The following is a 57,671-nucleotide window of genomic DNA, read 5'->3' as shown; positions in this document are numbered from 1 at the left end:
ACCGTCTTGCTGAGATCATGGCTGTAGCCGAGCTCCAGGCCCACGATGCGCTGGTCGGCGAAACGATACTTTGGCACGCGACGTATAGCGGCGCTCAGGGCATAGGCGAGATGGGAGTCTTCCAGCGCTAGGCTGCCCCGCAAACCGAGCTTCGCCTCGCTGAAAGCGGCCGAAATGTTGCTCGGGTCCTGGAAAATATTCGAGGTCCAGCCGCCGCCCACCTTGTAATCGATGGTTGAGTCTGCAGAAGCCGGGTTGTATCCGGCAAGCGCCAGAGCCGTGCAAATGAAGCCACGAAGGAAGCGCATCGGATCCTGTTCCTGTCTGTTAATGGAACAGAATCCTAGAGTTGCATGGTTAAAATTTCTCTCAATGATTGAATTTCGCGCCGATATTGCGATTTTATCTATTATGAGTTGTGATTGGTATCAGATCGTTAAACTTGTCTATGTTATGGTTAACTATTTGCTACGATTGGGAAATCCGGTTGAGTAAATCGGCGCTTATATTACCTTCAGTTGCGTACCACCGAGGTACACAACCGAAGGAGAGAGAACATGAGCAAGACCCGCACCACCATCCTCATTGCAACCATCTTCGCATTTGCCGGCGCCAGCCAGGCGTCCGCCGGCGGCCTTCTCAGCGGCCTCGGCATTCTGAACGGCAACAAGACGGGCGGCATCGTCATCGCCCCGAGCGTCGGGCTCGGCATCGGCGATATCCTGACGGACAACGACAACAACAAGGTTCTGAACGGCGTGCTCAACGGCACCCTGTCGGGCATCCTCAATGGCAACACGCTCGGCATTCTCGGCGGCAGCGATTGCGGCTGCAAGAAGCGCAAACACTGACCGTACCATCCCCACCCTTGCGGTCCGTGGGCCCGGGAGAGCGCCGCTCTTCCGGGTTTATGCCGTTATCCCGCGATGTCGACGACGCCGCAATCGCCGGCTTCGCTGGCGAAGGCGATGAGCTTGCCGCTCTTGCTCCAGGCGATCGAGGTGATGGCGCCCTTGCCGGGGCGGCGCAGCAGCACTTCGCGGCTGTCGGCGAAACGGGCGGCGAGAACCATGCCATCCGAATAGCCGATGGCGACCACCTCTTCCGCCGGATGGCAGGCGACGGCCGTGACCATCACGTCGCTGCGCGTGCCGAGTTCCAGCGGCGGCTTGCCCATCGGGCCGTCTTTCGCGGAGAAAGGCCAGACGATCGCGGCCGGCGCGCCGGACGAGGCGAGCCACTTGCCCTTCGCCGACCAGGAGAGCGACTTCACCTTCGCCGGATAGCCGGTCATGCGCATGTGGCGGGTATCGCCGCCGGGCTTCGAGTCGAGCTTCCAGCCGTGCAGCGCGTTTTCCTGCATGCTGGTGACGACGAAGCGGCCGTCCGGCGAGAAGGTGATGCCGGTATGGGCGCCTTTCCATTCGAGATCGACGGGCTGGGCGGCCATCGCCACCCAATGTAAAGACGCACCATTGTAGCGCGCCAGGCCGATCCGCAGCCCCTTCGGCGCGAAGGCCACGCCTTCGACGGAGCGTGCCTCCACGAACTCCTTGATCGTGCCATCCGCAAGCCTAACGCGGGCCGTGCGGCCCTCCGCGAAGCCGACCGCGCCCTGCGGCCCGGCGGCGACGATGGAGATCCACTTGCGCGGCACTTCGGCGACAAGGCTCACGCTGCCGTCGGCGGCAATGCGCATTACCTTGCCGTCTTCACCGCCGGTGATCAGCGTGTCGTTCGCTTCGTCGCGCACGCAGGCAAGCAGGCCATCATGCGCCTCGGTGACCTTGTGACCATGGTCGAGACGGTTGATGGCGCCGGAGGCGGAGGCGAAGAACGGCACGTCACCAAGAAAGGCGGCCGCGACGACGTGGTCGTCGAGATCAAGAGGAGCGACAGTCGGCATTATTGGGTCTGTGCCTCGCAGGCCTTGAAGGTTCGTTCAATCTTTTCGCGATCAAGATCGCGGCCGATGAAGACCAAGCGGCTTTCGCGCTTCTCGCCGTCCTTCCAGGCGCGCTGGTGATCGCCTTCGACGATCATGTGCACGCCTTGCACGACGTACCGCTCGTCATCGCCGGCAAAGGCGATGATGCCCTTGAGGCGCAGGATGTTCGGGCCGTCGGTCTGGGTGATCTTCTGGATCCAGGGGAAGAAGCGGTCCGGGTTCATCTCGCCGCCGCGCAGCGAGATCGACTGCACCGTCACGTCATGGATCGGCGAGACGCCGTGGTCGTGGTGATGGTGGTCATGGTCGTGGTGGTGATGGTCGTGATCATGGTGGTGGTGCGCATGATCGTGGTCGTGACCATGGTGATGATGGTCGTGGCCGCAATCCGGGCCGCAGACATGGTCCGGCGCATCGTGGTCGAGGAAGTGCGGATCGTTTTCGAGCGCACGCTCCAGGTTGAACGCGCCCTGGTCCAGAACCTTGGTGAGGTCGATTTCCGAGCGGGTCGTGCGGTGGATGCGGGCGGACGGGTTGATCACGCGAACGGTGGCCTCGATGCGCGCCAGCTCTTCGGGGCTCACGAGGTCGGTCTTGTTGATCAGCACGACGTCGGCAAAGGCGATCTGGTCTTCCGCCTCGCGGCTGTCCTTCAGGCGCAGCGGCAGGTGCTTCGCATCGACCAGTGCCACGACCGCGTCGAGCTCGGTCTTCTGGCGCACGTCGTCGTCCATGAAGAAGGTCTGGGCGACCGGCACTGGATCGGCAAGGCCGGTGGTCTCGACGATGATGGCGTCGAAGCGGCCGGGGCGGCGCATCAGGCCTTCCACCACGCGGATCAGGTCGCCGCGCACGGTGCAGCAGATGCAGCCGTTGTTCATCTCGTAGATTTCCTCGTCGGATTCGACGATCAGGTCGTTGTCGATGCCGATCTCGCCGAATTCGTTGACGATGACGGCATATCGCTTGCCGTGATTGCCGGTGAGGATGCGGTTGAGCAGCGTCGTCTTGCCGGCGCCGAGATAGCCGGTGAGCACGGTGACGGGAATGGGCTTCGGGAGGGCTGTTTCGGTCATGGGAACCTCGAGCGATTGCGGGGACGGCTGAGACGTCCGGTTGGCGTCTGATATAGGAGATCGAACGGGCCAGCGCAAATGCGATCGGGTCTTTGTCGCTACGCAATTCCGGACGCAAAACAGCGTTTTTTAGTCCAGCGTCTTCACATCGAAGGCGGCGACGTCTTCGAGGAGGGCGACGAGGCCGCGCACGGCATGCATGAGCAGCCGCTCGCCCTTTTCCGCGGTCGCCGCACTGGCATCGCCCGCAACACCCTTCGGGTTGAGATCGGACATCTTCCAGCCGAAGGCATGCGGCCCGTAGGCGCGCAGATGCGCGAAGCGGGCGGCGAATTCCGCCTGGCGCGAGCCGAAGCGCTCCGCCTTCTCCATGTGGACGACTTCGGGATGAAGCGCGAGCATGACGGAGGTCTCGATGTCGCCGCCATGGATGTCGATCGCCTTGTCTTCCGGCGTGATCCATCCGTCGGGCTGGCCGAAGCGGGTCCAGGCGGTCGCGACGACGAGCATGTCGAAGCGGATGCGCGCCTCGGTCGCGACGATCGTCATCAGCGGGGAATTGCCGCCATGGGCATTGAGCAGCACCAGCTTGCGGATGCCGAAGGGGCGCAGGTCTCCGGCTATCGCAAGCCAGCGCTCGATGGCCTCGGCATAATCGAGCGAGCGCGTGCCCGGCACGTCGAGATGTTCGGGCGAATAGCCGACCGGCTCGACGGGAAGGAAGGTGACGGGCAGGTGCGCCGGCAGCACGGCCATCAGCCGGGAGGCGACGCCCTCGGCGATCAGCGTGTCGGTCTCGAGCGGTAAATGCGGGCCGTGGCCTTCATGGGCGCCGAGCGGCAGGACGGCGATCCAGTCCGCGCGCGCTTCCGGCGGCAGGTCCAGATCGTTTTCGGTCCATCGCATCTTGGGATGCGCCATTCCTTCCACTCCGATCCTGACTTGCCGCGCGCCTGTAACCTGAGTCATATGAAGGCGGGGCCCGCGACGCAAGGGCGATCCGGCACTTGGGAGAGGCGATCGATGGGCAAGAAGCACAAGGACGGCAAGGACGCGAAGAAGAGCAAGAAGAAGAAGTCGCACGATGACGTCTCGGGTGCCGGCCTTGCCGCCGCGGTCGTCAATGCCGCCCGCTCCATGCGCACGGTGCTGTCGCGCAATCTTCTGGCGACCGGGCTCTATGCCGGACAGGACGGCGTGATCCTCGCGCTTTCGGAGGAGGGGGGGCTGACCGCCGGTGCGCTCGCCACCCGCCTCGGCGTCAAGGCGCCGACCATGACGCGCACGATCGGCCGCCTGGAGGCGCAGGGCTTCGTCGAACGCCGCCCGGACGAGACCGACGGGCGGCTCACCGTCGTGCACCTCACTGAGTCTGGCCGCGCCACCGTCGAGACGATCACCGAAGCCGGGCGGCTCAGCGAAGAGCAGGCGGCCGAGGGCTTGAGCGAAAAGGATGTGCGCCAGCTGCTCAAGCTGCTGCGCACCATGGACGAGAACCTCCACGCCAACCTGCCGGATGGCCCACGCAACGGCGAAAAGCCTGTTGCCGAGGACATTTAAACTGTTTAAATAAACGGTTTTAAACGCATCGTCTGGGGAGGGGTCGTGGCCCAGAAAATCAAGCTTTCCACCATCGCGGAGACGCTCGGCGTTTCCACGGCGACGGTATCGCTTGCGCTGAGGGACAGTCCGCTCGTCGCGGCCTCGACCCGGGATCGCATCAAGGAACAGGCCCGCGCGCTCGGCTATATCTACAATCGCCGCGCTGCGAGCCTGCGAACATCCCGCTCGGGCATCATCGGCGTCGTCGTGCACGACATCATGAACCCGTTCTACGCGGAAATCCTGAAGGCCATCGAAAGCGAGCTCGATCGCGACCGGCAGACCTTCATCCTCTCCAACCATTACGATTCGGTCGAGAAGCAGCGCAATTTCGTCGAGACGCTGCTGCAGCTCGGCGGCGACGGCGTCATCATGTCGCCGGCCATCGGCACGCCGCCGGAGGATATCCAGCTTGCCGAGGACAATGGCATGCCGGCCATCCTCATCGCGCGCTCCATCGAGGGGCTGGACGTGCCGATTTTCCGCGGCGATGACAGCTATGGCATTTCGCTTGCCACCAATCACCTGATCGGCCTTGGCCACCGCACCATCGCCATGGTGGGCGGCACGGACCAGACGTCGACAGGCCGCGACCGCTACCAGGGTTATGTCAACGCGCTGCGCAAGGCGAATATAGAGGTCGATCCGAGTCTCCGCATTCCCGGCCCCCGCACCAAGCAGGGCGGTTTCGAGGCGGCGGTGCATTTCCTCTCGCTGCCGCAGAAGCCGACGGCGGCCGTCTGCTGGAACGACCTCGTGGCGATCGGCCTGATGAACGGCATCGCCCGCGCCGGCCTCGTGCCCGGCCGCGACGTTTCCGTCACCGGTTACGACGACCTCGAAGAGGCGGCCATCGCCACGCCCGCGCTCACCACCGTCTGGAACGGCCAGTCCGAGGTCGGGCGCAACGCCGCACGCGCGCTGCTCGACAAGCTTTCGGGCAGCCACGAGCCGGACGGCATCCACCTCATCAAGCCGGAAATGCGCATCCGGCAATCCACCGGACCGCTGAAGCCGCATCCGGAAGGCTGAGGCATTTCAGACAGCAGGGAGGTTTTGCCATGGCGGCCAAGACACGCATTCTCGTGCCGGGCACGATCCGCGAGCGGGTGCTCGATCGCATCACGGAGGCCTTCGATGTCGTGCGCATCGAGCGGCCGGACCCCACATTGCTGGCCCGTTCGGAAGCCGCGAGCATTTCCGGCATCGCCGTCTCCGGCGGCTGTGGTGCGGCGCTGATCGAACATCTGCCGGGGCTGGAAATCATCGCGAGCTTCGGCGTCGGGTATGACGGGATCGATGTGACGGCGGCTGCCGCGCGCGCAATCGTCGTCACCAATACGCCGGATGTGCTGAACGACGAGGTCGCGGACACGGCGATTGGCCTGCTGCTCAACACCGTGCGCCGTTTCCCGCAGGCCGAGAGCTGGCTGCGCGAGGGGCGCTGGGTGCGCGACGGCGCCTTTCCGCTGACGCCGCTCAGCCTGCGCGGCCGCAAGGCCGGCATCTACGGGCTCGGGCGCATCGGCATGGCCATCGCCGAACGGCTGAAAGGTTTCGGCATCGACATCGCCTACCACACGCGCCGTCCGCGCGAGGGCGTGCCCTATGCCTATTATCCGTCGCTGGCGGAGCTTGCCGGGGCGGTCGATATCCTCATCGCCATTGTGCCGAAGACGCCGGAGACACACCGCACGATCGATGCGGAAATCCTTCAGGCGCTCGGCTCCAATGGCGTGCTGATCAATGTCGGGCGCGGCTGGACGGTTGACGAGGCGGCCCTTGCGGCGGCGCTGAAGGATGGCGTCATCGCGGCGGCCGGCCTCGATGTGTTCTATGACGAGCCGCATGTGCCGCAGGCGCTGCTCGATCTGCCGAACGTCTCGCTGTTGCCGCATGTCGCTTCGGCCTCGGTTGCGACGCGCGATGCCATGGCCGATCTCGTGGCGGACAATCTTTTCACCTGGTTCGAGCGCGGAACGGCGGTGACGCCGGTGCCGGAAACGCCCTTTACGCGAAAAGCCGGGTAAGGTCTGGAAAGCCTTCATTAACCTTTCGGCAAGTTTGCGGGCGCATGCTTTGTGCGTCGGAACGAGCCGAAAGGAGACCCCATGAAGACGCTGATGATTGCCGCCGCGGCCGGCGTTTTGTCGCTGGGTCTCTGGAGCGTGGTCAGCCATGAGACGCCGGCGATCGATCCGGTGATCTCGAATTCCATTCCGGCACAGACCGCGGGCCACAGCTATACGATCTCCAACGTGGTGGCGAACACCGCCTGCCTGGCCGAGCGCGGCACCAGGATTTCCAGCCGCAGCGAACGTTTTACGGCGAATGGGGATTGCGAGGCCGTCTGGCCGGGCCTCTCGGCGGCGCGCACCTGGATCAGCAATGGCGACGGCACGGTGGTTGTCGCCGACGCGCGGGGCGAGGCGATCCTCACCGTGGTCGATGGCGACGGGCTCGCCTATGAGGCGGTCGAACCCGCCGATGCCATGGTCACGATGATTTCCGCTGACTAGATCAGCCGCGTATCCGCCCATTCAAGCCGGCGCCCATCGAACGCATGCAGCGTGAGCCGCGAGACCGGCAAACGCGTTGCCTCATCCACCAGAACGGAACGCTTTTCGCCGTCGCGATAGAGGTTGTCTTCCCCCCATTGCCGCAGCGACACGATGACGAGAAACAGGCCGCGGCCCTTCTCGGTCAGCACATATTCCTGGTAGGCGCTGCCATCAGATGCGGGTGCGAGGTCGAGAACACCGGCTTCCACGAGATCGCGCAGGCGCGTGCTCAGCATGCCCTTGGCGATGCCAAGATTCTGCTGGAACGCGCCGAAACGCCGGATGCCGTCGAAGGCGTCGCGCACGATCAGCAGCGACCACCAGTCGCCGATCGCATCCAGCGTGCGCGCGACGGGGCACTCCGCTTCGCGAAAACTCTTGCGCTTCATCGTCTGCTTTCCTGACATTAAACTGGTCTTAAAATAGAACTGGAATGCGCTCGTCGCAAGTGGTCTCATTATAGGACTTGATGACTGGAGACCGATCATGGATGCGACGACCGCCACCCAACAGGCCCTGCCGCGCTGGACGCTGCTGGTCTTTGCCTTTACCTGCGGCGCCAGCGTCGCGAATATCTATTATGCGCAGCCGCTGCTCGACACGATCGCGGCGACGTTCGGCATATCGCCGGGCGCCGTGGGCTTCGTTGTGGCGCTGACGCAGGTGGGGTATGCGGCGGGCCTCGTCTTCATCGTCCCGCTTGGCGACCTCGTCGATCGCCGCGAGCTCATCGTCGCCCAGACGCTGCTTTCCGCCATCGCGCTGGCCGCCATCGGCAGTGCGCCCAATGTTTTCGCGCTGTTTGCCGGCATGATCGTGGTGGGACTGCTGGCCGTCGTGGTGCAGGTGCTGGTGGCGTTGAGCGCGACATTGGCGCGGCCGGCGGAGCGGGGGCAGGCTGTGGGGCTGGTGACGAGCGGCGTGGTGGTCGGCATCCTGACCGCACGGTTCGTCGCCGGCGTGCTGGCGGATATCGGAGGGTGGCGGGTGGTCTATTTCTCTTCCGCCGGCCTCATGCTGGTCCTGGGCATGCTGCTCGTCCGCGTCCTGCCGCGCGACATTCCCGTCGGCAGCTCCGAGCGTTATGCAGCGGTGCTGAAATCGATCCCGCTTCTCTTCTGGCAGGAGGCGGTGCTGCGCCTGCGCGCCGGCCTCGCCTTCCTGATCTTCGCGAGCTTCAGCACGCTCTGGACCGCGATGGTGCTGCCGCTCAGCGCCGCGCCTTTTTCGCTGTCCCACACGCAGATCGGCCTCTTCGGCCTTGCGGGACTGGCCGGAGCGCTTGCGGCAGGCAGCGCCGGGCGCCTCGCCGATCGGGGTTTTGCGGAACGGACGACGGGGTTTTCGCTGGCGCTGCTCTGCCTGTCGTGGCTGGCGATCGGGTTTCTTCCCCGCTCGCTCGTCGTCTTCGCGCTGGGTGTCGTGGCTCTCGATTTCGCGGTGCAGGCAGTGCATGTCACCAACCAGAGCCTGATCTTCGCCCGGCGCCCGGAAGCACGAAGCCGCCTCGTCGGCGGCTACATGGTGTTCTATTCGGCCGGCAGCGCACTTGGCGCGATTACGTCGACGACGAGTTATGCGCACTTCGGCTGGACGGGCGTGTGCATCGCCGGCGCGGCCTTCAGCCTCGCCGCGCTCGCTCTCTGGTCGCGGGATGCGATCAGGCGGACTTGACCGAGCCGAAGGCCAGCACGTCCGCCTCGGCAGGACGGGCGACGCCCTGCTTGGCGGCGGCATAGTCACGCACCGCTTCGCCGAAAGCGGCAAACAGGCTGTTCGACGGCTGGTCGGAGCCGACCCAATATTCCGGATGCCACTGCACGCCGACCGCGAAGGCCTTGGCGCCGATGACGGAGACGGCTTCGATCGTGCCGTCTTCGGCGACCGCTTCCACGGCCAGGCGCGGCGCGATCTCGGAGATCGCCTGCCGGTGCAGCGAGTTCACCTGCACCGCGCCGGCGCCGACGACTGCGGCCAGGCAGCTTCCTTCCTTGACGGTGACCGTCTGGCGGATGCCGTAGGCGACGTCGAGCACCGGCGTGTCCGGTTTGCGGTGGTCCCACATGCCCGGCTGTTCCTGGATCTCGTTGGCGAGCGTGCCGCCGAGCACGACGTTCAGCTCCTGGATGCCGCGGCAGATGGCGAGCAGCGGAATGCCGCGCTCCAGTGCCCGGCGGATGAGCGGCAGGCTCGTCGCGTCGCGCGCGGGATCATAGGGGCCTTCCGCCTCGGTTGCTTCCCGGCCATAGAGCGAGGGGTGCACGTTGGTGCGCGACCCGCTGACCAGAAGCCCGTCCACCCGGTCCAGGATGCCGTCGAAATCGTTGTCCGTTTCGAGCGCCGGCACGAGGAAGACGGTCACGTTGGCGCCCTTGACGGCGGCGCGCACATACTGGTTCGGGGTGGCCTGCCAGACGTTGCCTTCGATTTCCCTGATATCGGCGGGAATGGCGACGACGGGTTTCGACATGATGGGCTCCGGAAAAAGAAATACCAATTGAGGATTTGCTATCAAATCCCGTCCCAGTCAATTCCCCCTTTCGGGCGAAATGACGACGGAAGCGCTGTTTCAGGCGGTAGGCGGGTTGGAGGCTCTGTCCTTGCGTGATGATATTTGATAGTCTTACAGCGACAGGTCGTTAACCAAAGGCTTGCAAACAGCGATTGTACAAAAGGTTTTTCTCACTCCCCTTTCACGCAATACTGTGTCGCAGTGGAGTCAGGAAGTTGCGTCGTTTACTCATGCCAGGTTGAACTTTGCCGGCCAAAACCGGCAATATTGCAATATTGGGTTGAATACCACTTCCACCGGTTGAACTTGCGTGCAATTATGGCGGACTATACCCTCGTTATTGGGTAATTTCCCGAAATCATTCATTAAATTTTGGTCGGTAACCCTCTCTCGTCAAGGGAGTGCCTAGTCCATGAAGGATAAGGGTCAAAACACACTGCCGGCCGATGTCTACCTGTCGTTCGTCAGCTCGCTGTACGGGAACCGCCAGACCCTTTTCGTGGGCATGATTTCGCATGTCATCACGTTCTCTTTCGTATACGCAAAAACCGCCGACCCGTTTTTCCTCGCCTGGAGCGGGCTCGTCGTGCTCATCTGGTCGCTGCGCGCCGTCGGCATGCGCCACTTCGACCGGGTGGACCAGGACGCCCTCGACATGGACGGCATCCGCTATTGGGAGAACTGGTACAATCTCGGTGCCGTCGGCACGACGATGGCGCTCGGCACCGCCTGCGGCTACAGTCTGCTCTTCAGCCGCGACAGTTTTGCCGAACTCGCCACGATCGCGGTGACGCTTGCCACCATGGTCTCCGTCGTCGGGCGCAATTGCGGCTCGAAGCGGGCGGTCGATTATATGACCTTCTCCGCCTGCTTCCCGATGGTGGTGGGCTTCCTCGGCCTGGGGGACTTCTATCACGCGGTGCTGGCGGTCCTCATCCTGCCCTTCGTGATGACGACGCGCATGATGGCGAACGGCGTGCGCGAATTCCTCTATAAGAACGTGCTGGCGACGCGCGAGGTTTCGATCATCGCCGATCGTTTCGACACGGCGCTCAACAACATGCCGCACGGCCTGTTCATGCTCGATGCGGACCACCGCATTCTCGTCGCCAACCGTCGCGCCTGCGAGCTTCTGCATCTCGGCAATCAGGAGCGCTTGAAGGATTGTCACCTCGACGTGGTCCTGCGTTTCGGCGTGCGCAATACCTTCCTGAATGCCGACCAGAGCAGGGCGATCCTGCGCCAGCTCGACGAGCTTCTGAAGGGCGAGCGGTCCCGCGCGCTCGTGCAGGTTACGGACGGCCTCTATCTCGAATTCACCGCTTCCCCGCGCGAGAACGGCGGCGCCGTGCTGATTTTCGAAGACGTGACCGCGCGCGTGCGGGCGGAAAACAAGATCCTGCACATGGTGCGCTACGACAGCCTCACCGGCCTGCCGAACCGCACCTACTTCTCCGATCTCGTGCAGGAGGCGCTTGCCGATCGCAAGAAGCCCGGCATGGTCGGCTTCATGGTTCTCGACATCGACGACTTCAAGCATGTCAACGACATGAAGGGCCACGTTACCGGCGACCGGCTGCTCTGTGCCATTGCCGAGCGGCTGCGCCGGCTTGCCGGCGACAAGGTGATCGCCGGCCACCTGATGGGTGACGAGTTCATCCTGTTCTTCCCGAACGAAAGCAACCGCCGCGACCTCGAAGCGCGCATGCGCCGCTTCCATGAGCAGCTGGGCGGCACTTACGAATTCGACGGCATGACCTTCCTCGTTTCCTTCAGCGCCGGCTGCGTGATGGTGCCGAGCGGCGATTTCCGGCTGGAGGAAATGCAGATCCGCGCCGATCTCGCGCTGTTCGAGACCAAGTCGCGCGCCAAGGGCAGCGTCACCGTCTTCGAGCAGGAGATGGACGCGCGCTACATCGACCGCCAGAAGCTGAAGGACGACCTGCGCGAGGCGCTCGCCACCAACACGCTTTCCGTCGCCTACCAGCCGATGTTCGTGCCGGATGGTTCGCGCATCGAATGCTGCGAGGCGCTGTCGCGCTGGACGCATCCGGAACGGGGGCCGGTGCCGCCGAACGTGTTCATCCAGATCGCCGAAGAGATGGGCATCGTCTCCGAAATCACCCGCTTCATGATCATGCGGGCCTGCGCCGATTGCGCGACCTGGCCGGAGCATATGGGCGTTTCGGTCAATCTCTCCGTGCAGGACCTTCGTGGCACCAGCATCATCGATCTCGTCGCCGAGGCGCTGGCGGCAGGCGGGCTCGCGCCGCACCGGCTGCACCTGGAAGTCACCGAAAGCTGCCTCATGGAGGAGCCGGTCAAGGTGCAGGCGATCCTGCAGGAGCTTCGCGCCCGCGGCATCACCATTGCCATCGACGATTTCGGTACCGGCTATTCGAGCCTCAGCTATCTCGACCAGCTGCCGCTCGACGTCATCAAGATCGACCGGTCCTTCGTGCGCAATATCGGCGAGGACCCGCGCCGCTTCCAGCTCCTGCGCGGCACGGTGAACCTGTCGCGCGAACTGGGGCTGCGGATCGTGGTGGAGGGGGTGGAGACGCGCGAGCAACTCGCCCTTATCAACAAGTACCAGTGCGCCGATCTTGTCCAGGGTTACGTTTTCGCGGCCCCCATGTCGCCCGATGCGCTGCGCGATCTCTACGAGACGCTTGCCCGCAAACCCGGCGAACCCCGCCGTCGCGGCCGCCGCGTCGCCTGATCCTTCCCGCCGCTTTTTTCCGTGACGTGCAAAGTCGATAAGCTATATCAGCTTATTCAAATTTAGCGTTAACCATATATTAAGGTTAATGAATGGTATTTTACACAAATTGTCTTATATCGGCGATTGTAGGTAAGGCAGCGCGGTGGCTGCCGGTGTTTTTCAATCGGGGATACGGGGACTATGGCCAGCGTAGAGACGGCGACCAATCGCTTTTCGGACAAGCTTCTGGGACTGCTCGACAAGATCGAGTACCGCCGCGTCGAGACGGGCGAGGACATGGAAGACGTCGCCCGCATCCGCTACAAGGCCTACAAGGCCGGCGCCGTGATGCATCTGGGCGAACAGTCGGTTCTCATCGATGATTCCGATTTCGACAGCCACGCCTATGTCTTCGGCATCTATTATGAGGAGCGGCTGATTTCGACGGTGCGCCTGCACCATGTGACGCCGGACCATCGCGTCACCTCGTCCGGCAAGGTCTTCCCTGACGAGATCAACGCCTTCCTCGACGCCGGCATGTCGCTGATCGACCCGGTGCGCCTTGCGGCGGACCCGGAAATCTGGAGCGAGATGCCGGCCATTCCGTATCTGACGCTACGTATCGCCACGATGGCGACGGATTATTTCCAGACGGATCGCTGTGTGCAGATGGTGAAGCCCGCCCATGCGGCCTTCTACAAGCGCGTCTTCGATGCCGATTTCGTCGCCTCGCCGAAGAGCAACCAGGGCAAGTTCATCATCGACCTGATGCTGCTGGCGACCAACGTCAAGGAGACGCTGCCGTCGCTGTACCAGCGCTTCCCCTTCTTCAAGTCGGAGCCCTATGAGCGCCGCATGATGTTCGCCCGCGGCGACGACCTGCCGTTCAGCCCGCTGACGGTGCGCCCGACTGCGCGCCGCGCCCATTTCGGCGGCGAGCGGATCCAGCTTTCCGGCGGCGCCTACGCCGGATAACTTGCGTTCTGATGTCGCATGCCGGGCCGGTTTCGCAAGAAACCGGCCCGTTCTGTTTCGGAAACGTTACAGGTCGAACGCTCTCACCTTCCATGCCGTTGCGCTTTGCCGATCCATTGTGTAAGGCCTGAAAGACGCGCGCTTGTCGCGCCTGAGGGAATCGCCGGAACTTCGGGTTCCGGCCTGTATTAAGCGCTCATCGGGTGGAGTTTTCCGTCTCGCGGGCGTGGTTGCTTAGGAGAAGGTGACTATGGCTGAACATCATTCCGGACCGGTCGAAATGGGCGCTCCGATGGATTATCCCGAGCACGAGAAGACCTATAATTTCTTCATCGGTGCAGCCAAGTACGGCACGCTGTTCTGCGTCGCCCTGCTGATCGCCATGGCGGCCGGTTTCTTCACCAGCGCTGGTTTCTTCAGCGCGGTGCTTCTGTTCATCATTCTCAACGTCGCCGGCTTCTTCCTGCTGCGTTGATCTGAACAACCGCATTTGCGGTTTGGTGGCGGCGCCATCCGGCGTCGCGCTTTAACACGGCCAGTCTCGGGGGGAGGACCACGGTTTGAGTCAGTGTATTTTTGTGGCAAGGGAAAGTGATCCGGCGGAAGGCCGCGTTGCGGGTTCCGTTGAAACGATCAAGAAAATGAAGGGTTTGGGGCTGGAGGTGCTGGTGGAAGCCGGCGCAGGTCTCAAGTCCCGCATCCTGGATGCGGATTACGAGGCCGCCGGTGCCCGCATCGTCGGGCCGGAAGAGGCGAAATCGGCGGATGTCATCCTCAAGGTGCGTCGCCCGACCTCGTCGGAGATCGCCGGCTACAAGTCCGGCGCCATCGTCATCGCCATCATGGACCCCTACGGCAACGAAGCCGCCATCGCCGAGATGGCGAATGCCGGTCTCACCGCCTTTGCCATGGAACTGATGCCGCGCATCACGCGCGCCCAGTCGATGGACATCCTGTCCTCGCAGGCAAACCTTGCCGGCTACCAGGCGGTCATCGACGCCGCCCATGAATTCGACCGCGCCATGCCGATGATGATGACCGCCGCCGGCACCGTGCCGGCCGCCAAGGTCTTCGTCATGGGCGCCGGCGTCGCCGGCCTCCAGGCGATCGCCACCGCGCGCCGCCTCGGTGCCGCCGTTTCCGCGACGGACGTTCGTCCCGCCGCCAAGGAGCAGGTCGCCTCGCTCGGCGCAAAATTCATCGCCGTCGAGGACGATGAGTTCAAGGCCGCCGAAACCGCCGGCGGTTATGCCAAGGAAATGTCCCGCGAATACCAGGCGAAGCAGGCGGCACTCGTTGCCGACCACATCGCCAAGCAGGACATCGTCATCACCACCGCGCTCATTCCCGGCCGCCCGGCGCCGCGTCTCGTGACGCGCCAGATGCTGTCGGCCATGCGCAACGGCTCCATCGCCGTCGACCTCGCGGTCGAACGCGGCGGCAATATCGAAGGCTCCGAGGCCGGCAGGGTCGCCGAGGTCGAGGGCGTCAAGGTCATCGGCTATCTCAACGTGCCGGGCCGCATTGCCGCTTCCGCCTCCGCGCTTTACGCCAAGAACCTGCTGACCTTCCTCGAAACGATGGTCGACAAGGAGAAGAAATCGGTCTCGGTCAATGTCGAGGATGAACTCGTCAAGGCGACGATGCTGAGCCACGGCGGCGCCGTGGTGCATCCGAACTTCGGCGGTGCCGTTCAGCTAGGGGAGGGCAAGTGATGGCAAACGAACTTCTGGACAAGGCGATCACCGATCTGGAACGCGCCGTGGAAGCCGTGCGCACGGCCTCCGACTATCTGCCAGACGCGGCCGCCGCTGCGGCACATGGCGTCTCGGGCGGGGCAATCGACCCCTTCGTCTTCCGGCTTGCGATCTTCGTGCTGTCGATCTTCGTCGGCTATTACGTCGTCTGGTCGGTAACGCCCGCGCTGCACACGCCGCTGATGGCCGTCACCAACGCCATCTCCTCGGTCATCGTCGTCGGCGCGCTGCTCGCTGTCGGCATCTCGCTCTCGGGTGTGGCGACCGGCTTCGGCTTCGTCGCGCTGATCCTCGCCTCCGTCAATATCTTTGGCGGCTTCCTGGTCACCCAGCGCATGCTGGCGATGTACAAGAAAAAAGAGAAGTGAGGCCGGCCCGATGAACGCAAATTTCGCAGCCTTCCTCTACCTCGTCTCCGGGGTACTCTTCATCATGGCACTGCGCGGCCTGTCGCATCCGACGACCAGCCGCCGCGGCAATACGCTCGGCATGGTCGGCATGGGCATCGCCATCGGCACGACGTTGCTCCTGGCAACGCCGTCCTTCGGCGGCCTGGTGCTCATCGTGCTCGGCCTTGCCATCGGCGGCGGTGCGGGCGCCTATATCGCCCGCTCGATCCCGATGACCTCGATGCCGCAGCTCGTCGCCGGCTTCCACTCGCTCGTCGGCCTTGCCGCCGTGCTGGTGGCTGCGGCCGCGCTCTATTCGCCGGTCTCCTTCGGCCTCGGTCAGGTCGGCGAAATCCACGGCCAGGCGCTCATCGAAATGGCGCTGGGTGCCGCAATCGGCGCGATCACCTTCACCGGCTCGATCATCGCCTTCCTGAAGCTCGACGGGCGCATGTCCGGCAAGCCGATCATGCTGCCCTACCGGCATGTCATCAACATTGTGCTGCTCGCCGCGATCGTCTTTTTCATCGTCGGCCTGACTCTGTCGGAAAGCCATTTCGACTTCTGGCTGATCGTCATCCTGGCGCTGGCGCTCGGCGTGCTGCTCATCGTGCCGATCGGCGGCGCCGACATGCCCGTCGTCGTCTCGATGCTCAACTCCTATTCGGGTTGGGCTGCGGCCGGCATCGGCTTCACGCTCGGCAACCTCGCGCTCATCATCACCGGCGCGCTGGTGGGCTCCTCTGGTGCGATCCTGTCCTACATCATGTGCAAGGGCATGAACCGCTCGTTCATCTCCGTCATTCTTGGCGGCTTCGGTGGCGACAGTGGTGCCGCGGCCAGCGATGATGGCGTGCAGCGTACGGTCAAGCAGGGCTCCGCCGACGACGCGGCCTTCCTGATGGCCAATGCTTCCAAGGTCATCATCGTGCCGGGCTACGGCATGGCGGTGGCGCAGGCGCAGCATGCCGTGCGTGAACTCGCCGATGCGCTGAAGAAGAACGGCGTCGAGGTGAAGTACGCGATCCATCCGGTCGCGGGTCGCATGCCCGGCCACATGAACGTGCTGCTTGCCGAAGCGAACGTGCCCTATGACGAAGTGTTCGAGCTGGAAGACATCAACTCGGAATTCGCCCAGGCCGACGTCGCCTATGTTATCGGCGCCAACGACGTGACCAACCCGGCGGCACGCGACGATAAATCGTCGCCGATCTACGGCATGCCGATCCTCGACGTCGACAAGGCCAAGACCTGCCTCTTCGTCAAGCGCTCGCTCGGCTCTGGCTATGCCGGCATCGACAACACGCTGTTCTACAAGGACGGCACGATGATGCTGCTCGGCGACGCCAAGAAGATGACCGACGACATCGTCAAGGCGATGAACCACTGATCTGGCAAAAGCCTGAAACGAAAAAGCCCGGCCACCACTCCTTCGTCATGCTCGGGCTTGACCCGAGCATCCATTCACCGGCACGCCGCGGATGTGGATCCTCGGCTCAAGGCCGAGGATGACGGTAGAGGGTGAGGCGAGGTCCATCAACAAAAAGCCCGCGAGATGATCGCGGGCTTTTTGTTTGTGATGTTTTTTCTGGATCAGGCCGGCTGCTTGGCGGCGGTTGCGACGGCGCCGCGGGTGCGGGCGAGGCCGTCCTTGGCCGGCGTGTAGTTCGGGTCGAGCTTCAGCGCGTGCGAATAGGACTTGGCGGCGCGCGCCATCTCGCCGCGGCGCTCGTAGATCAGCGCCTGGTTCGCCCAGGATTCGGCAAGCTTGCCGTCGAGGTTGATCGCCGTGTTGAAATCCGAGAACGCGTTGTCGTCGTCGCCCTGCGCGGCATAGGAAATGCCGCGGCCGTTATAGGGTTCGGCCGAGTTCGGCGAGAGCGAGATCGCCTTGGAGAAATCCTCGATCGCCGGATCGTGCTGGCGACGAGCCTGATAGATCAGGCCGCGATTGTGATAGGCGCGCGGATCGGTCGTATCGAGCTGGATGGCGCGGTTGAAGTCGCTGAACGCGTCGTCGAGACGGCCGGCCTGGCGATAGAGATTGCCGCGGCCGATATAGGCGACGTCGTAGTTCGGGTTGAGCTGCAGCGCCATGTTGTAGTCGGCCGCTGCCTGCGCCTGTTCGCCGAGGCTGCGCTGCACGAGCGCGCGGTTGGCATAGGCTTGGTAGAAGCGCGGGTTGAGCTCGATTGCGCGGTTGAAGTCTTCAAGCGCCCGGCGGTGCTGGCCGGCGCGGCCATAGGCCGAACCGCGCACGTTATAGGCTTCCGGGTCCTGCGGGTTGGCGGCGATGACGGCCGAAAGCGACGAGATGTTTTCTTCCGAGCCCTGCGCGCGCTCGACCTTCAGCACGTCGGTGGACGTGGTCGACTGGCAGCCGGACAGAAGCAGAGCAAACGAGGTGGCGGCGACGGCAGCCATCAGGGAGCGGCGAATGTGGACGGCGCGGGGTGCCGAAAGAGAAATGCGGTCAGTCCGGAACCCGGTCGATGCAGCCATGTCCAAGTGCGAATCCTCAAAGTGGGCTTCTACCGCGCCTCATGCGCGAAGAAAAACGCTACGCCTTGAAAGCAGTTCCGGCGAAGGAGCGTAGCGGAAGCGCCCGGAATTGCATGGGAAGTCTTTCACAATGGTGAAAAAACATCCGGTCACGTCAAAAAAGGCGGCGGCGAAATGTTCGCCCCCGCCCGGTCTTGCATCCGAAAACGTCGAAATGACGGCCGATTAACGGGCGCTCGGACGAGCGCTGACGCCGCCGGCTTCGCGCTGAGCGCGCTTGCGGGCCAGCTTGCGGACGCGACGAACGGCTTCAGCCTTCTCACGCGCACGCTTCTGCGACGGCTTTTCATAAAAGTCGCGCATCTTCATTTCACGGAAAATACCTTCGCGCTGCATCTTCTTCTTGAGAGCGCGGAGAGCCTGATCAACGTTGTTGTCGCGGACAAGTACCTGCACGAGAATCCCGTTCCTTTGTTCGTTGTAAGCCCGGGCGAGCACAGGTCGCCAGGCAAATAGATTGCGGTCGCGCAGCCCAACAGGCTGGCAATTGGCGCGTCGGATACCAGATCGCCACGGGAAAGTCCAGCCTTGCGCGCCGCGATGTTAAGGATATTTGCGCGTGGCCCTCACAAACGCCGGGAAAAAGCTTCGGCGGGGCTCATGTCGCATGTGGTACAAGGTGCGCCCGAATGCGTCGCAAAGGATACGGCGTCCGCGCGCAAGATTTGCTTTCTATCGGGGCAGGAAACAGCCGGCCGATGCCGGCGAGACGTTGAGGACTTGGGATGCGCAAATATTCGGTTTTCGCCGTCGCCCGCGAGGCGATGCGCGGCCACAAGGGTTGGGAGGCGCAATGGACCTCGCCCGAGCCGCGCAAGGACTATGATGTGATCATCATCGGCGGCGGCGGCCATGGCCTGGGTGCTGCCTATTACCTCGCCAAGGAGCACGGCATCACCAATGTCGCTGTCATCGAGAAGGGCTGGCTCGGCGGCGGCAATACCGGCCGCAACACGACCATCATCCGCTCGAACTATCTCTATGACGAGAGCATGGACATCTACGAGCACTCGCTGAAGCTCTGGGAAGGGCTGAGCCAGGATCTCAACTACAACGTCATGTATTCGCCGCGCGGCGTGATGATGCTGTCGCACAATGTGCACGACAAGCAGTCCTTCAGCCGCCACATCCATGCCAACCGCCTGCACGGCATCGACAACGAATGGCTGACGCCGCAGCAGGCGAAGGAATTCTGCCCGCCGCTCGATATTTCGGCGAGCGCCCGCTACCCGATCAACGGTGCTGCCCTCCAGCGCCGCGGCGGCACCGCCCGCCACGATGCCGTCGCCTGGGGTTATGCCCGTGCGGCATCCGATCGCGGCGTGCATGTCATCCAGAACTGCGAGGTCAAGGGCATCCGCCGCGGGCCGGACGGCGCTGTGACCGGCGTCGAGACCTCCAAGGGCTTCATCGGTGCCAAGAAGGTCGCGGTGTCGGCGTCCGGCCACAACTCGGTCATCCTGTCGATGGCCGACGTCAAGCTGCCGCTGCATTCCGTGCCGCTCCAGGCGCTGGTGTCCGAGCCGATGAAGCCGATCTTCCCCTGCGTCGTCATGTCCAACACGGTGCATGCCTATATTTCGCAGTCGGACAAGGGCGAGCTTGTCATCGGCGCCGGTACGGACCAGTACAACTCCTACTCCCAGACCGGCGGTCTCCAGATCATCACGCATACACTCGACGCCATCTGCGAACTCTTCCCGATGTTCCGCCGCGTCAAGATGATGCGCCAGTGGGGCGGCATCACCGACAACACGCCGGACCGTTCGGCGATCCAGGGTGTCACGCCGGTGAAGAACCTCTTCGTCAACTGCGGCTGGGGCACCGGCGGCTTCAAGGCGACGCCCGGTTCGGCGCATCTCTTCGCGCATCTCATCGCGAAGGGTGAGCCGCACAAGCTGGCTTCCGGCCTGACGCTCGATCGCTTCCGCACGGGCCGCCTGATCGACGAGGCAGCGGCGGCGGCGGTCGCCCATTGATGAACGGCGCGCTGCTCGCCGGATTTCTGATGACGGCCGGTGTCCTGCCGATCGGCGATATCATCCCGACACCGGGAGATTTTCGGTTTCAGAAGATCCAGAAGGCAGCGGGCGAGAAGGAATGGCCATTCGTCGCCGAGAGCGGGATGTTGAGTTGCATAAGGATATTGGGTCAACGGACGATCTATTTCGTTCCGGATGAAACGGACTCAAACCGCGCCTTCAACATCGATGTCGATCTCTTTGCGATGAGTATTGCCAATCTGGGAATGACGGACGTTCTGGCCCCCTATGACGACACCAAGCAGCTGATTTACCGGCTTGCCCCCTTCGTCACCATGGGCCGACGACTTTGCGACCAGGACCCAGGCACGTTCGTGACGGGTCCAGAGCTTTAACAGGTAGGAAACAATGCTGCTGATCTACTGCCCCTACTGCGAGGAAGAGCGCTCGGAGCTCGAATTCCGCCACGGTGGCGACGCGCACATCGCCCGGCCGACCAACATGGCCGACATCACCGACGAGGAGTTCCAGGAGTTCTTCTTCCTGCGCGACAACCCGAAGGGCCTGATCTTCGAGCGCTGGCGCCATATCCATGGCTGCGGCCGCTTCTTCAATGCGGCGCGCGACACGGTGAGCGACAAGTTCGTGATGAGCTACAAGGCCGGCGAGCCGAAGCCCGATCTTTCAGGCAACGCCCCCGCCACCGAGAAAACCGTCGAAACCTATGAAGCCACGGAAGGAACCGCGAAATGAGCGGTGCTAATCGCATTGCCGGTCAGGGCCGGCTGACGCCCGCCAGGACGGCGCGTTTCACTTTCGACGGAAAGACCTACCAGGCGTTGGAGGGTGACACGGTTGCCTCCGCGCTGCTCGCCAACGGTGTGCACCTCGTCGGCCGCTCGTTCAAGTACCATCGCCCGCGCGGCATTCTTTCGGCAGGTCCCGAAGAGCCGAATGCGCTGATCGACGTCTCCCGCGATGCCGCCCGCCGCCAGCCGAACGTGCGCGCGCCGGTGCAGGAAGTCTTCGACGGCATGAAGGTCGAATCGCAGAACCGCTGGCCGTCGCTGTCCTTCGATATCGGCGGCATCAACAACCTACTGTCGCCCTTCTTCGCGGCCGGCTTCTACTACAAGACCTTCATGTGGCCGAAGGCCGCCTGGGAAAAGGTCTATGAACCCTTCATCCGCAAGGCCGCCGGCCTCGGCGTCGCACCGACGGAAGAGGACCCGGACCACTATGCCAGCCGCTACGCCTATTGCGACGTGCTGGTCGCCGGCGGCGGCGTTGCCGGCCTTTCGGCAGCGCTTGCAGCCGCGGAAACCGGCGCCCGCGTCATCCTCTGTGACGAGCAGCCGGAAGTCGGCGGTGCGCTGCACTACGACACGTCGGTCACCATCGACGGCCAGAGCGGCTATGCCTGGGCGCAGGCGACGGCCGCGAAGCTGAAGGCGATGGAGAACGTTACCGTTCTCACCCGCACGACGGCCTTCGGCTATTACAACCACAATTTCGTCGCGCTCGTCGAACGCGTCACGGATCACCTCGCGCGTCCCGACAAGAAGCTGCCGCGCGAACGCATGTGGCAGGTCCGCGCCAAGCGCGTCATCCTCGCCACCGGCTCGATCGAGCGCCACATGGTGTTCGCCAACAACGACCGGCCGGGCATCATGCTGGCGTCGGCGGCGCGCACCTATCTCAACCATTTCGGCGTCGCCGTCGGCCGCAAGGTCGGCGTCTATACGGCGAGCGATTCGGCCTATGAAGCCGCCTTCGACCTGAAGCGTGCCGGCGTCACCATCGCCGCCATCGTCGACAATCGCGACAAGCCCGGCGAGGCTGTTCTCGCCGAAGCCCGCAAGCTCGGCATCGAAGTGCTCGTCGGCCATTCGGTCGTCGATACCAAGGGGAAGCTCCGCGTCTCCTCCATCTCGGTCGCCCGCAACGGCGGCGGCTCGGCGCGGGCCATCCCGGTCGATGCGCTGCTGATGTCGGCCGGCTGGACGCCTTCTGTGCACCTCTTCTCGCAGTCGCGCGGCAAGGTTGCCTATGATGCCGCCTCCGGCCGCTTCCTGCCGGGCACCTATGCGCAGGATTGCCTTTCCGTCGGCTCGTGCAACGGCACGGACGGCCTTCAGGCGACCATCGAGGAATCGCTGGCCGCGGGCGAGCTGATGGCGCGCGCCACCGGCAACGAGGGCGGCGGCAAGGTCGAGCTTCGGGGCGAAAACGCCTTCGAATGGACCGGCGGCATGGCCGGCGCGGGCGAGGGGGCTGGCGTCGATACGACCGTCAAGGCCTTCGTCGACTTCCAGAACGACGTCTGCGCCAAGGACATCCGCCTTGCCGTGCGCGAGGGCATGCACTCGATCGAGCATATCAAGCGCTTCACCACCAACGGCATGGCGACCGACCAGGGCAAGCTTTCCAACATCCATGGTCTCGCCATCGCCTCGGAAGTGCTAAACCGCGAAATCCCGAAGATCGGCCTCACCACCTTCCGTGCGCCTTATACGCCGGTCACCTTCGGCACGCTGATCAGCCATTCGCGCGGAGACCTGTTCGATCCGGCGCGCAAGACGCCGCTGCATGCCTGGGAGGAGGCGCAGGGCGCCGTCTTCGAGGATGTCGGCAACTGGAAACGTGCCTGGTATTATCCGCGCTCCGGCGAGACGATGCACGACGCGGTCAACCGCGAGTGCCGCACGGTGCGCAATGCCGCCGGCGTCTTCGATGCCTCGACGCTCGGCAAGATCGAGGTGGTCGGCCCGGATGCCGCCGAGTTCCTCAACCTCATGTATACCAACGCCTGGGATACGCTGAAGCCCGGCCGCTGCCGCTACGGCATCATGCTGCGCGAGGACGGCTTCGTCTATGACGACGGCGTCGTCGGCCGCCTGGCCGAGGACCGCTTCCACGTGACCACCACGACGGGCGGTGCGCCGCGCGTCATGAACCACATGGAAGACTATCTCCAGACGGAATTCCCGCATCTCAAGGTTTGGCTCACTTCCACCACCGAACAGTGGGCGGTCATCGCCGTGCAGGGGCCGAAGGCGCGCGAGATCATCGAGCCGCTCGTCGAGGGCATCGACATTTCCAACGAGGCCTTCCCGCATATGAGCGTGCGCGAAGGCAAGATCTGCGGCGTGCCGACCCGGCTGTTCCGCATGTCGTTCACCGGTGAAGCCGGCTTCGAAGTCAACGTGCCGGCCGATTATGGCCAGTCCGTGCTGGAAGCGATCTGGGCACGGGCCGAACCGCTCGGCGCCTGCGCCTACGGCACCGAGACCATGCACGTGCTGCGCGCCGAAAAGGGCTACATCATCGTCGGCCAGGATACGGACGGCACGGTCACGCCGCACGATGCCAGCCTCAGCTGGGCCGTCTCCAAGAAGAAGACGGATTTCGTCGGCATCCGCGGCCTGAAGCGGCCGGATCTGGTGAAGGAAGGCCGCAAGCAGCTTGTCGGCCTTCTGACGAAGGATCCGAACGTGGTTCTGGAGGAGGGCGCGCAGATCGTCGCCGATCCGAACGAGCCGAAACCGATGAAAATGCTCGGCCACGTCACCTCGTCCTACTGGTCGGAAAATTGCGGCCGGTCGATCGCCATGGCGCTCGTCGCCGGCGGTCAGGCCCGCCTCGGCCAGACGCTCTACGTGCCGATGCCCGACCGCACCATCGCGGTCGAGGTCAGCGACATGGTCTTCATCGACAAGGAAGGAGCACGCCTCAATGGCTGATCAAGCACTTCGCAAGGCGCCGCTCGCCGGCCGTCATGGTGGCTCCGCCGGCGCGCGCGTCACGCCCGCCGGCCCCGCAACCCGCCTGTCGCTGCGTGCCGGCACGGACGCGCTCGGCGCGCTGTCGGCCGCCTTCGGCCTGACGCTGCCGACGCGACCGAAAACTTCGGCCTCGGCCAACGGCCGCCACGCGCTCTGGCTCGGCCCGGACGAATGGCTGCTGATCGACGAAAACGGCGCGGACCTGATGGCGGCGGCCGCAAGCTCCGGCGTGCTGCATTCGGCGACGGACGTCTCCCACCGCAACACGGCCGTGCTCGTCTCCGGCCCGCAAGCGGCCGGCGCGATCGCTAGCGCCTGCCCGCTCGACCTCGGCAACGCGATCTTCCCGGTCGGTGCGGCTGCCCGCACGGTGCTCGGCAAGATCGAGATCGTGCTGTTGCGCACGGGCGAAGACGATTATCGTGTCGAATGCTGGCGCTCGTTTTCGCCCTATACCTTCGGCCTTCTCGCGGAAGGCGCGGAGGACGTGGGCCTCTAACCAGGCCCAGCGGTGGCTCTCACGGTTTCGGCCATCCGAACCAGCGCACCCATCGGCCGTGAAAATCGGCGCGGCCGATCATCGCCTTGCGGCCAGAGGGCCAGACCTGCAATGTCAGCGCGGCGCCATCCTTCGGCTGGTCGTCGGCCTCCATCTGGAGGTGTGCGAGCGGCGCATCCCCGGTCGCTTTGGCACCCGCGGCCTCAAGGACGCGCCGGCCGGCTTCACGCTTTTCGGCCGGCAAGTATTGCCAGACGATCGAGTGGTAGACGACGTGCACGGCGCCTGCAAAGGGCGTCGAAAGCCGCCGCTCCAGCCATTCCACGGCATCGGCCTGCTCGATGGGAAGCGGTCTTTCCGCGGCAAGGGCCAGGCTTTTGCCCGTCCGCTCGATCCGGTCCGCCTGGTCGGCCCAGATATAGGAGAGGAGCCGCAGCCGTTCCTGCGCATCGGCCGGGTCGATCGGCCGGAGATCGCACCCAGCCCTGTCGATTACTTGTATGTTCGCCATTTCGGGCTCGGGGCCGGACCAGTCGGGGGCAATGAGGATATCGGAATTCTCGATCGCCCAGCTCGATTGACCGAGCCGGTAGGTGTAGCGATCCCATTGCAGGTTCAGGCCGGCGCTGGCGCCGACTTCCGACAGGACGAGCGGCTTGCCGAAGAGGGCGGCGATGGTGAGGAAACCCGACAGGAGGGCGCCTGACCGGCGGACTTCGTTGGTTTGCGGCGGCGACAGGAGCCGTTCGAGAAGGAAGGCCTCGTCGGTTTCGAAGGCGTTGCGGCAGGCCGCCCACAGGGCATCGTCCGAAACCTCGGCGGGCGGATAACAGGCGGCAAGCGTGGGGTTTGTGCCGGCAAGGACCAGCGCATGCAGCGCGCCGGCAAGCCGAAGGGCGAGGGCGTCGTGTTTTCCGGAGGGATCTCCGGGCCAGGCGAGGACGCGCCGGCCGACGGCATTTTCCTCATCGAGTCGTGCGCCGAGAAGCCTGCACAGGCGGGCGGTGAAGGGCGAGCCGAGGGCGGCGCAGGCGGCGGCCTGATCATCGAAAGATGCCCTGATGACCGGGCTGCCGGCCTTAGACATGCTCCGGCCGGTCTTTCGGGTCGAACTGGATGATGGTGATCCAGTCGGCGGTGAGCGCGGGCTTGCGCTCGTCCTCGATTTCGACGGTCACGTCATAGCGGATCGTTACCATGCCGGCGCCGCGGAAGCGGGCTTCTGCCAGCATGAAACGGCCGCGCACTCGCGCGCCGCTTTTCACCGGCGTCATGAAGCGCACTTTTTCGAAACCGTAATTGATGCCCATCGTCTGCTCGATGATGCGCGGCACGCAATCGTAGTTCATCGCGGAGAGCAGCGAGAGCGTCAGGAAACCGTGCGCGATCGTGCCGCCGAAGGGCGTTTCCGCCGCCGCGCGCACGGGGTCGGTGTGGATGAACTGATGGTCTTCCGTCGCCCCGGCGAAACGGTCGATCATGGTCTGGTCGACGGTGAACCAGCGCGACAGGCCGATCTCCGTGCCGACGAGGGCATCGATGTCCTTCAGGTGGATATGTGCTGGCATTTGGCTTTCCCGCCGCTTGATTCGCGCCCCGGCTTTTGCGTCTCGCATGTCGTTGTCGCAAAACCGCGGCACACTTTTGCGCGACATGCTTTAGCGAGGCGGTTTGTCCGGGTAATGAAGATCAGTGCTTTTCGACAAAAATCTCGACGGTGCGTGAATGAAGCATGCCGATCGCGGGATGGTTGGCGGAAAGCAGGCTCGTCCAGTCGCGCCCCTCCGGTGGTGGCAAGGCGAGCGCCTGCTCGCCGTGCGTCCGGTTGATGGCGATCGCGAGATGGACGATCCGCTGCTGTTGTAGGTCGGGCGTCTTGAGGATGGCAAGCAATGTTCCGGCAAACGGCGCCTCCCAGTCGCCGGCCGTCATCGGCGTGCCGGCGAGCGTTCGCCAGTCGACATCGCCGACACCGCTCCAGAAGGTCGTTTCGCCAAGGGCCGGAAAACGCTTACGGATGGCCGAGAGCATGCCGGTGTGCTCGATCAGGCCTTCGTCCAGCTGGTCCCAGTGCATCCAGGTGATGGCATTGTCCTGGCAATAGGCATTGTTGTTGCCCTGCTGGCTGCGCCCGCCCTCGTCACCGGCCGTCAGCATCACGGTGCCGCGCGAGAGGAAGAGGCTGGAAAGCAGCGCCTTCACGTCCGCACGGCGGGCGGAGAGCACCGCGCCGTCGTTCGTCGCGCCCTCGGCGCCGTTGTTCCAGGAATGGTTCTCGTTGTGGCCGTCGCGGTTGTCTTCGCCGTTCGCCTCGTTGTGCTTCACCGTGTTGGAAACGAGGTCCATCAGCGTGAAGCCGTCATGGGCGGCGAGGAAGTTGACGCTGCGCGTCGCCTCGCCGCCGTGGCGGGAGAAGATGTCGGAGGAGCCGGCAAAGGCGGTGACGAAGGCACCCAGCCGGTGGCTGTCGCCGCGCCAGAAGGTGCGCGTGTCGTCGCGGTAGCGGTCGTTCCATTCGAGGAACGGTGCCGGGAAATTGCCGAGCTGGTAGCCACCGGGGCCGATATCCCAGGGTTCGGCAATGAGCACGCGGTCCTTCAGGAGCGGATCGGCGCAGATTTCGGAGAGCAGCGCGGACCGGGCGGAAAAACCGTCCGCCTCGCGGCCGAGAATGGTGGCGAGGTCGAAGCGGAAGCCGTCGACGCCGGCATGGCGCACAAAATGGCGCAGGCTGTCGAGCACAAGCTGGCGCACGACCGGGTGCTCGCCGGCAATGGTGTTGCCGCAGCCGGTGTCGTTGATCAGCTCGCCGGGCTGGCCCGGCACATGGCGGTAATAGGTGAGGTTGTCGAGGCCGCGCATGGAGAGCGTGGCGCCGTGGCGGTCGCTTTCGCCGGAATGGTTGAAGACGAGGTCGAGGACGACGCCGATGTTTTCCGCCCTGAGCGCCGCGACAGTATCGGCGAGTTCCTGCATGCCGCCGGGCACGAGGCGCGGATCGAGCGCCATCAGGGCAATCGGATTGTAACCCCAGCTATTGGACAGGCCGAGCGGCGGCAGGTGGCGCTCGTCGATCCAGGCGGTGATCGGCATCAGCTCGACCGCATCGACGCCGAGGCGCTTGAGATGGGCGAGAACGGCGGGGTGGGCGAGGGCGCCGACCGTGCCGCGCATTGCCTCCGGCACGTCCGGATGCAGCATGGTGAAACTGCGCACGGCGACCTCGTAGACGAAGCCGCCGGGGCGGAAGATCGGCGGTTTTACCGTGACCGGCCGGTCGCGGGTGACGATCGCCTTCGGCACGATGTCCGTCGTGTCCGTGCCGAAGACGGTGAGCCTGCCGTCATGCACGAAGGGGCGGTCGAGTTCCTTGGCGTAGGGATCGACGAGCAGCTTTGCCGGATCGAACCACAGGCCGTGATCGGGCGAATAGACGCCTTCGGCGCGAAACCCGTAGCGCGTGCCGGCGGTCGCCCCCTCGACGAAGACGCGGTGGAAGCCGTTTTCGTCCCGCCCCATGGTGAGACGGGCGAGTTCCGTGTTGCCGTCCGTGTCGAACAGGCAGAGCTCGACGCGGCCGGCATCGTGCGAATAGACCGCGAACTCCACTCCGTCGCCGGAGAGCGTTGCGCCCGGTGCGAAGGAGGGGGCGGTGGTCATCTCAGGTGATCACGGTCGGCGCTTCGCGGCCGGTTCTGGTCCTGATGTCGGCGATCTCGTCGGCGACGGTGATGAGGTCGGAAAGCGCCTCCTGCGTCTCGACGTCGTGGCGCGCGGCATCGGGCTCGAAGCGCTCGATATAGACGCGCAGCGTCGCGCCCGATGTGCCGGTGCCGGATAGGCGGAAGACTACGCGCGAGCCGCCTTCGAAGAGGATGCGGATGCCCTGGTTCTTGCTTACCGACTGGTCGACCGGGTCGTTATAGGCGAAGTCGTCGGCCGTCGCGACCTTGAGGGCGTCAAAACTCTTGCCAGGCAGCGTGGCGAGCTGGTCGCGTAGGTTGGCCACCAGGCCGTTGGCGGCGTCGGTGCCGACTTCCTCGTAGTCGTGACGGGAATAGTAGTTGCGGCCGTAGGTGGCCCAGTGCTGCTGGACGATGTCGAGCACGCTTTCCTTGCGCACGGCGAGGATGTTGAGCCAGAGCAGCACGGCCCAGAGGCCATCCTTCTCGCGCACATGGTTGGAGCCGGTGCCCGCACTTTCCTCGCCGCAGATCGTGGCAAGGCCCGCATCGAGCAGGTTGCCGAAGAATTTCCAGCCGGTCGGCGTCTCGTAGATGCCGATGCCGAGCTTTTCGGCGACGCGGTCGGCGGCACCCGATGTCGGCATGGAGCGGGCGATGCCGGCGAGACCCGCCGCATAGCCGGGGGCGAGATGGGCATTGGCGGCGAGGAGCGCCAGGCTGTCGGAGGGGGTGACGAAGATGCCCTTGCCGATGATCAGGTTGCGGTCGCCGTCGCCGTCGGAGGCGGCGCCGAAGTCCGGGGCGTCGTCGGCCATCATCGTGTCGTAGAGCGCGCGGGCGTGCACGAGGTTGGGGTCCGGATGGTGGCCGCCGAAATCGGGCAGCGGCATGAAGTTCAGCACGGAGCCCTTGGTGGCGCCGAGGCGGTTTTCGAGGATTTCCTTGGCATAGGGGCCGGTGACGGCGCTCATGGCATCGAAGACGACGCGGAAGCCGCCAGCCAGCAGCGCGCGGATGGCGGCGAAGTCGAAAAGCTGTTCCATCAGCTCGGCATAGTCGGCGACCGGGTCGATGACGGTCACCGTCATGCCGTCGACGTCCTGCGTGCCTTCATGGTCGAGATTGACGTCGGCGACGTCGGCGATCTTGTAGCTGTCGATCGACTTGGTGCGGGCGAAGATCGCGTCGGTGATCTTTTCCGGGGCCGGGCCGCCATTGCCGATATTGTATTTGATGCCGAAATCTTCCGTCGGGCCGCCGGGATTGTGGCTGGCGGACAGCACGATGCCGCCGAAGGCCTTGTATTTGCGGATGACGTTGGAGGCGGCGGGCGTGGAGAGAATGCCGCCGCGGCCAACCAGAACGCGGCCGAAACCATTGGCGGCCGCCATCTTGATGGCGAGCTGGATGACCTCGCGGTTGTAGTAGCGCCCGTCGCCGCCGATCACCAGCGTCTCGCCGGCAAAGCCTTCCAGCGAATCGAAGATCGCCTGGATGAAGTTCTCCGCATAGTTCGGCTGCTGGAAGACGGGGACCTTCTTGCGCAGGCCCGAGGTGCCCGGCTTCTGATCGGTGTAAGGCGTGGTCGTTACGGTCTTGACGGTCATCGGCTCATACTCTTCAGGAAAGATTGGCTCTTCAGGAAAGGTTGGCTCTCGAAAGAAGGCTGGAATAGAGGTCAGCGTAGCGCGCGGCGCTGTTTTCCCAGGAAACGTCTGACTTCATACCTTGGTTCTGGATGCGTGCCCAGATTTTCGGTTCGTTATAGGCCTTGAAGACGCGGCGCAGCGCCTGGCGCAGGCCCTCGGCATTGATCGGCGTGAACTGGAAACCGGTGGCGACGCGGGCGGAAAGCGCGGCCTCGTTGGCGTCGATGACGGTATCGGCCAGCCCCCCGGTGCGCGCGACGACGGGGATGCAGCCGTAGCGCAGGCCGTAGAGCTGGGTGAGGCCGCAGGGCTCGAAGCGCGACGGGATGAGGATCGCATCCGCGCCAGCCTGCATGAGGTGCGACAAGGGTTCGTTATAGCCGATCACGATGCCGATGCGGCCGCGGTGGCGGGAGGCGGAGGCCAGCAGCGCGCCTTCGAGGCCCTGGTCGCCGGAGCCGAGCACGGCGAGCTTGCCGCCCTGCTCGACGATCCAGTCGGCGACCTCGGCGATGAGATCGATGCCCTTCTGCCAGGTGAGGCGGCTGATGACGCAGAAAATCGGGCCGTCGTCGTCGCCGAGGCTGAAGCGTTCGGCGAGTGCGCGGCGATTGGCGGCGCGCTGCTTGGGGGCGCCGGGCGCATAGGGGCGGGCGATATGCGTGTCGGTCTCGGGGTTCCAGACGGCGGTGTCGATGCCGTTGACGATGCCGACGAGGTCGCTGGCGCGGGCATTGATCAGGCCTTCGAGGCCCATGCCGTATTCCGGCGTCATGATCTCGTGGGCGTAGGTCGGGCTGACGGTGGTGATCGACCAGGCAGTGCGCAGGCCGCCCTTCAGGAAGCCGACATCGCCGTAATATTCCAGCCCGTCGACGGTGAAGGCCTCCGGCGGCAGGCCGAGGTCGGGGAAGATGTCGGCGCCGTATTGCCCCTGGAAGGCGAGGTTGTGCACGGTGAGCACGGTCGGAATGTGCTGCAGGCCGGTATAGCGCATATAGACGGCGGTCATCGCCGCCTGCCAGTCATGCGCCTGCACGATGTCCGGCCGCCAGTCCGGCAGCAGGCCGCGGGCGATTTCGGCGCCCGCAAGTGAGAGGGCGGCGAAGCGCTGCCAGTTGTCGACGAAATCCTTGCCGGTGGCGTCCGTATAGGGGCCGCCCGTCCGGTCGAAGAAGCCTGGCGCGTCGAGCACGAGGATATCGAGACCCTCATGCCTCGCGGCGAGGATGCGGGCGGGTTCGCCGAGCAGGGCGTCGAAACGCGCGACCTCCTCAAGCGACTCCAGCCGCTGCATCACGGCGGGATAACCGGGCATCAGCGTGCGCATATGCACGCCGTGCCCGGCAAGCGCGATCGGCAAGGCGCCGGCGACGTCGGCGAGGCCTCCCGTCTTGATCAGCGGGAATACTTCGGATGCCACCGAAAGGATATTCATCAGGACGACTACTGCTCCAGCTTGTCGATCATCGGTTGGGTGATGAGGCAGATGCCGCCGCTCGACCGGCGGAACCGCCGGGCGTCGGCTTCCGGGTCCTCGCCGACGACGAGGCCCTCGGGAATGATGACGCCGCGGTCGATCACGACATTCTTGAGGTTCGCGTGCCGGCCGATCCTGACATCGGGCAGAACGACCGCGCCCTCCAGCCTGGAGAAGGAATTGGCGCGCACGCCGGTGAAGAGCAGGCTGCGGTGCAGCGTCGAACCGGAGATGATGCAATCGCCCGAAACCAGCGAGGAGATCGCCGAGCCGCGCCGGTTTTCGTCGTCATGCACGAACTTTGCCGGCGGCTTGATCTCGGCGAAGGTCCAAATCGGCCAGGTGCTGTCGTAGATGTCGAGTTCCGGGGCGATGTCCGTGAGGTCGATGTTGGCCTGCCAATAGGCATCGATCGTGCCGACGTCGCGCCAATAGGCCTCGCGCTCGAAATCGGAGCGCACGCAGGAGGAGGCGAAGCGGTGGGCGACGGCTTTGCCGTGCTGGACGATATAGGGAATGATGTCCTTGCCGAAATCGCGGCTCGACGTCGGGTCGGCGGCGTCGCGGCGCAACAGGTCCATCAGGAACTTGGTGTGGAAGACGTAGATGCCCATGGAGGCGAGCGCCAGGTCCGGCTGGCCGGGAATGCCCGGCGGATCGGCCGGCTTCTCGACGAAGGCAATGATCTGGTCCTTCTCGTCGACATGCATGACGCCGAAGCCGGTCGCCTCCATGCGCGGCACTTCGAGGCAGCCGATGGTGACCTGCGCGCCGGAATCGACGTGCTGCTGGAGCATCAGCTCGTAGTCCATTTTATAGATATGGTCGCCCGCCAGGATCACCATATACTCGACGCCGTGGTCCTCGATGATGTCGATGTTCTGGTAGACGGCGTCTGCGGTGCCCTCGTACCATTGCGTCTCGGACACGCGCTGGCTGGCCGGCAGGATGTCGAAGCTTTCGTTTCGCTCGGGGCGGAAGAAGTTCCAGCCGCGCTGCAGGTGGCGGATCAGCGAATGCGCCTTGTACTGCGTGGCGACGCCGATGCGGCGGATGCCGGAATTCAGCGCATTCGACAGCGCGAAGTCGATGATGCGCGCCTTGCCGCCGAAATAGACGGCGGGCTTGGCGCGCCGGTCGGTCAGTTCCTTCAGGCGGCTTCCTCGGCCGCCGGCAAGAACATAGGCCATCGCGTCACGGGCGAGGGGTTGAATCCGCTTTTGCTCCATAGTGTCCTCCCGACAGTCGATTTTTTACGCGTCCAGTTCCAGCATCAGCGTTGCCAGCGGGGGCAGCGTGATGGCGGCTGAGATTCTTCCATTTGCCTGTTTCTTGGCCTGAACGGCCCCGCCATTCCCCTTGCCACTGCCGCCGTAGATTTCGGCATCGGTGTTGAGGATTTCGCGCCACCGGCCCTCCACCGGCAACGGCACCCCGTAGTTCTCGCGGTAGACCGGTGTGAAGTTGGTGACGACGGCGATCATCTTTTCGCCCGGCGCCTTGCGCAGCCAGGCGAAGACCGAGTTTTCGCGATCGTCGGCGATCAGCCATTCGAAGCCGTCGCCTTCGCAGTCGCGCGCATGCAACGCGGCCTTGCGGCGGTAGGTGCCGTTCAGGTCGCGCACCAGCCGGCGCATGCCCTCGTGCAGCGGATATTCGAGCAGGTTCCAGTCGAGCGACTTTTCCTCGCTCCATTCCTGCCATTGCGCGAATTCCTGGCCCATGAACAGCAGCTTCTTGCCGGGATACCCCCACATGAAGCCGTAATAGGCGCGCAGATTCGCGAATTTCTGCCAGTCGTCGCCCGCCATCTTGGCGATCAGCGAGCCCTTGCCGTGCACCACCTCGTCGTGGGACAGCGGCAGCACGAAATTCTCCGTAAAGGCATAGAGTAGGCCGAAGGTCATGTCGTTGTGGTGGAACTTGCGGTGCACTGGCTCGCGCGACAGATATTGCAGCGTATCGTGCATGAAGCCCATGTTCCACTTGAAGCCGAAGCCGAGGCCGCCGTCATGCACTGGCGCCGAAACCTTCGGCCAGGAAGTGGACTCTTCCGCGATTGTCAGGATGCCGGGATGGGCGGCATAGACATGGGCGTTCATCGATTGCAGGAAGCGGACCGCCTCCAGGTTCTCGTTGCCGCCATATTCGTTCGGGACCCATTCGCCGTGTTTGCGCGAATAGTCGAGGTAGAGCATCGAGGCGACGGCATCGACGCGCAGCCCGTCGAGGTGGAACTTTTCCGACCAGTAGAGCGCGTTGTTAATGAGGTAGGCGAGCACTTCGGCGCGGCCGAAATTGTAGATCGCCGTGTTCCAGTCCGGGTGAAAACCTTGGCGCGGGTCCTCGTGTTCGTAGAGTGCGGTGCCATCGAACTGGCGCAGACCATGCGCATCCGTCGGGAAATGCGCCGGCACCCAGTCGAGAATGACGCCGATGCCGACCTTGTGGCAGCCGTTGACGAAGCGGGCGAAGCCTTCCGGCTCGCCGAAGCGGGCGGTCGGCGAATAGAGGCCGGTCGTCTGGTAGCCCCAGGACGGGTCGAAGGGATATTCGGTGATCGGCAGGAACTCGATATGGGAAAATCCCATGTCGACGCAGTAGGGGATCAGCCGGTCGGCGAGCTCGTCCCAGGTCAGCATGGCCCCGTCGCCGTGGCGCTGCCAGGACGCGGCATGCACCTCGTAGATCGAGATCGGCTGGCGGCGCGCGTCCGCGGTCGCCCAATGCTTGAGATGCGCCTCGTCTTCCCATTCCTGGGCGATCGGCCCGGTGGTCATCGAGGCGTTGTTGGGGCGCAGTTCCGAGCGGCGGGCGAAGGGGTCGGCCTTCAGCGGCAGGACCTCGCCATTGATGCCGACGATCTCGTATTTATAGGCGTGGCCTTCGGTAATGCCGGGCAGGAAGATTTCCCAGATGCCGGTGTCACGGCGCAGGCGCATCGCGTTGCGCCGCCCGTCCCATTCGTTGAAATTGCCGACGACCGAGACGCGCTTGGCATTCGGCGCCCAGACGGCGAAATGGAAGCCTTCTATGCCGTCGAGCGTCATCGGATGAGCGCCCAGTTTATCGAAAAGGCGCAGATGCGAGCCTTCGCGAATATAATAGTCGTCCATCGGGCCGAGCACCGGTCCGAAACTATAGGGGTCGATCACCACCCAGTCGCCGCCCTCGTTGCGGGCGCGATAGCGGATCGGCTGGAGTTTCTTGAGGGAAACCTCGCCGGCGAAGATGCCGGCCGGATCGACCTGGGCGAGCGCGCCGATCTCCTTGCCCGCCAATGTCTCGGCGGTGACTTCGGTGGCACCCGGCAAGAAGCAGCGGGCGATATATTTTTCGCCCGCCGGATGGGGGCCGAGCACTGCGAACGGATCCCAGTGCCGGCTTTCCAAAATTGCATCGATGTCCGCTTTTGCCAGAAGCTCTGACGGTTGGTCCGTCGTGCCTTTTTTCGGCGGTGCGGTCATCAGGCTCTCCAGATTTCCTTGGCGTATTGGCGAATGGTGCGGTCGGACGAGAACCAGCCCATGCGGGCCGTGTTGCGCACGGTCTTGGAGTACCAGGCCGTCTTGTCGAGCCAGATGGCGTCGACATCGCGCTGGGCCTTGGAATAGGCATCGAAATCGGCCGCCACCATGAACCAGTCGTGATTGTAGATGCCGTCGACGAGGCCGGTGAAGCGGTTGCGGTCATCCGGCGAGAAGACGCCGGAGGAAATCGCGGCGAGCGCCTGCGACAGCTCCTTCGACTGCTCGATGATGGCGCGCGGATTGTGCCCTTCGGCCCTCACCTTCGCCACTTCTTCCGCCGTCATGCCGAAAATCACGATGTTCTCCTCGCCGACATGGTCACGCATCTCGACATTGGCGCCGTCGAGCGTGCCGATGGTCAGTGCACCGTTCAACGCGAACTTCATGTTTCCGGTTCCCGACGCTTCCATGCCGGCGGTCGAAATCTGCTCCGAGAGGTCGGCGGCGGGCACCATGATCTCGGCGAGCGAGACATTGTAGTTCGGCACGAAGACGACCTTGAGCAGGCCGCGCACGGAGGGGTCGTTGTTGATCACGCGCGCCACGTCGTTGGCGAGCTTGATGATCAGCTTGGCATTGTGGTAGCTCGGCGCCGCCTTGCCCGCGAAGAGTTTTACGCGCGGCACCCAGTCGAGTTCCGGATGCGAGCGGATCTGGTCGTAAAGCGCCACCGCCTCGATGATGTTGAGGAGCTGGCGCTTGTATTCGTGAATGCGCTTGATCTGGATGTCGAACATCGCGGCGGGATCGATGCGGACCCCCATTCGGCTGCCGACCAGATTGGCGAGGCGGTTCTTGTTCTCCCGCTTGATCGCCGCGAAACGCTCCTGGAAATCCTTCTTGTCGGCGAAGGCGTCGAGCGCCTTCAGTGCCTCGGCGTCGTCCATGAAGGCTTCGCCGATCGATTCGCGGATCAGGTTGAACAGGCCCGGATTGCACTGCATCAGCCAGCGGCGCGGCGTGATGCCGTTCGTCTTGTTGTTGATGCGGTTCGGATAGAGCTTGTGCAGGTCGGCGAAGACCGTTTCCTTCATCAGCTCGGTGTGCAGCGCCGACACGCCGTTGATCGAGTGCGAGCCGACGAAGGCGAGGTTGCCCATGCGCACGCGGCGCTCGCCGGATTCCTCGATCAGCGAGATGCTGCGGATGCGCTGGTCTTCGAAACCCTTTTCCTTGCGGGCTTCGACGAGGATCTTGGCATTGATCGCATAGACGATCTGCATATGCCGCGGCAGCAGCCGTTCGAGCAGCGGCACCGGCCAGCTTTCCAGCGCTTCGGGCAGCAGCGTATGGTTGGTGTAGGAGAAGGTGCGGCGGCCGATATCCCAGGCGACGTCGAAATCCAGCCCGTGGACATCCATCAGCAGGCGCACGAGTTCAACCACGGAAATGGCCGGGTGCGTGTCGTTGAGCTGGATCGCGACGGCGTCCGGCAGGGACGTGAAGTCCGGATATTGCTGGAGATGGCGGCGCAGGATGTCCTGCAGCGAGGCGGAGCAGAAGAAGAATTCCTGGCGCAGGCGCAGTTCCTGGCCGGCGGGCGTGGCGTCGGCCGGATAGAGCACGCGCGTCAGGCTTTCCGCCCTGTTGCTCTCCTTGAGCGCACCGATGTGATCGCCGGCGTTGAAGGCGTCGAGCAGGATCGGGTCGATCGGGTTGGCGGCCCACAGGCGCAGCGTGTTGACGCGCTTGCCCCGCCAGCCGACGGCCGGCGTGTCGAAGGCGGTCGCGATGACGCGCTCGGCCGGCTTCCAGACGAAACGCTGCTTGTCCTCGCCGATATTGATCGTCTCGACGGCGCCGCCGAAGCCGATTTCGTAGGAGCTTTCGCGGCGTTCGAATTCCCAGGCATTGCCGTGGGCGAGCCAGGTTTCCGGCAGCTCGACCTGCCAGCCGTCCGCCATCTGCTGGCGGAAGAGGCCGTGCACGTAACGGATGCCGTAGCCGTAGGCGGGTACGTCAACCGTCGCCATGCTCTCCATGAAACAGGCGGCGAGACGGCCGAGACCGCCATTGCCGAGGGCCGCATCCGGCTCCAGCTCGGCGATGATATCGATATCGACGCCGAGGGAGGCGAGCGCATGGCGCATCTCGTCCATGATGCCGATATTGGTCATCGCGTCGCGCATCAGGCGGCCGATGAGGAATTCGAGCGACAGGTAGTAGACGCGCTTCGCGCCCGTCGCGTAGGTGCGGCGGGTGGAGTCCATCCACTTGTCGGTGATGCGGTCGCGCGCCACCAGGATCGCGGCCGTCAGCCAATCATGGGGCTTGGCCACTTTCGGGTCTTTCCCGATACGGTATTTGAGGCGCTCCAGAAGTTCGGTGGCGAGTTGTTCTCGGTCCGAAGATCGGAGGGCCGGGGCGAGATCGTTGTTGGTAACCCGGTTCATCATGGTGAACTTTTGTCCCCTCGCATTTGGTGCGTCGTTCTCGCGAAAGTCGCGTTTAAATCAATTTATGCATCTATCCGAAGCGCTTGCAATACGCCTTTTCAAGAAAGGCCACATGCATTTTCGACATGCCTGAAACACGCCGAACATGCTAAAAAACCCGCCGCGCAATGCGCAGCGGGTCCGTTTTCGCGATGGTTTTGCGGTTTACTTGGTCAGGCGGGACGCCATGGCGGCTGCACTTTCGCCGATTGCCTTGAACGCGGCGATGAGAGCGGTCATGTTCTCAGCCTGGAAATAGTTGGCTGGCGTCGTAGCGCACTCCCTGAGCAGCGTCTGGCCGCGCGTCGGCGCCATGAAAGCGACGGTGTAGACGATCACGCCGGCGTCGCGGGCTTCTACACACGAGGCTCTTGTTTCGTCGTCGGATTTCTTAGCCTGCGACGTGGAAGCGTAGCCGTCATAGCTGGTGTTTTCACCATCCGTCATGAAGATGATATACTTGATGGGCACCTGGCCATTCTTGTCCTTGTGTGCGCCAATCTCGGTTTCCTTGTTCTTGTTCGCAGGCGCTATTTTAGCGACCGCCGTGGCGAAAGCCTCATGTGAATCCGTGCCACCGGTCGGCTGTTCCGGAAGGGCGTTGACGTAGTCGGACGCGCCTTTCGTTCCCCAGGCCAGCTTGGATTCGCTCTGCGTATCGTCGTTATAGGAGATGGCGCCGGTGCGGACGTATTTCTGCTCGGGATCGAGCGTGTTGAAGACGGTCACGAGGCTCGCCACAGCCTTCTTCAGGGCGGCGATCTTGCGTGTGTAGCAGGGAACAGTCGGGAGAACGACTTTTCCCCAGTTGCTTTCTGTCCAGTTCTGGCAGGGGAGGATCTGGCTCGCAATGTCATCCGTTTTGAAGGACATAGAGCCCGAGCGGTCCAGCACGAGGTACATGGAAATCGCACTCTTCTTCTGGGCTGTACCGCTTTCCGCCGTGCTTTTCGCATTCATCTTGATCGATTTCTGACCAAGAAGACGCGTGAAGGGGTTGAACTCCAGCGTGTAGGCCGTCGCCACATCCACCTGGAACGACTTGCTGTTGTTGGCCAGGGCCGTCTCTTTGATGTCGATGACGGTGGAGGACGAGAAGTCGTTCTTGTCCTTATCCTTTTCCTTCTGGTCCCCTTCGGCATCCACGCTACCGCCGGTCGTCATCTGGCTCTTGAGGAAGCGCATACCGATTTCCTTCGCCTGCGCAGCGGTCTTGCCGTCATTGGCAAGTGCGGAGGCGGCGGCGAGGGCGGCCGCGTCGGTCGCGTCCTGCAACTCGGCCTTGACCATGACCATCTTTGTAAGGTCCACGGCGACGCCGCCGGCCGCCAGCATGACCGGGAAGACGAGGGCCGTCATCATTCCGAAATTACCGCGGCGGTCCCGCAGGAGGCGGGAGAGCCAGGAGCGTTTTTCCGTATTCTTCGTCATGAGCGTTCACCCAGCATCTTCATAATGTGGGGCGAAACTAGCAGCGAAGTGTTATTTAACGGTTCGGGTGCGTGGTATAGTTTTCGTAAAATTGCGCCGATCCCGCAGTTCCGGCTTTTCCCGTTGTTTCCAAACGGGATTTCACGCGGTCTGGCGCACCGGGATGACGTCCACGGCCTGGGTCGTCTTGTGCTGGCCATAGCCTTTCAGGATCCCGATGACGGGGGCGACGTCGGCGTAGTCCCGGCCATATGCGACGACGATATGGTCGGTGCCGGCGGGGATGTTGTTGGTCGGGTCGAGCTCCAACCAGCCATTCACCCGGCCGCACCAGAAGCGTACCCAGGCATGCATGGCGTCCGCCCCCTCCAGCCGCTCCTTGCCCGCAGGCGGAATGGTGCGCAGGAACCCGCTGACATAGCCGGCGGGAATGCCGAGGCTTCTCAGCGCCACGATCATCACATGGGTGAAATCCTGGCAGACGCCGCGCTTCAGCTTGAAGGCCTCGCGTGGGGTGGTGTCGACGTTCGTCGCCTTCGGATCGTAGGTGAAATCCTTGTGGATGCGGGCGCAGACGGCGGTCGCGATGGCGCGGATCGTCATGTCCGGCTTGGCGATGGCGCGGGCGTATTCAGCGATCTCTGGGCAATCCTTCAGCCGCGGGCTGGCGCCGGTATAGTGATGGGGCGAACCGGCATCGAGCGACCAGTAATTGGCGATATCCTCTGGCAGGTCGGCGACGCGCGGCGAAAAATCGGCCGCCGGCTCCGGCATGTCCACATGGACGCGGGCCTGCATGCGGATGTCCAGCCGCTCGTGCGCATTGCGAAAGAGGATCGAGCTCATCGGGTTTTCGAAGAAGTCGTTGTGGTCGACCCGCTCGCCGGGGCCGGGATTGACGCCGACCGTGCCGGCGACCAGCCGCTGGCGGCCGCCGATGGACAGCGGCAGCACGCGCACGATATGGCGCCCGCCGGAAACCGGCGTGTCGTAGAGATAGCTGATCTGGAGGTTGACGTCGTAGAGCATGGTCACAGCGTCTCCTCCCCGCTCAGCTCAGATAAGTCTGGGCGAGGATGTCGGACAGCTTTTCGAGTTCGGTCTCGAAACGCTTGTAGACCGCATCCGTCATGGTTTCCGGCGTCATCACCGCCAGCCCGGCGTGAAGCCGCATGGCTTCGCGGTAGAACGGCGACATCTGGCCATTGGCATAGGCGTTCGGCAGTTGCTCGACCTCATTCTTGATCTCGTTCAGTTGATAGAGGATCGAGCGGGGGTTGAGGGCGTCGAGCGCCAGGAGGTCGGTGACCGTCAGCCGCGCCGTCGCCACATTATAGCGGCGGCGATGGGTCATCACGCTGTCGCCGATCTCCAGCAACATGTCGAGTGCGCCGTCGGGGGCATCCTCGCCAGACATGTGGCCGAGCAGGCGCGTCATGTGCAGGCCGCGTTCGAGATAGCGGCCGATCGAGAGGAAGCGCCAGCCGGTGAAGCGGTACATGTTTTCGTGCACGAGGCCGGCGAAGCCCGCGAGCTTGCGCAGGAGCACGGTCATGGCGCGCGTGGCATCGTCGCCGGGCTGGACGCTGACATGGAAGCGGCGGGCGGTCTTCGACAGGTCGTTCAGCGCCAGCCAGCCGTCCGGCGAAAAACGGTCGCGGATGTTGCCGGCGGAGAAGACGGCGCTGTCGATGCTGCGGATCAGGCTCGTCGGCATGGCTTCCGCCGTGTCGATGCCAAGTGCGTCGAGATAGTCACTGACATCCTTCAGCAGCGGCTGTTCGGGATTGGCATATTCGGCGTAGCGGCCATGCCAGGCGCGCAGCACGCGCAGCGCGCCTTCCGCCCGCTCGATATAGCGGCCGAGCCAGAAGAGGTTGTCGGCCGCGCGGCTCGGCAGGCTGCCGGGCATGTTGCGGGTAAACATCTCCTCGGCCGGCAGCAGCGAGGTGCGCTCGACCGGCTTGCGGCTGACGATCCAGACATCCGCCGCCGAGCCGCCCTCCTGCATGGCGATCGCTGCGACGTTGTCGCCGGCGCCGATGCGGGCAAAGCCGCCGGGCATGATCTGCCATCCGCTTCGCGTGCGGGCGGCGAAGACGCGCAGCGACATCGGCCGCGGCACGAGCTTGCCATCGACGAAGGCGGGCGTGGTGGACAGCGTCACCGCTTCCTGCCCGACCAGTTTCACGCCATCCGTCGCCAGCCATTCGGCGATCGACTGTTTTGCCGTGTCACGCAGCGAGGAGCCGAGCACGGACTGCTCGTTGTCGTCGAAGAAGGGGCGGGTCGAATAGGCCGGGCCGATGACCATGCGCTCGATATTGGCCGCGACGTGCTCGCGTTCGCTCTTCTGGCCGCACCACCAGGTGGCGACGGACGGCAGCATCTGGTCCTCGCCGAGCAGTTGGCGACAGATGTTCGGCAGGAAGGCAAGCATGGCGCGGGTCTCGACGACCCCGGCACCGAGCGCGTTGACGATGCTGACGGAGCCGGAGCGCAGCGCCTCGACGATGCCGGGCGTGCCGATATGGGAATTCTGGTTCAACTCCAGCGGATCGGCAAAGGAGGCATCGAGGCGGCGCCAGAGCACGCCGACCGGCTTGAGGCCGGCAACGGTGCGCACCATGACCTTGCCGCCGACGACCGTCAGGTCCTCGCCTTCCAGCAGCATGAAGCCGAGATAGCGGGCAATATAGGCGTGTTCGAAATAGGTCTCGTTGGCGAGGCCCGGCGTCAGGACCGCGATGCGGTCTTCCGCGGATTTGTTGCCCTGCAGCGTGCTGCGGAAGGCGCCGAAGAAGCCGGCGAGGCGGTGGACGTGGGTTTCCGCGAAGACATCGGAGAAGGCGCGCGTCGTCGCCACGCGGTTTTCCACCGCGAAGCCGGCGCCCGATGGTGCCTGCGTGCGGTCGGAGAGCACCCACCAGTTGCCGTCCGGCCCGCGGCCGATCTCGAAGGAAACGAAGTGCAGGAAATGTTTGCCGGCGGGCTGCACGCCGACGAGCGGACGCAGGAATTCGCTGTTGGAGGCGACGAGGGCCGGTGGCAGCAGGCCGTTGGCAACGAGCTCGTTCTTGCCGTAGATGTCGGCGACGACCGCCTCCAGCAGTTCCGCCCGCTGGATGAGGCCGCGCGACAGGGTTTCCCACTCGGCGTCGTCGATGAGCACGGGAATGTGGGAGAGCGGCCAGGCGCGCTCGGCGCCGGCCTCCTTGCCATAGGCCCGGTAGAAGACGCCGGCATCGCGCAGGTAGCGGTCGGCACGGGCGAAGCGGCCGGCAAGCTCGGTCTCGTCCATCTTGCCGAGTGCTGCGAGAAAATGCCGCCAGACCGGGCGTACTTCGCCGTTCGTATCGACCATCTCGTCGGCGACGCCCGGAGGCGGTGCATAGGCGCGCGTCGGCTTTTGCGCCGTACCGGCCTTGACGCGTTCTGCCTCCACACTCGTGGTCTTCAATTCCTGTACTCCAATGGAGGGCTAAATGCCGGACGGCCGGCGCAGATCCAGCGTCAGCGGGAAATCCGCCGACGGTGGTTCCGGCCACAGCGTATAGCCGCCCGCCCTGTGCCCCCAGGGCTCGAATCGCGCCAGCCGGCGCGCTTCAGCCTCGTTTCCGTTCACCGGGAAGGTGTCATAGCTGCGTCCGCCCGGATGGGCAACGTGGTAGATGCAGCCCCCGATCGCCCGCCGCGACCATGTATCATAAATGTCAAATGTAAGCGGTGTGTTGACGGGCAGTGCCGGATGCAGGCCGGAGGCGGGCTGCCAGGCCTTGTAGCGCACGCCGGCGACGGAGACGCCCTTGGTGCCGGTCGAGCGCAGCGGAACCGGCCTGCCGTTGCAGGCGACGGTGTAGCGTTCCGGATTGGCGGTCTCCAGCTTCACCTGGAGGCGTTCGACGGACGAATCGACATAGCGCACGGTGCCGCCGACCGCGCCCTGTTCGCCCATGACATGCCAGGGTTCCAGCGCCTGGCGCACTTCCAGGTTGGCGCCCTCATATTCGACCTCGCCACAGAAGGGGAAGCGGAATTCGAGCTGGGCGGCGAACCATTCGGACTTGAGGTCGAAGCCGTTCGTCTTGAGGTCCGCCAGCACGTCGAGGAAGTCCTGCCAGACATAGTGCGGCAGCATGAAACGATCGTGCAGCGTGGTGCCCCAGCGCACGAAGCCGCCATCCGCCGGGTTCTGCCAGAAGCGGGCGATGAGGGCGCGGATCAGCAATTGCTGGGCAAGGCTCATGCGGGCATTCGGCGGCATTTCGAAACCGCGGAACTCGACGAGGCCGAGGCGGCCGGTCGGGCCGTCCGGCGAGAACAGCTTGTCGATGCAGATTTCCGAGCGGTGCGTGTTGCCGGTGCCGTCGGTGAGGAGGTTGCGGAACAGGCGATCGACGAGCCAGGGCAGGGGGGCAGCACCTTGGCCTGGCGGCGGGACCTGCGCGAAGGCGATTTCCATCTCGTAGAGCGTGTCGTGCCGTGCTTCGTCGATGCGCGGCGCCTGGCTGGTCGGGCCGATGAACATGCCCGAGAAGAGATAGGAGAGCGACGGATGCCGCTGCCAGTGCAGGATGAGGCTCTTCAGCAGATCCGGCCGGCGCAGGAACGGGCTGTTGTTCGGGTTGTCGCCGCCGACGACGACATGGTTGCCGCCGCCCGTACCGGTGTGGCGGCCGTCGATCATGAACTTGTCGGCGCCGAGCCGGGTGAGGCGGGCCTCCTCGTAGGCTGCGGTGGTGATGTCCACGCAGTCCTGCCAGTTGGCGGCGGGGTGGATATTGACCTCGATGACGCCCGGATCGGGGGCGACCCGCATGACGTTGATGCGCTCGTCGTGCGGCGGCGCATAGCCTTCGATATGGACCGGCAGGCCGAGATCGGCTGCAGCTTTTTCGGCGGCGGCGATCAGGTCGAGATAGTCCTCGATGCGCTCGACGGGTGGCATGAAGACGCACAGGCGGCCGTCGCGCGGTTCAACGCTGAGAGCGGTGCGCACGGCGCCACGGATGTCACCCGTCGATCCGGCGATGTTCTGTTCGTTGCGGTCCTGCTGAGGCTCGCTCGCGCGGAGCGATGCCTGCGCCAGGGTCCTCGCCGGGGCGCTGTAGTCGGGCAGCGGCTCCCGCGGGATCGAAGGATCGGCCTGGTGGATGTAGGGATATTGCGACGGCGGCACGTAGGGCAGGGTGCCGAGCGGCATGCGAAAGCCGATCGGCGAATCGCCGGGAATGAGGAAGATCTTGCCGCGGCGGGTGCGCCACCGCTCGCTCACCCAGCGCCGCCCGCCGGCCTTGGCGTTCCATGCCTGCACCGGCAGGATGTAGCCGGTCGCGGTCGTCAGGCCGCGCTCGAAGACCTTGGCGATGCGCGCCCGCTCTTCCGGGCTTTCGAGCTTGGAGTTCGACGGGTCGACATTCTCCGGCAGGCTGCCTTCCTTGATGATCCATTCCGCCGGGTCCTCGAAGGCGGGGATGATCATGTCGGGCTCGATCTCAAGCTCCGCGGCGATGCCGGCGAGAAGCGCCTCGGCCTGTTTTTCGGTGACCTCGGTGTCGGCACCCTCCGTGGCGATCAGGTCCGGGTTGTGCCAGATCGGCTTGCCGTCCTTGCGCCAGTAGAGCGAGAAGGTCCAGCGCGGCAGGCTTTCACCGGGATACCACTTGCCCTGACCGTAATGCAGGAAGCCGCCGGGCGCGAAACGCTCGCGCAGGCGCCGGATCAGCTCGTCGGCCTTCTCGCGCTTGGTCGGGCCGACGGCGGCGGTGTTCCATTCCTCCGATTCGAAATCGTCGATGGAGACGAAGGTCGGCTCGCCGCCCATGGTGAGGCGCACGTCGTTGTCCGAAAGCACGGTGTCGACCTTGCGGCCCAGCGCATTCAGCGCCTCCCAGCTCTCGTCGGAGAAAGGCTTGGTGATGCGCGGGTGCTCGGCGACACGCTGTACCGTCATCGCGAAATCGAATTCGGTGTTCGCCTCGCCGAAATAACCGCCGCTGATCGGTGCAGCATTGCGAAAGTGCGGGGTGGCGGCGAGCGGGATGTGGCTTTCGCCGGTGAGCAGCCCCGACGTCGGGTCGAGGCCGATCCAACCGGCGCCCGGGAGATAGACCTCGCACCAGGCATGCAGGTCGGTGAAGTCGACCTCCGTGCCGGAGGGGCCGTCCAGCGCCTTGAGGTCCGGGCTGAGCTGGATGAGATAACCGGAGACGAAGCGGGCGGCGAAGCCGAGATTGCGCAGGATCTGCACCAGCAGCCAGCTCGAATCGCGGCACGAACCGAGCGCCGTCGTCAGCGTCTCCTGCGGCGTCTGCACGCCGGGCTCCATGCGGATGACGTAGCCGACTGACTGCTGGACCTGCGCATTGAGGGCGACGACCATGTCCAGCGTGCGCCGGCGCGAGCGGTCGATCGTCTTCATATAGGCTTCGAGCGCCGGGTCCATGGGCTCGGGTGCGCGATAAATCTTCAGGTCTTCGCGCAGATCCTCCGGATAATCGAAGGGCCAGTGCTCGGCCTCCTCCTCGATGAAGAAGTCGAAGGGATTGTAGACCGTCATGTCGGCGACGAGATCGACCTCGATCTTCAGCTCGGTCACCGGATCGGGAAAGACGTAGCGGGCGAGATAGTTGCCGTAGGGGTCCTGCTGGAGGTTCACGAAATGGTTTGCCGGTGAAACCTTCAGCGAATGGCTGATGACCTTGGTCTTGGAATGGGCGGCCGGCTTCAGCCGGATGATCTGGGGTCCGAGCCGGACCGGGTTGTCGTACTTGTAATGGGTGAGGTGGTAGATACCGGCCTTGATCGACATGCGCTCTCTTTTTCCCCTCGGTGACGGTCTGTTGCCGCCATCGAGGAGAGTTTGTGCAATGCGAAGAGAGATTGCAAGCGGGATCGCTGCCCACCGTCACCGTCGATCAGGCGATGGCGCGCAGGTGCGGCCTTGCGGCCGGTTGGCGGGACGTCTCGCTAGGCGTCTCGAACTGGCCGACAAGGCGCGCAAGCGTGGCGGACTCGTCGGAAAGGCGGTGCGTGACGGCGCTGCTTTCCTCGACCATCGCGGCATTCTGCTGGGTCACCGCGTCGAGCTGGCGGATCGTCGTGTTGATCTCGCGGATGCCGACGGACTGGTCGCGCGCCGCGCGCGCGATCTCCTTGATCTCCGTGTCGATCGCGTTGATCTTGCCGGCGATGTCGCGCAGCACGCTGCCGGTCTCGCGCACGAGGCCCGCGCCGCGCGCCACTTCGTCGGCTGATTTGGTGATCAGCGCCTTCACCTCGCGCGCCGCACTGGCCGTGCGCTGCGCCAGTTCCCGCACCTCCTGCGCGACGACGGCGAAACCCTTGCCGGCCTCGCCGGCGCGTGCGGCCTCGACGCCGGCGTTCAACGCCAGAAGGTTGGTCTGGAAGGCGATGTCGTCGATGACGCCGATGATGTTGCCGATCTCGTGCGAAGAGGTCTCGATCTTGCCGATGGCGCTGACGACGTTGTCGACGACCTGTTCGGAGGTGGCCGAGCTCTTCTTGGTGTCGGAGGCGAGGCGTTCGGCGACCGTCGTGCGCTCGGCGGCGGACTGTACGGCCTGCGTCATTTCGGCAAGCGCCGTCGCGGCCTCGCCCAAGGAGGCGGCCTGCCGTTCGGTGCGGCTGGAGAGCTGGACGAGCGCCTCCTGCATTTCGCTGGAATCGTCGCGGATGCGGTGCGTGTTGACGCGCACCGTCGTCATCGCCTCGGCGAGGCGTTCGATGGAGGCGTTGTAGTCCGTGCGGATGCGGTCGAGCGCGGGCATGAAGGGCGTGTCGATGCGCTGCGTGAGGTCGCCGCGGGCGAGGTGCTGCAGCGCGCCTGCCAGGCGCAGCACGGCCGCCTCGGTCTCGGCGTCTTCCGCCTGCTTGGCGCTTTCACGGGCCGCCCGTTCGCTGTCGGCCTCCTCGCGGATCGACGCGGTTTCGCGTTGCAGGCGTTCCTTTTCGATTGCGGCATCGCGGAAGACGAGCACGGAGCGCGCCATGTCGCCGATCTCGTCGCGGCGCGCCTGGCCATCGCAGGCAATCGTCGTGTCGCCGCCGGCAAGCCGGTTCATGTCGGAGACAAGAGCGGTGATCGGGCGTGAAAGGCGGCTGGCGAAGAGGAAACCGACGGCGGCCGTCACCACGAGCACGCAAAGCGAGACGAGCAGCGTCCAGTGGATGAGGCGGGTGAGGCCGGCGAAGACTTCGCTCGACGCCATGACGGCGGCGACGGTCCAGGTGCGGCCGAGGAAATCGAAGCTGGCGGCGGCGAGTTTCACCTCGCGGCCGCGATGATCGGGCAGAGTGGCCTTGGCGATCGCGCCGCCATCGGCGGCCAGAAGCTCCGGCGCGATGCGCATTGAGAGCACGTCGTTATCCGCGCCATGCGAGGGGCGGGTGAGGAGGGTGCCGTCGGCGTTCAGCAGCATGGCTTCGCCGGTCTCGCCGAGGCCGACCGGATTGTTCAGCCGGGCGGCGATGCGCTCGGTCGGCAGGGCCACGACGAGCACGCCGATCTTGCCGGCGACGGAAGCGACGGGGGCGGCGAGGAAGGCCATGGCACGGCCGGCCGGCGCATAGGCCTGGTAGTCGCCGAAGGCGACGATGGCGGTTTCCGTGCTGGGGGCCGCTTCGGCAAAGACCTTGGCAAGGCCGGTCCCGGCGAAGCGCGCGTCGGTCGTCAGGTTCGCGCCGAAATCATCGTGTTTCTTCAGCGAATAGACGATGTCGCCGCTGAGATTGACGAGCAGCATGTCGTCGAAACCCTGCGCCTCCGCCTGCCGCAGGAAGAAGCCGTGGTAGCGGCCATGCATCTGGTCGAACTTGTCGATCTCGGCGGATTTCAGATCGGCCTTGCCGCCGTAGCGCCGCTGCAGCTCGGCGGCGCGGTCGCCTTCGATCGCGCCGAGTTCACCCGAGAGATCGTCGAGCGCCTTGGCGACGACCTTCTGGCCGGCGAGGTCGCGGGTCTCCTTGACGATCGATTGCAGATACTGCGCCAGTTCGTTGCGCCGGCCGTCGGCCAGTGTTTCGAGCTTCGTCACGGCCGCCTCGGTCGACTGGCTGGCGCTGAGATAGAGGCTCGCGACGCTGGTTGCGGAAATGGCGATAACGGCCAGCAGCAGGGCTGCAAGCGAAAGCTTTATGGAAAGACGCATGGGGATGATTTCTGAAAAATACGCAGCTACAGATCATGCCGATAGCGGCTGCCAGAAAGCGCATCCTGCGGCCGGGGCGAGACCCGGTTCTGACCGTCGTCAATATGACCTTCGGTCATGACGGGTCTGTGACGGTTTTGTGAAAGCTGCGTGGAGCGGCGGGGGCCGCTCCACCTCGGTACAGGCTCTAGCGAGTCATCGAGACCAGCGAGAAATAGGCGCCCTGCGGGTCGACGCAATTGAGGATCCAGGCGCCGCCGGGCACTTCCATCGGCTCCATCATGAGGCTGCCGCCGCCATCCGTGACCCGTTTGCCCGCGGCATCGAGGCCTTCGACCACGAAATAATAGCCCCAGGCGGGCGGCATGGGCATGCCGGGCGGAGTGGTCATCATGCCGCCGATGGCGTTGCCGCCGCCCGCGGCGAAGGTCTGGTAGGTGCCCATGCCGGCCTCCGACATGTCGACGGCCTGGTCCTTGGTCCAGCCGAAGGTCTTCGAATAGAACTCCCAGGCGGTGTCGAGGTCGCCCGCCATCAGCTCGTTCCAGCCAACATGGCCGGGCGTCATCATTTCGGGCCGGGCCGGACCCTCGTCCTGGGTAGCGAAGAGCGAGAAGACGGCGCCGTGCGGATCGGCGACGACGGCGAAGCGGCCGATGCCGGGAATGTCGGCCGGTTCGCGCATGACCGAGCCGCCGTTTTGGGTGATCTCCCGGGCTGTCTCCTCGATCCGGTCGGTGAAGATATAGCCCATCCAGGCCGGCGGCATGCCGCTCGCTTCCGCCGGCAAGGCCATCATGCCGGCGATCTGCGTGTCGCCGGCATAGGCGAGCAGGTAGTTCATATCCGGCATGCCGGAATCGCGGATCGACCAGCCGACGACCGACGCGTAGAAACGCTCGGCGGCCGCGACGTCGTTCGTCATCAGTTCGTACCAGCAGAACCGGCCATAGTCCTTGTGCATGTCGTCGTTCCTTCGTTGTCTTCTGGGCTTAGTCGCAGCAGGAATGCGCCTTCGGCGCATCGTCATATTCGTCCTTGCGCTTGACGAAGCTGAGCGTTCCCGTCTCGTTGCGGCCTTTTGGCGCGCGGTCGAGGATCATCAGGGTGCCGAGCGCTTCTTCGCCACCGCGGGCATAGTCCGAGTAGGTGTGGTAGACGATGCCGTCTTCGTCCTTGAAGAAGGCGCTGAGGCCCGGAAGCTCGTCATGCGCATCGGCGGCGTCGGTCTCGCGGAAGTTATACATCACCTTGCCGCGCGCCAGCTCCTCCTTGGTGAAGGAGACGTGGTAGTCGAAGTTGAAATCGCTGCCGAAGGACGAGACCCAGGGGAATTCCCAGCCCATGCGCTTCTTGTAGGCCTCAAGCTTTTCCAGCGGCGCGCGGGCGGCGGCGATCATCGTCACGTCGTGATTGTTGAGATGCGGCAGCATGCCGTCGATATGGTCGGCCATGAAGGAACAGCCGGGGCAGCCGGCATCCCAGTCCGGACCATACATGAAGTGGTAGACGATGAGCTGGCTGCGCCCGTCGAACAGTTCCGCCAGCGTCCTGCGGCCTTCCGGCGTTTCGAAGGTGTAGTCCTTCTCCACCTTGACCCAGGGCAGGGTGAGGCGCTCGGCGCGCACCTTGTCGCGCAGCTTCGTCTCTTCCTTCTCCAGGGCCAGCAGGGCCTTGCGGGCGGCGAGCCATTCTTCCTGGGATACGATCTCGTGGTTCGGTCTCATGCTCGGGACTCCTCTTTCACGGGCTTTCGACAAATAAGTTGGTATCAACATTTATCGCCCGTGTCAAAGCGTCGACTTGTTTCAGTCGTCCGGCACGGACTGTTTCTCAACGGCCTGTAACGCCGTGATGACGGTCTCGGTTGCTTCGCGGAGCTGCTTTTTATCGAAGAGTTCGCCGAGCGCGTTGGCCCAGACGGCCTGGCGGGCCTTGATGGCGTCGAGCGTCACCTTGCCCGCCTCGGTCAGCACCATCAGCTTGGCGCGCTGGTGGGCGGGGTTTTCCGCATAGAGGATCAGGCCGTCCTTTTCGAGCAGGTCGGCGACGCGCTGCACGCCCTGCCGCGTCATGCCGAGCGCGCGGCCGGCGTCCGCCACGGACATCGGCGCATGGTCGGCGGCGGCGAGAACCTGCCAGCGCGCGCTGGTCTGTCCGGCGGGTTTGGCCAGCGCATCGCCGGCCGTCTGCAAGTGCCCTGCAAGGCGCAGCACGGAAATGGCGAAGGCGGCGAACGCGTCGCCGGCGGGGGTGCGATCCGGATTCATATTGACAACATGTTGTCATTCTGCAAAAGTGAATTTGACAGCATATTGTCATTTATGGGCGCGTGGCGCAAGCGAGGAAACATCATGTTGAAGACCTACAAGGGAAGCTGCCATTGCGGAAAGATCCGCTATGAGGCGGATATCGACCTTTCCGCCGGTACGGGCCGCTGCAATTGCTCGATCTGCTCGAAGAAGCGCTCTTGGGGCGCCCAGATCAAGCCGGATGCCTTTCGCCTGCAATGCGACGAGGCGGATCTCGGCGACTACCAGTTCGGCACGATGAGCGCGCACCATCACTTCTGCAAGACCTGCGGCGTGTCGCCCTTCGGCAAGGGCTATGTCGAGGCGATCGGCGGGGAGTATGTCTCGATCAACGTCGCCTGCCTCGACGATATCGAGCACAGCGAGCTTGCGGCACTGCCGGTGCAATATTTCGACGGGCGGAACAATGCCTGGTGGAACACGCCGGAAGAGACGCGCCATCTCTGAGACGAGACCGGGCGCGAGGGAAACCTGGCGCCCGGCAAAACGCTTATTCCGGCAGGATGCGCACGGCGCCCTTGTCGGCGCTGGCGGCGAAGGCGGCATAGGCCTTCAGCGCCGTCGTGACGTTGCGCTTGCGCGGTGCCGCCGGCTTCCAGCCGAGCTTGTCCTGCTCGGCACGGCGCACGGCCAGCTCTTCCTCCGAAACCGCGAGGTTGATCGTACGGTTCGGGATGTCGATCTCGATGAGGTCGCCCTGGCGCACGAGGCCGATCGTGCCGCCCTGGGCGGCTTCCGGCGAGGCATGGCCGATCGACAGGCCCGAGGTGCCGCCGGAGAAGCGGCCGTCGGTGACGAGCGCGCAGGCCTTTCCGAGGCCCTTCGACTTCAGGTAGCTCGTCGGATAGAGCATTTCCTGCATGCCGGGGCCGCCCTTCGGGCCTTCGTAGCGGATGACCACGACGTCGCCGGCCTTCACCTCGTTGGCGAGGATGCCCTTGACCGCCGCGTCCTGGCTTTCGAAGACCACTGCCGGGCCGGAGAACTTCAGGATCGATTCATCGACGCCCGCCGTCTTCACGATGCAGCCGTCGAGCGCGATGTTGCCCGAAAGCACGGCGAGGCCGCCGTCCTTGGAGAAGGGGTGTTCGACGGAGCGGATGACGCCGTTTTCGCCGTCCGTGTCCAGTTCGTCCCAGCGGGCCGACTGGCTGAACGCGACCTGGGTGGGGATGCCGCCCGGCGCCGCGCGGAAGAAGGTGCGGACCGTTTCGCTGTTGGTGCGGGTGATGTCCCAGCGGTCGATCGCGTGGCCGAGCGTTTCGGCATGCACGGTCGGCGTGTCGCGGTGGATGAGGCCGCCGCGGTCGAGTTCGCCAAGGATGCGCATGATGCCGCCGGCACGGTGCACGTCTTCCATGTGCACGTCCTGCTTGGCGGGGGCGACCTTGGAGAGGCAGGGCACACGACGCGACAGCGCGTCGATGTCGCTGAGGTCGAAATCGATGCCGCCTTCATAGGCGGCCGCGAGAATGTGCAGCACGGTGTTGGTCGAGCCGCCCATGGCGACGTCGAGCGACATGGCGTTCTCGAAGGCGCGCTTGTTGGCGACCGAACGCGGCAGGATGCTTTCGTCTTCCTGCTCGTAATAGCGCCGTGCGAGATCGACGATCAGGTGGCCGGCCTCGACGAAGAGGCGCTTGCGGTCGGCATGCGTCGCCAGCGTCGAGCCGTTGCCGGGCAGCGACAGGCCGAGGGCTTCGGTCAGGCAGTTCATCGAATTGGCCGTGAACATGCCGGAGCAGGAGCCGCAGGTCGGACAGGCCGATCGTTCGATGACCTTGACGTCCTCGTCGGAAATCTTGTCGTCGGCGGCGGCAACCATGGCGTCCACGAGGTCGAGCGCAACCGTCTTGCCGTGCAACACGACCTTGCCGGCCTCCATCGGGCCGCCGGAAACGAAGACGGCCGGGATGTTGAGGCGCATGGCGGCGTTCAGCATGCCGGGCGTGATCTTGTCGCAGTTCGAGATGCAGACCATGGCGTCGGCGCAATGCGCGTTTACCATGTACTCGACCGAGTCGGCGATGATTTCGCGCGACGGCAGCGAGTAGAGCATGCCGTCATGGCCCATGGCGATGCCGTCGTCGACGGCGATCGTGTTGAATTCCTTGGCGACGCCGCCGGCAGCCTCGATCTCGCGCGCGACGAGCTGGCCGAGGTCCTTCAGGTGCACGTGGCCGGGCACGAACTGGGTAAAGGAGTTCACCACCGCGATAATCGGCTTGCCGAAATCCGAATCCTTCATGCCGGTCGCGCGCCAGAGGCCGCGGGCACCGGCCATGTTGCGGCCGTGGGTGGTGGTTCGGGAGCGGTATGCGGGCATGGTTCCATTCCTTGACATAGGACGTTGCTCGCATATGGCCCTTCTAGGGCCGGATTGCGAGCCTTGAGAGGGTTTCCCTAGCGCAAAACGCCCCGCGCGTCACGAAAGGAATGACGATTTTTTGACAGTGCGGCGCAATTTCCTTGCTGCCTGCCGGCGCCGGACATGACCGTTGTCGGCATAAGGCATTCATGCCATGGTCCGCGCCATGAACGAAGCGGGTCAGGTTTTGGCGGAGACGGGCGCGGAAAGCGCCGAAGCGGCGCTCGACAAGAGCCCGCTTTACCTGCGCATTCGCGACGTCTTGGCCGAAGCCATATCGGCCGGCCGCCTGCCGAGGGGCGCGCTGCTGCTCGAAGGCCCCGTCGCCGGCGTTTTTGCCTCCACGCGCACGCCGGTCCGCCAGGCCTTTGCGCTGCTGGAGGCGGCGGGTTCGATCCGGCGTTTCGATGGGCGCGGTTTCCTCGTGGGGCAGGGGCGCAGCGGGCCGAAGCGCGTAGCGCTGACCGCCGAGATGCTCGGCCTCGACGAGGAGGCGCCGGGCCTGCGCAAGGCGCCCGGCTGGGAGGCGATCTATGAGAGCCTGGAGCGCGAGATGGTGCATATCTCCGTCTTCGGCCGCCACCGGATCAACGAGGTGGAGCTGGCGCGTGCGCGGGGCGTCGGCCGGCAGGTGGCGCGCGATGCGCTGACGCGGCTCGAAGCGCTCGGCATCGTGGAAAAGGACGAGCGCATGCGCTGGACGCTGGTGCCGCTCGACGAAAGCCGCATGCGCGACCTGCACGATATCCGCGTGGCGCTGGAGCCTCTGGCGCTGACCCGGGCGGCCCCCTTCATCCCGCCCACCGAGCGTCGTGCGATGACGCATCGGCTGGAGGAGGCGCTGGCGGTCTATCCGGACCTCTCCGTTCCGGCGATGGACGATCTCGAAACCGACCTGCACATCACCTGCCTCGGCTACTGCCCCAACCGGGAACTGCTGATCGCGCTGCGCCGCGCGCGGTTCATGCTGAATGTCAGCAAGCACATCATCGGCGTCTCGCACCGCATGCCGGAAAGCGAGCCCTTCATCGCCGAGCATCTCGCGGTGTTCCGGGCGCTCGACGTGGACGACAGCGCGCGTGCCGCCGAGACCCTGCAACACCATATTACCGTATCGCTGCCCAAGGTCATCCAGCGCGTCGCGGAACTGCGCGCGGCGCACCGGCCGGATATGCCGGTCTATGCGAGCCCCATTGCGCGCTGAGGAGGTCGTCATGAAGGTCAAACGCATCGTCGCGAATGTCGAAACAGCCGACCCGGCCGCCGTCGCGAAATTCTACGGCGACGTTCTCGGGCTCGATCTCCTCATGGACCATGGCTGGATCGTCACCTACGGCACCGGCGGCACCATGCCCTTGCAGGTGAGTTTTGCCTCAGAGGGCGGCTCCGGCACGCCGGTGCCGGGCCTTTCGGTCGAGGTGGACGATGTGGAGGCGGCCTATCAGGCCGCGCTGAAAGGCGGTTACGCGATCGAATACGGTCCCGCGGACGAGCCTTGGGGCGTGCGGCGCTTCTTCGTGCGTGATCCCGCCGGCACGCTCGTCAATATCCTCATGCACGCGTGACGCTCGAATCTGGGGGCAGGTCGAACCCACCCCCTTTTTCCAAGCCTTTTATTGCGTGCGACAACGGCCGGTCTTGGTCGTTTCCTTGTCGCCGTCATCATAGGCGATGCCGATCTTCTCGCCGGCCAGCGACGCGATCGTGCCGCCGTACCATTCGCCCTGACCCTTGTAGTTGCATTCGACCTTCATGCCGATCATCCAGTCGTAGGGCCGGACGTCGTTGACCGATACGGTTTCCCGGTCGCCATCGTCGTAGCGAATGGTGATCTGGCCACCGCCGATTTTTTCGACGACCCCCGGGAACCAGTAGCCGGCGCCCTTGTAGTTTCCGAGTACCCAGTCGCCCTTCGTCTGGGCGTGAGCGATTGCGCTACCGCAAGAGAACAGGCCTGCGGCAAGCACGAACATCACCAGTTTCTTCAAGAAAGTACTCCTCTGGGCTCTCGCCCGTCCTCCCTAACCAAAATGGCTGGGGAAACCGCACCAGGCATGTTTGGTAACGGCATTACCAGAACGGTTTGAAACTGCTGATAATTCACTGTTTTATAATGGATATTTCAGGGGAGATTTATTCTCGTTGCTTGGTGTGTTTTGGAGGCCGCTTCAGGTAATGGCGCCGACCTGCCAGGGGACGAATTCGTTGTCGCCGTAGTCATAGGCTTCGCTGGCCGTCTTGCGGCCGGAGGCGGTGTCGATGACGAATTCGAAGATGCGGCGGCCGGCCTGTTCGATCGTCTCCGTGCCGTCGACGATCGTGCCGCAATTGATGTCCATGTCTTCCTTGATGTGCTCGTACATCGGCGTGTTGGTGGCGATCTTGATGCAGGGCGCGGGCTTGTAGCCGGAGACCGAGCCGCGGCCGGTGGTGAAGGCGACGAGGTTGCAGCCGCCGGCGATCTGGCCGGTCACGGCGGCGGGGTCGTAGCCCGGCGTGTCCATGAAGACGAAGCCCGTTTCCGTCACCTCCTCGGCATATTCGTAGACGGCGTTGAGCGGCATGGAGCCGCCCTTGGCGACGGCGCCGAGCGACTTTTCAAGAATGGTGGTGAGGCCGCCGGCCTTATTGCCGAAGGAGGGGTTGTTGTTGAGCTCGGCATCGTTCCTGGCGGTGTAGTCGCGCCACCAGTCGATGCGGGAAAGCAGCTTTTCCGCGACCTCCGGCCGGGCGGCGCGGCGTGTCAAAAGGTGTTCGGCGCCGTAGATTTCCGGCGTTTCGGAGAGCACGGTCGTCGCACCTTCCTTGACCAGGAGGTCGGAGGCGACGCCGAGCGCCGGATTGGCGGAAATGCCGGAATAGCCGTCCGAACCGCCGCATTCGAGCGCCAACCTGATGCCGGAGAGCGGCTGCGGCGAGCGGCGGATGCGGCCGACATCCGGCAGCATGTCGTCAATCATCGCGCAGGCCGCCTCGATCGTCTTGCGCGTGCCGCCCTGTTCCTGGATCATCATCTTGCGGAAGGTCTTTCCCTCCTCCAGCCCGGCCTCTTCGACGAGCGGGCCATATTGGAAGGTCTCGCAGCCCAGCCCGATCATCAGGATGCCGCCGAAATTCGGGTTGCGGGCATAGCCCTTGAAGGTGCGCGTCAGGATGCGCCCGCCTTCGGATTTCAGATTAAGCGCACAGCCGCCGCCATAGGTGAGCGCCACCACGCCGTCGATGTTCTCATGACCGGTCTCGCGGAATTTGCGGGCATAGTGCTCCGCCACATAACGCGAGACCGTGGCGGAACAGTTCACCGTGGAGAGGATGCCGATATAGTTGCGCGTGCCGATGCGGCCGTTGCCGCGATCATAGCCCTCGAAGGTGCGGCGCTCGGCCTCCGGCACCATCACCGGCGGGGCGTTGTCGACGCAGAATTCGTGTTTCAGCGCGACGTCGAGAATGGCGAGGTTCTGCAGGTGCACATGTTCGCCGGGATGGATCGCCTTCGTCGCATAGCCGATGATCTGGCCGTATTTCAGGATGGGCGCGCCTTCGGCGATCGCTGCCAGCGCCACCTTGTGGCCGCGCGGTATGCGCTCGGCGGCCGTCACGCCGTTGACGAGCGCCCGCCCGGCATCGACGTTGCCGGGAGCGACCCCGACATTGTCTTTCGCATTGAGGACGAGAACGGCGGGAAGTTCGGCGAGCATGGCGGCTCCTGCGGTTGGGTTCGGCGCATTATGCACTCTGTCAGCAAAAGTCAATATCAGGAATTTTGCGCACCGACGAGGCCGCGCATCTTGGCGGTTGCCATCAATTTGTCGTATAATTGTTGATTAATTGTATGATGATTTAGCATGGCTTGCGGGAGGCACTTTGGCGGACAAGGCAACGAGACAGGCGCAGCGGTCGCCGGCGCGCCGGCCGCGCGTGCGCCATAACGTGACGGCGGCGATCGGCGCGGATATCTGCGGCGGGCGTTTTCCGCCCGGCACGATTCTGCCACGCGAAAGCGACCTTTGCGAGACCTATGGTGTCAGCCGCACTGTCATCCGCGAATCGCTGAAGGTGCTGGAGACCAAGGGTCTCGTGCGCGGCCGCCCGCGGGTCGGTACGCTCGTCTGCGACCGGGCGGAATGGAACGTGCTCGACGCGCAGATCCTCGAATGGATGGGGCCGGACGTGCTGTCGGCAGAACTGCTCGGCTCGATCCTCGAAGCGCGCCGCACGGTCGAGCCCGCTGCCGCCTTCCTCGCAGCCTCGCGTGCCACGGCGCAGGAGATCGCCGACCTGGAACGGGCCTGCGATGACATGGGCGATGCGGAGGGGGACCTGGAAGCCTTCACCGCCGCCGATGCCCGCTTTCACGAGACACTGCTGAAGGCGAGCCACAACAAGGTTTTTCACCAGCTCTCCTCGATCATCCACGCAGCACTCTCCTATGCGCTGCACGCGTCCAACCGCGCGGCGGTCAAGCGCGATGAGGCGCTGGATGTGCACCGCGAGCTCGTCGATGCGCTGCGCCTGCGCGATGGCGCGCGGGCGGAAACCTGCTCGCGCCACATTCTCGAGCTCGCCGCACGCGACCTCTCCCACCTGATGGGCGATGCCGGCGATTTGAAGACACACTGACGAGGGACGGAAACCCATGAAGATCACGAAGCTGACGACCTATATCGTGCCGCCGCGGTGGCTGTTCCTGAAGGTGGAAACGGACGAGGGCATCGTCGGCTGGGGTGAGCCGGTGGTGGAAGGCCGTGCGTTGACCGTGCAGGCCGCTGTGGAAGAGCTGTCGGATTACCTCATCGGCAAGGACCCGCTGCTGATCGAGGACCATTGGCAGGTCATGTACCGCGCCGGCTTCTATCGCGGCGGGGCCGTGCACATGTCGGCGCTCGCCGGCATCGACCAGGCGCTGTGGGACATCAAGGGCAAGGCGTACGGCCAGCCGATCCATGCCCTGCTCGGCGGCCAGGTGCGAGACAGGATCAAGGTCTATTCGTGGATCGGCGGCGATCGCCCCGCCGACGTCGCCAACAATGCCCGCGAGGTGGTCGCCCGCGGGTTCAAGGCGATCAAGCTCAACGGCTGCGAGGAAATGCAGATCGTTGATACCTGGGACAAGGTGGAGAAGGCGGTGGAAACCATCGCGACGATCCGCGAGGCGGTCGGCCCCTATATCGGCATCGGCGTCGATTTCCACGGCCGCGTGCACCGGCCGATGGCCAAGGTGCTGGCGAAGGAACTCGAACAGTTCAAGCTGATGTTCA

The 57,671-nt window shown here is 64.4% G+C and carries 49 protein-coding genes (1 of these 49 running past the window's edge); 22 read left to right on the top strand and 27 right to left on the bottom strand.

Annotated features, from left to right (window positions below; translation table 11 throughout):
- On the bottom strand, positions 1–308 hold the beginning of the coding sequence (locus GB927_RS24280) for a porin family protein (protein ID WP_256119807.1). It extends 859 nt beyond the left edge of the window; only the first 308 of its 1,167 coding nucleotides appear in the window; the start codon lies at positions 306–308; its stop codon lies beyond the left edge, outside the window.
- A gap of 249 nt (positions 309–557) precedes the next feature.
- Between GB927_RS24280 and GB927_RS24275 the strand changes: the two genes are divergently transcribed.
- The gene (locus tag GB927_RS24275) at positions 558–851 is read left to right on the top strand and encodes a hypothetical protein (protein WP_256119806.1); all 294 of its coding nucleotides are present in this window, start codon (positions 558–560) and stop codon (positions 849–851) included.
- A gap of 65 nt (positions 852–916) precedes the next feature.
- Here GB927_RS24275 and GB927_RS24270 read toward each other — a convergent pair whose 3' ends face one another.
- The 3 genes from GB927_RS24270 to GB927_RS24260 all read right to left on the bottom strand — a co-directional run bounded on the left by GB927_RS24270 (position 917) and on the right by GB927_RS24260 (position 3,945).
- Positions 917–1,906 (bottom strand): WD40 repeat domain-containing protein, encoded by a 990-nt coding sequence (locus tag GB927_RS24270; RefSeq protein ID WP_256119805.1) that lies wholly within the window; start codon positions 1,904–1,906, stop codon positions 917–919.
- Positions 1,906–3,024 (bottom strand): CobW family GTP-binding protein, encoded by a 1,119-nt coding sequence (locus tag GB927_RS24265; RefSeq protein WP_256119804.1) that lies wholly within the window; start codon positions 3,022–3,024, stop codon positions 1,906–1,908. The genes GB927_RS24270 and GB927_RS24265 overlap by 1 nt, the downstream gene beginning before the upstream one ends.
- A 129-nt stretch (positions 3,025–3,153) precedes the next feature.
- Positions 3,154–3,945: a creatininase family protein gene (locus GB927_RS24260; protein ID WP_256119803.1), complete on the bottom strand. Its 792-nt coding sequence runs from the start codon at positions 3,943–3,945 to the stop codon at positions 3,154–3,156.
- Between the two features lie 102 nt (positions 3,946–4,047).
- Between GB927_RS24260 and GB927_RS24255 the strand changes: the two genes are divergently transcribed.
- From GB927_RS24255 to GB927_RS24240, 4 genes are all read left to right on the top strand, one after another.
- Entirely contained in the window at positions 4,048–4,584 is a 537-nt protein-coding gene (locus GB927_RS24255; protein WP_256119802.1) for a MarR family winged helix-turn-helix transcriptional regulator, read from the top strand.
- Between the two features lie 45 nt (positions 4,585–4,629).
- Positions 4,630–5,658, top strand: a complete 1,029-nt coding sequence (locus GB927_RS24250) for a LacI family DNA-binding transcriptional regulator (RefSeq protein ID WP_256119801.1) — start codon at positions 4,630–4,632, stop codon at positions 5,656–5,658.
- Between the two features lie 29 nt (positions 5,659–5,687).
- Positions 5,688–6,656: a 2-hydroxyacid dehydrogenase gene (locus tag GB927_RS24245; protein WP_256119800.1), complete on the top strand. Its 969-nt coding sequence runs from the start codon at positions 5,688–5,690 to the stop codon at positions 6,654–6,656.
- Between the two features lie 81 nt (positions 6,657–6,737).
- The gene (locus GB927_RS24240; protein WP_256119799.1) at positions 6,738–7,145 is read left to right on the top strand and encodes a hypothetical protein; all 408 of its coding nucleotides are present in this window, start codon (positions 6,738–6,740) and stop codon (positions 7,143–7,145) included.
- Here GB927_RS24240 and GB927_RS24235 read toward each other — a convergent pair.
- The gene (locus tag GB927_RS24235; protein WP_256119798.1) at positions 7,142–7,576 is read right to left on the bottom strand and encodes a winged helix-turn-helix transcriptional regulator; all 435 of its coding nucleotides are present in this window, start codon (positions 7,574–7,576) and stop codon (positions 7,142–7,144) included. The genes GB927_RS24240 and GB927_RS24235 overlap by 4 nt on opposite strands.
- Positions 7,577–7,673: 97 nt before the next feature.
- Here GB927_RS24235 and GB927_RS24230 point away from each other — a divergent pair, with 97 nt between their 5' ends.
- A complete protein-coding gene (locus GB927_RS24230) occupies positions 7,674–8,861 on the top strand; it encodes an MFS transporter (RefSeq protein ID WP_256119797.1) in 1,188 nt (395 codons plus the stop codon).
- Here GB927_RS24230 and GB927_RS24225 read toward each other — a convergent pair.
- Positions 8,848–9,657, bottom strand: coding sequence for a gamma-glutamyl-gamma-aminobutyrate hydrolase family protein (locus GB927_RS24225; RefSeq protein WP_256119796.1), 810 nt, complete (start codon positions 9,655–9,657; stop codon positions 8,848–8,850). The two genes, GB927_RS24230 and GB927_RS24225, sit on opposite strands and share 14 nt — an antisense overlap.
- Before the next feature lie 454 nt (positions 9,658–10,111).
- Here GB927_RS24225 and GB927_RS24220 point away from each other — a divergent pair, with 454 nt between their 5' ends.
- The 6 genes from GB927_RS24220 to GB927_RS24195 all read left to right on the top strand — a co-directional run bounded on the left by GB927_RS24220 (position 10,112) and on the right by GB927_RS24195 (position 16,914).
- Complete coding sequence (locus tag GB927_RS24220; protein ID WP_256119795.1) at positions 10,112–12,421, top strand: putative bifunctional diguanylate cyclase/phosphodiesterase; 2,310 nt, start codon at positions 10,112–10,114, stop codon at positions 12,419–12,421.
- Between the two features lie 183 nt (positions 12,422–12,604).
- Complete coding sequence (locus GB927_RS24215; protein WP_256119794.1) at positions 12,605–13,378, top strand: N-acyl amino acid synthase FeeM domain-containing protein; 774 nt, start codon at positions 12,605–12,607, stop codon at positions 13,376–13,378.
- Positions 13,379–13,628: 250 nt separating this feature from the next.
- Positions 13,629–13,853 carry an aa3-type cytochrome c oxidase subunit IV gene (locus GB927_RS24210; protein WP_256119793.1) on the top strand — a complete coding sequence of 75 codons (225 nt, stop codon included), beginning with the start codon at positions 13,629–13,631 and terminating at the stop codon, positions 13,851–13,853.
- A gap of 85 nt (positions 13,854–13,938) precedes the next feature.
- Positions 13,939–15,093, top strand: a complete 1,155-nt coding sequence (locus GB927_RS24205) for a Re/Si-specific NAD(P)(+) transhydrogenase subunit alpha (RefSeq protein WP_256119792.1) — start codon at positions 13,939–13,941, stop codon at positions 15,091–15,093.
- Positions 15,093–15,503, top strand: coding sequence for an NAD(P) transhydrogenase subunit alpha part 2 (locus GB927_RS24200; RefSeq protein ID WP_256119791.1), 411 nt, complete (start codon positions 15,093–15,095; stop codon positions 15,501–15,503). The genes GB927_RS24205 and GB927_RS24200 overlap by 1 nt, the downstream gene beginning before the upstream one ends.
- Before the next feature lie 10 nt (positions 15,504–15,513).
- Complete coding sequence (locus GB927_RS24195; RefSeq protein ID WP_256119790.1) at positions 15,514–16,914, top strand: NAD(P)(+) transhydrogenase (Re/Si-specific) subunit beta; 1,401 nt, start codon at positions 15,514–15,516, stop codon at positions 16,912–16,914.
- Between the two features lie 203 nt (positions 16,915–17,117).
- Here GB927_RS24195 and GB927_RS24190 read toward each other — a convergent pair whose 3' ends face one another.
- Both GB927_RS24190 and rpsU read right to left on the bottom strand, forming a co-directional pair.
- Entirely contained in the window at positions 17,118–18,026 is a 909-nt protein-coding gene (locus tag GB927_RS24190) for a tetratricopeptide repeat protein (RefSeq protein WP_256119789.1), read from the bottom strand.
- 225 nt (positions 18,027–18,251) lie between these two features.
- Positions 18,252–18,482 (bottom strand): 30S ribosomal protein S21, encoded by a 231-nt coding sequence (rpsU, locus tag GB927_RS24185; protein WP_256119788.1) that lies wholly within the window; start codon positions 18,480–18,482, stop codon positions 18,252–18,254.
- A 329-nt stretch (positions 18,483–18,811) separates the two neighbouring features.
- Here rpsU and GB927_RS24180 point away from each other — a divergent pair, with 329 nt between their 5' ends.
- The 5 genes from GB927_RS24180 to GB927_RS24160 are packed head-to-tail and all read left to right on the top strand — an operon-like array spanning position 18,812 to position 24,352.
- A complete protein-coding gene (locus tag GB927_RS24180) occupies positions 18,812–20,065 on the top strand; it encodes a sarcosine oxidase subunit beta family protein (protein ID WP_256119787.1) in 1,254 nt (417 codons plus the stop codon).
- On the top strand, positions 20,065–20,463 hold the full coding sequence (locus GB927_RS24175; RefSeq protein ID WP_256119786.1) for a hypothetical protein: 399 nt from the start codon (positions 20,065–20,067) through the stop codon (positions 20,461–20,463). Before GB927_RS24180 ends, GB927_RS24175 begins: the two co-directional genes overlap by 1 nt.
- Positions 20,464–20,476: 13 nt before the next feature.
- A complete protein-coding gene (locus GB927_RS24170) occupies positions 20,477–20,821 on the top strand; it encodes a sarcosine oxidase subunit delta (RefSeq protein WP_256119785.1) in 345 nt (114 codons plus the stop codon).
- Positions 20,818–23,811, top strand: a complete 2,994-nt coding sequence (locus tag GB927_RS24165) for a sarcosine oxidase subunit alpha (RefSeq protein WP_256119784.1) — start codon at positions 20,818–20,820, stop codon at positions 23,809–23,811. The genes GB927_RS24170 and GB927_RS24165 overlap by 4 nt, the downstream gene beginning before the upstream one ends.
- Positions 23,804–24,352, top strand: a complete 549-nt coding sequence (locus GB927_RS24160; protein WP_256119783.1) for a sarcosine oxidase subunit gamma — start codon at positions 23,804–23,806, stop codon at positions 24,350–24,352. The genes GB927_RS24165 and GB927_RS24160 overlap by 8 nt, the downstream gene beginning before the upstream one ends.
- A gap of 19 nt (positions 24,353–24,371) precedes the next feature.
- Here GB927_RS24160 and GB927_RS24155 read toward each other — a convergent pair whose 3' ends face one another.
- The 16 genes from GB927_RS24155 to GB927_RS24080 all read right to left on the bottom strand — a co-directional run bounded on the left by GB927_RS24155 (position 24,372) and on the right by GB927_RS24080 (position 50,003).
- The gene (locus tag GB927_RS24155) at positions 24,372–25,439 is read right to left on the bottom strand and encodes a DUF2332 domain-containing protein (RefSeq protein ID WP_256119782.1); all 1,068 of its coding nucleotides are present in this window, start codon (positions 25,437–25,439) and stop codon (positions 24,372–24,374) included.
- On the bottom strand, positions 25,432–25,920 hold the full coding sequence (locus tag GB927_RS24150; protein WP_256119781.1) for a MaoC family dehydratase: 489 nt from the start codon (positions 25,918–25,920) through the stop codon (positions 25,432–25,434). The genes GB927_RS24155 and GB927_RS24150 overlap by 8 nt, the downstream gene beginning before the upstream one ends.
- Positions 25,921–26,041: 121 nt before the next feature.
- Complete coding sequence (gene glgX, locus GB927_RS24145; RefSeq protein WP_256119780.1) at positions 26,042–28,012, bottom strand: glycogen debranching protein GlgX; 1,971 nt, start codon at positions 28,010–28,012, stop codon at positions 26,042–26,044.
- Between the two features lies 1 nt (position 28,013).
- Positions 28,014–29,645, bottom strand: coding sequence for an alpha-D-glucose phosphate-specific phosphoglucomutase (locus tag GB927_RS24140; RefSeq protein WP_256119779.1), 1,632 nt, complete (start codon positions 29,643–29,645; stop codon positions 28,014–28,016).
- Between the two features lie 31 nt (positions 29,646–29,676).
- The gene (gene glgA / locus GB927_RS24135) at positions 29,677–31,125 is read right to left on the bottom strand and encodes a glycogen synthase GlgA (protein WP_256119778.1); all 1,449 of its coding nucleotides are present in this window, start codon (positions 31,123–31,125) and stop codon (positions 29,677–29,679) included.
- An 8-nt stretch (positions 31,126–31,133) separates the two neighbouring features.
- The gene (glgC, locus tag GB927_RS24130) at positions 31,134–32,396 is read right to left on the bottom strand and encodes a glucose-1-phosphate adenylyltransferase (RefSeq protein WP_256119777.1); all 1,263 of its coding nucleotides are present in this window, start codon (positions 32,394–32,396) and stop codon (positions 31,134–31,136) included.
- A 24-nt stretch (positions 32,397–32,420) separates the two neighbouring features.
- Positions 32,421–34,634 carry a 1,4-alpha-glucan branching protein GlgB gene (glgB, locus tag GB927_RS24125; RefSeq protein WP_256119776.1) on the bottom strand — a complete coding sequence of 738 codons (2,214 nt, stop codon included), beginning with the start codon at positions 34,632–34,634 and terminating at the stop codon, positions 32,421–32,423.
- Complete coding sequence (locus GB927_RS24120) at positions 34,634–37,093, bottom strand: glycogen/starch/alpha-glucan phosphorylase (protein ID WP_439655526.1); 2,460 nt, start codon at positions 37,091–37,093, stop codon at positions 34,634–34,636. Before GB927_RS24120 ends, glgB begins: the two co-directional genes overlap by 1 nt.
- Positions 37,094–37,297: 204 nt before the next feature.
- The gene (locus GB927_RS24115) at positions 37,298–38,563 is read right to left on the bottom strand and encodes a vWA domain-containing protein (protein WP_256119775.1); all 1,266 of its coding nucleotides are present in this window, start codon (positions 38,561–38,563) and stop codon (positions 37,298–37,300) included.
- Between the two features lie 141 nt (positions 38,564–38,704).
- On the bottom strand, positions 38,705–39,592 hold the full coding sequence (locus GB927_RS24110; RefSeq protein ID WP_256119923.1) for a transglutaminase family protein: 888 nt from the start codon (positions 39,590–39,592) through the stop codon (positions 38,705–38,707).
- 22 nt (positions 39,593–39,614) lie between these two features.
- Positions 39,615–42,008 carry a circularly permuted type 2 ATP-grasp protein gene (locus GB927_RS24105; RefSeq protein WP_256119922.1) on the bottom strand — a complete coding sequence of 798 codons (2,394 nt, stop codon included), beginning with the start codon at positions 42,006–42,008 and terminating at the stop codon, positions 39,615–39,617.
- A 36-nt stretch (positions 42,009–42,044) separates the two neighbouring features.
- The gene (locus GB927_RS24100) at positions 42,045–45,374 is read right to left on the bottom strand and encodes a transglutaminase family protein (RefSeq protein ID WP_256119774.1); all 3,330 of its coding nucleotides are present in this window, start codon (positions 45,372–45,374) and stop codon (positions 42,045–42,047) included.
- 106 nt (positions 45,375–45,480) lie between these two features.
- A complete protein-coding gene (locus GB927_RS24095; protein ID WP_256119773.1) occupies positions 45,481–47,733 on the bottom strand; it encodes a methyl-accepting chemotaxis protein in 2,253 nt (750 codons plus the stop codon).
- A 187-nt stretch (positions 47,734–47,920) separates the two neighbouring features.
- A complete protein-coding gene (locus GB927_RS24090; RefSeq protein ID WP_256119772.1) occupies positions 47,921–48,697 on the bottom strand; it encodes a VOC family protein in 777 nt (258 codons plus the stop codon).
- Between the two features lie 28 nt (positions 48,698–48,725).
- Positions 48,726–49,460: a DUF899 domain-containing protein gene (locus GB927_RS24085; protein WP_256119771.1), complete on the bottom strand. Its 735-nt coding sequence runs from the start codon at positions 49,458–49,460 to the stop codon at positions 48,726–48,728.
- A gap of 81 nt (positions 49,461–49,541) precedes the next feature.
- Entirely contained in the window at positions 49,542–50,003 is a 462-nt protein-coding gene (locus GB927_RS24080; RefSeq protein ID WP_256119770.1) for a MarR family winged helix-turn-helix transcriptional regulator, read from the bottom strand.
- 84 nt (positions 50,004–50,087) lie between these two features.
- Between GB927_RS24080 and GB927_RS24075 the strand changes: the two genes are divergently transcribed.
- Positions 50,088–50,492, top strand: a complete 405-nt coding sequence (locus GB927_RS24075) for a GFA family protein (RefSeq protein WP_256119769.1) — start codon at positions 50,088–50,090, stop codon at positions 50,490–50,492.
- Between the two features lie 43 nt (positions 50,493–50,535).
- Here the strand turns inward: GB927_RS24075 and ilvD are convergent, their stop codons facing one another.
- Entirely contained in the window at positions 50,536–52,371 is a 1,836-nt protein-coding gene (gene ilvD / locus GB927_RS24070) for a dihydroxy-acid dehydratase (protein WP_256119768.1), read from the bottom strand.
- 208 nt (positions 52,372–52,579) lie between these two features.
- Between ilvD and GB927_RS24065 the strand changes: the two genes are divergently transcribed.
- Positions 52,580–53,617 carry a GntR family transcriptional regulator gene (locus tag GB927_RS24065; RefSeq protein ID WP_256119767.1) on the top strand — a complete coding sequence of 346 codons (1,038 nt, stop codon included), beginning with the start codon at positions 52,580–52,582 and terminating at the stop codon, positions 53,615–53,617.
- Between the two features lie 10 nt (positions 53,618–53,627).
- Complete coding sequence (locus tag GB927_RS24060) at positions 53,628–53,978, top strand: VOC family protein (protein WP_256119766.1); 351 nt, start codon at positions 53,628–53,630, stop codon at positions 53,976–53,978.
- A 48-nt stretch (positions 53,979–54,026) separates the two neighbouring features.
- Here the strand turns inward: GB927_RS24060 and GB927_RS24055 are convergent, their stop codons facing one another.
- Together GB927_RS24055 and GB927_RS24050 are read right to left on the bottom strand one after the other, a co-directional pair.
- Complete coding sequence (locus tag GB927_RS24055) at positions 54,027–54,401, bottom strand: tudor domain-containing protein (protein ID WP_256119765.1); 375 nt, start codon at positions 54,399–54,401, stop codon at positions 54,027–54,029.
- Positions 54,402–54,581: 180 nt separating this feature from the next.
- Positions 54,582–56,111 carry a UxaA family hydrolase gene (locus GB927_RS24050; protein WP_256119764.1) on the bottom strand — a complete coding sequence of 510 codons (1,530 nt, stop codon included), beginning with the start codon at positions 56,109–56,111 and terminating at the stop codon, positions 54,582–54,584.
- A gap of 166 nt (positions 56,112–56,277) precedes the next feature.
- Between GB927_RS24050 and GB927_RS24045 the strand changes: the two genes are divergently transcribed.
- Positions 56,278–57,033: a FadR/GntR family transcriptional regulator gene (locus tag GB927_RS24045; protein WP_256119763.1), complete on the top strand. Its 756-nt coding sequence runs from the start codon at positions 56,278–56,280 to the stop codon at positions 57,031–57,033.
- Positions 57,034–57,049: 16 nt separating this feature from the next.
- Positions 57,050–57,671: galactonate dehydratase (gene dgoD / locus GB927_RS24040; protein ID WP_256119762.1), on the top strand; the 622-nt coding region annotated here is incomplete at its 3' end.

This window comes from Shinella lacus, assembly GCF_010994755.1.
GTDB lineage: Bacteria > Pseudomonadota > Alphaproteobacteria > Rhizobiales > Rhizobiaceae > Shinella > Shinella lacus.
This window is presented reverse-complemented; position numbering and strand designations above follow the sequence as displayed.

Excerpts from the sequence above, each read along its gene's own strand:
- GB927_RS24275 (WP_256119806.1), top strand. The coding sequence starts at position 558 with ATGAGCAAGACCCGCACCACCATCCTCATTGCAACCATCTTCGCATTT.
- GB927_RS24270 (WP_256119805.1), bottom strand. The coding sequence starts at position 1,906 with ATGCCGACTGTCGCTCCTCTTGATCTCGACGACCACGTCGTCGCGGCC.
- GB927_RS24265 (WP_256119804.1), bottom strand. The coding sequence starts at position 3,024 with ATGACCGAAACAGCCCTCCCGAAGCCCATTCCCGTCACCGTGCTCACC.
- GB927_RS24260 (WP_256119803.1), bottom strand. The coding sequence starts at position 3,945 with ATGGCGCATCCCAAGATGCGATGGACCGAAAACGATCTGGACCTGCCG.
- GB927_RS24255 (WP_256119802.1), top strand. The coding sequence starts at position 4,048 with ATGGGCAAGAAGCACAAGGACGGCAAGGACGCGAAGAAGAGCAAGAAG.
- GB927_RS24245 (WP_256119800.1), top strand. The coding sequence starts at position 5,688 with ATGGCGGCCAAGACACGCATTCTCGTGCCGGGCACGATCCGCGAGCGG.
- GB927_RS24240 (WP_256119799.1), top strand. The coding sequence starts at position 6,738 with ATGAAGACGCTGATGATTGCCGCCGCGGCCGGCGTTTTGTCGCTGGGT.
- GB927_RS24235 (WP_256119798.1), bottom strand. The coding sequence starts at position 7,576 with ATGAAGCGCAAGAGTTTTCGCGAAGCGGAGTGCCCCGTCGCGCGCACG.
- GB927_RS24230 (WP_256119797.1), top strand. The coding sequence starts at position 7,674 with ATGGATGCGACGACCGCCACCCAACAGGCCCTGCCGCGCTGGACGCTG.
- GB927_RS24225 (WP_256119796.1), bottom strand. The coding sequence starts at position 9,657 with ATGTCGAAACCCGTCGTCGCCATTCCCGCCGATATCAGGGAAATCGAA.
- GB927_RS24220 (WP_256119795.1), top strand. The coding sequence starts at position 10,112 with ATGAAGGATAAGGGTCAAAACACACTGCCGGCCGATGTCTACCTGTCG.
- GB927_RS24215 (WP_256119794.1), top strand. The coding sequence starts at position 12,605 with ATGGCCAGCGTAGAGACGGCGACCAATCGCTTTTCGGACAAGCTTCTG.
- GB927_RS24210 (WP_256119793.1), top strand. The coding sequence starts at position 13,629 with ATGGCTGAACATCATTCCGGACCGGTCGAAATGGGCGCTCCGATGGAT.
- GB927_RS24200 (WP_256119791.1), top strand. The coding sequence starts at position 15,093 with ATGGCAAACGAACTTCTGGACAAGGCGATCACCGATCTGGAACGCGCC.
- GB927_RS24195 (WP_256119790.1), top strand. The coding sequence starts at position 15,514 with ATGAACGCAAATTTCGCAGCCTTCCTCTACCTCGTCTCCGGGGTACTC.
- GB927_RS24190 (WP_256119789.1), bottom strand. The coding sequence starts at position 18,026 with ATGGCTGCATCGACCGGGTTCCGGACTGACCGCATTTCTCTTTCGGCA.
- GB927_RS24180 (WP_256119787.1), top strand. The coding sequence starts at position 18,812 with ATGCGCAAATATTCGGTTTTCGCCGTCGCCCGCGAGGCGATGCGCGGC.
- GB927_RS24175 (WP_256119786.1), top strand. The coding sequence starts at position 20,065 with ATGAACGGCGCGCTGCTCGCCGGATTTCTGATGACGGCCGGTGTCCTG.
- GB927_RS24170 (WP_256119785.1), top strand. The coding sequence starts at position 20,477 with ATGCTGCTGATCTACTGCCCCTACTGCGAGGAAGAGCGCTCGGAGCTC.
- GB927_RS24165 (WP_256119784.1), top strand. The coding sequence starts at position 20,818 with ATGAGCGGTGCTAATCGCATTGCCGGTCAGGGCCGGCTGACGCCCGCC.
- GB927_RS24160 (WP_256119783.1), top strand. The coding sequence starts at position 23,804 with ATGGCTGATCAAGCACTTCGCAAGGCGCCGCTCGCCGGCCGTCATGGT.
- GB927_RS24155 (WP_256119782.1), bottom strand. The coding sequence starts at position 25,439 with ATGTCTAAGGCCGGCAGCCCGGTCATCAGGGCATCTTTCGATGATCAG.
- GB927_RS24150 (WP_256119781.1), bottom strand. The coding sequence starts at position 25,920 with ATGCCAGCACATATCCACCTGAAGGACATCGATGCCCTCGTCGGCACG.
- glgX (WP_256119780.1), bottom strand. The coding sequence starts at position 28,012 with ATGACCACCGCCCCCTCCTTCGCACCGGGCGCAACGCTCTCCGGCGAC.
- GB927_RS24140 (WP_256119779.1), bottom strand. The coding sequence starts at position 29,645 with ATGACCGTCAAGACCGTAACGACCACGCCTTACACCGATCAGAAGCCG.
- glgA (WP_256119778.1), bottom strand. The coding sequence starts at position 31,125 with ATGAATATCCTTTCGGTGGCATCCGAAGTATTCCCGCTGATCAAGACG.
- glgC (WP_256119777.1), bottom strand. The coding sequence starts at position 32,396 with ATGGAGCAAAAGCGGATTCAACCCCTCGCCCGTGACGCGATGGCCTAT.
- glgB (WP_256119776.1), bottom strand. The coding sequence starts at position 34,634 with ATGACCGCACCGCCGAAAAAAGGCACGACGGACCAACCGTCAGAGCTT.
- GB927_RS24120 (WP_439655526.1), bottom strand. The coding sequence starts at position 37,093 with ATGATGAACCGGGTTACCAACAACGATCTCGCCCCGGCCCTCCGATCT.
- GB927_RS24115 (WP_256119775.1), bottom strand. The coding sequence starts at position 38,563 with ATGACGAAGAATACGGAAAAACGCTCCTGGCTCTCCCGCCTCCTGCGG.
- GB927_RS24110 (WP_256119923.1), bottom strand. The coding sequence starts at position 39,592 with ATGCTCTACGACGTCAACCTCCAGATCAGCTATCTCTACGACACGCCG.
- GB927_RS24100 (WP_256119774.1), bottom strand. The coding sequence starts at position 45,374 with ATGTCGATCAAGGCCGGTATCTACCACCTCACCCATTACAAGTACGAC.
- GB927_RS24095 (WP_256119773.1), bottom strand. The coding sequence starts at position 47,733 with ATGCGTCTTTCCATAAAGCTTTCGCTTGCAGCCCTGCTGCTGGCCGTT.
- GB927_RS24090 (WP_256119772.1), bottom strand. The coding sequence starts at position 48,697 with ATGCACAAGGACTATGGCCGGTTCTGCTGGTACGAACTGATGACGAAC.
- GB927_RS24085 (WP_256119771.1), bottom strand. The coding sequence starts at position 49,460 with ATGAGACCGAACCACGAGATCGTATCCCAGGAAGAATGGCTCGCCGCC.
- GB927_RS24080 (WP_256119770.1), bottom strand. The coding sequence starts at position 50,003 with ATGAATCCGGATCGCACCCCCGCCGGCGACGCGTTCGCCGCCTTCGCC.
- GB927_RS24075 (WP_256119769.1), top strand. The coding sequence starts at position 50,088 with ATGTTGAAGACCTACAAGGGAAGCTGCCATTGCGGAAAGATCCGCTAT.
- ilvD (WP_256119768.1), bottom strand. The coding sequence starts at position 52,371 with ATGCCCGCATACCGCTCCCGAACCACCACCCACGGCCGCAACATGGCC.
- GB927_RS24065 (WP_256119767.1), top strand. The coding sequence starts at position 52,580 with ATGAACGAAGCGGGTCAGGTTTTGGCGGAGACGGGCGCGGAAAGCGCC.
- GB927_RS24060 (WP_256119766.1), top strand. The coding sequence starts at position 53,628 with ATGAAGGTCAAACGCATCGTCGCGAATGTCGAAACAGCCGACCCGGCC.
- GB927_RS24050 (WP_256119764.1), bottom strand. The coding sequence starts at position 56,111 with ATGCTCGCCGAACTTCCCGCCGTTCTCGTCCTCAATGCGAAAGACAAT.